Source organism: Paludisphaera rhizosphaerae (genome assembly GCF_011065895.1).
In the GTDB taxonomy this organism is placed as follows: Bacteria; Planctomycetota; Planctomycetia; order Isosphaerales; family Isosphaeraceae; genus Paludisphaera; species Paludisphaera rhizosphaerae.
The window spans coordinates 1-51,982 of sequence record NZ_JAALCR010000037.1; the positions used below are offsets into that span (position 1 = coordinate 1).

Consider the following 51,982-nt stretch of genomic DNA (forward strand, 5'->3'; position numbering starts at 1 on the left):
TCGCTTCCAAGTCGTCGGGGGGGAGTGGGACGTCCTCGTTGACGAGGACGGGCGGTCCGACGGGCAGGCCCGCTCGGCGCTGGCCCTGGTAGTGGCGGTACATGAGCCAGCCGCCGACTCCCGCCGCGATGGCGATCGCCACCCACTGCTGGGCTTCGTGGAGGCCCTTCTCGATCTGGTGCGCGAAGAGGTAGCCCAGCAGGAACATCAGGCTGGTGCTCAGGAGCACCGCGACAAGGTCGATCAGCAGCAGCTTGAGCGGCGGCAGCTTGAGGATGCCGGCGGTCAGGTAGGCGGCTGTCCGGAAGCCGGGCGCGAATCGGCCCAGGATCAGGATCTTGAAGCCGTGGCGGTGGAAATACCCCTTGATCTGGGCTTCGCGGGCCTTGGTCAACAGGCGGCGGGTCAAGGGGAGGCTGAGGACGCGCTCGCCGTATCGGTAGGCGATGAGGTAGACGAGGAAGTCGCCCAGCAGCACCCCGATCATGCACGACGAGAAGGCCAGCGGGCCGTTAAGCTGGCCGTTGCGGGTGAGGATCGCCGCCAGGAGGACGGGCGCCTCCTCCGGGATCGGAAGGCCGAAGCCCCCCAGCACCAGGATCAGGGCGATCCCGATGTACCCGAGTTGTCCAACCAACTGCTCCGTCAACCTCGGCTCCTGACTCTCGACGCGATCCTGCCCCGACCTCGGCGACGCCGCGCCACCCAACCACTGGTATCACAATGAGACCGGGGCGTCGAGAGCCCGTCTCGCTCCACAAGCTCCGCCGTGGTATAAATCAACTGAACGCCTGAACCGACGCGACGCTCGGGAGCCGTCTCATGAGCACCGCCAAGTCCAACTCCTCCAGGTCCTCAACGGCGACGACGCTGTTCGTTGACCCGTACGACCCGTTGTACCCCTCCAGCGACGGCAAGCCGATGGCGGACAGCACCCTCCAGTTCCAGTGGATCGTCACGATCAAGGAAGGGTTGCAGAGCCTATTCGAGGACCGAGCCGACGTCTTCGTCGCCGGCGACCTCCTCTGGTACGCCGTCCAGGGGGACCCTCGCGACTCCATGGCTCCGGACGTCCTCGTGGTTTTCGGTCGACCCAAGGGGCATCGGCGGTCGTACCGCCAGTGGGTTGAGGAGAACGTCGTCCCGCAGGTCGTTTTCGAGATCGACTCTCCCAGCAACACCGCGGCCGAGATGGCCGGGAAGCTCCGTCGCTACGACAAGCGAGGCGTCGAGGAATACTACTACTACGATCCCGAGACAGGGGCCCTGAAGGCCTGGCTGCGAGGTCCTGCCGGCCTTCGCGCCATCAAGAAGACAAACGGCTGGACGAGTCCCCGACTGGGAGTGACGTTCGAGGTGCCTCGGCGCAAGGACGCTCTCATCCTGCTCCGGCCCGATGGACTCCCGTTTCGGACGTTCGGCGAGTTGGCTCGCGACGAGGCGGCGGCGCGGCGGATCGCCGAGGCCGAACGCCAGCGACGACTCCAGGCCGAGCGAAAGACCAGGCTTGCGGAACGCATCGCCGAGGCCGAGACCCGTCGTGCCGAGGTAGAGACCCGTCGTGCTGAGGCCGAGACCCGTCGCGCCGATGAGGAAAGGTCGCTGCGTGAGGAGGCCGTCGATCGCGCTGAGCGCTTGGCGGCCCGGCTTCGTGAGTTGGGCGAAAGCCTCGATTGAGGCGGTCTATAAACGACTCGAGCCGCCTTGACCGGGATCGCAGCCGCGGGTAACGTGCCGACGCCCAGGAAGGGTGCCGTATGAAACGAGCCCGGCCGCTCCCCCCACGTCGAAGCCGAGGGGGCCGCCGAGGGCCCGGGATGCGCCCGCCCCGCCCGTGCGGGACGCGGCCCGCGGAGATGTTCTCAAGGAGGAGGACGAGGTATGTCCGACAAGCGACGGTCCGAGGGACGTCGCCGCGCCTGGGGGCGCGGGCCGATCATTTTGAAGTTCGACTCCCTTGAGAAGCGTGAAGTCCTCTCCACGGCCGCTCACAACCTGCCCGACCTGGTCGGCTCGTCGCTCGTCGTCGTTCAGAGCGCGGACTGGGGGGATTCGGTGACGGTGACGGGCCAGGTCACCAATCAAGGGGACGCCGCCGCCTCCGGTTCGTTCAACGTCGCCATCTACGCGGGAAGTCGGTTGAACATCAACCGTATGTCCGTCTTGCTGGGCGAGGTGACGATCCCCGACGGCCTCGCCGCCGGCCAGTCGATCCCCTTCACGACGACCGTCAAGCTCCCGGCCAACCCGGTCCCCGGCATGGGGTCGTCCGGGAACCTCGCTTTGAGCATGAAGGTCGACTCCTCGAAGCAGATCGTCGAGTCCAACGAGCGTAACGACAGCGGCATCGGTCCGGGTTACGACCAGGCCCTCATCCAGATCGCTCCGACGCAACCGGCTCAGATTCTCGCCACCTCGGTCGGCATCTATCCGTCGACCGCCACCTGGGGGCAGACGCTCTCGGTGACGACCCAGATGACCAACAAGTCCTACGGTGCGGCGCAGGCGACTCGCGCCCAGGTGGTTCTGACCCCCGCCGGGATCGCGCAGGGGACCGGGTCGGACGTCACCCTGGGCAGCATCAGCGTGCCGGCGATCGAGCCCTGGCAGACCGTGAACGTGGAGAAGACGTTCACTCTTCCCTCGATCCCGCCGGTCCTGCTCTCCGGGGCCACCTCGTTCACCCTGACGATTCTCCCGGACGCCGACTTCCTGACCAACCCGGTCGGCCCCCACGTGGCTGTGGGTGGGACGGGGATCGATCAGACGTCGGTGACGATCAACCTGCCGAGCGACGTGACGACGACGCCGATCCAGACCAATCTGCCGGACCTGGCTGTGTCGACCGTCTCGACGTCGACGAGCGACCTGGTCTGGGGCGGCAACTTCGACGTGACGACCAGCGTGCAGAACATGGGCAGCGTCGACCCAGGTCCGTTCCGGGTCCGGTTCCTTCTGGCCGGTCCCAGCGGCAACCCGAACCGGACCATCTTCCTGGGCGACGCCATCGTTCCGGGACTCGCCCCTGGCTACTCGCAGTCCATCACGCAGACTGTCTCGCTCCCAAGCAGGCTCCCATCGGGGATCGTGCTGGACGGCATCGGCACGGCCAAGATCGTCGCCATCGCCGACCCGGAGAACGGCCTGAACGAGACCTTCAAGAACAACAACACGGCCACGTCGTCGCCGGTCTCCCTGCGGCTGCTCGGGTCGGATGGGTCGACCTTTGTGCCTAACACGCCCGACCCAGAGGTTCTGCTCGACATTAACAAGCCGAGTATGGCCAAATATCAGAAGGCTCTGAAGCTGGCCCAGGCGGCGACGGCCACTCAGAACGGTCAGGCCGCTCCGACCAAGAAGCTCTATCGACGTCCCGCCATCAAGTCGAGCAGCAACGACAAGACGCTCGGGATCTTCCCGAAGTCGGTCGGGAATTTCTTCAAGGATCTGTTCTAAAGGTCGGTATCGGCAAAGTGGTCCAGACCTGCTGAGGCTTCCCCTTTTGTCCAGGTTTCGGACCGCTGGCAATCGACACAACCCTATCAGATTTCACGAATTCGAGGCGTCATCGGATCGCGTTTCGGGAAACTTGAGACAAAATGGAAAATAGCTAGGCGGTTTGTTGAAGAGCGGTAAGATCGCGGCTATGCTTGCCTGGTCTGATTCCTCCCTCGCATGAGGAGGGGGGGCGGCCGGCCGGCCGTTGGTCTCCGTCCAGAGCGTCCGGCCTCTGCCGCGCCCTGAAGTCTTGCCCCCAGAGGATTTTACGATGGCCCAGGATCGGACGGACGCGCAAGACTTCTCGGCGACGTCGCGGACGGCGGCATTCGTCGACTCCCATTTCGTGCCGGGCCAGTACGAGCCCAATTATGCGTACCCCCTGCTGGTCCTTCTGCATGGCCGAGGGGCCGACGAGGACCAGTTGGTTCGGGCCATGCCGGCCTTGAGCCGACGGAATTATGTGGGGCTCGGACTTCGGGGGCCCGTCCCCGTTTTCAAGCACGAACGTCAGGTGGGCTATTCCTGGGGGCAGGAATTCGAGATTCCCGCCCGAAGCAGCTTCCGAAGCGCTCCGGTTCTGGGTGAAGCGGAACGACTTCGCCGAATCCTGCTCGATCCGGAAATGGACCCCATGATGCGGTTGGAAGACGGCGTCTTCCGCAGCATCCGGGAAATCCGCAGCCTGCTGCACGTGCATTCCGAGCGGATCTTTCTGGTGGGTCATGGTGAAGGAGCGGCCGCGGCTTACCGCCTGGGCCTGAGCTTCCCCGACCGGTTCGCCGGGATCGTGGCGATCAACGGCTGGCTCCCGACCAACTTCCGGGCCCTTGCTCGATACCAGGCCTGTCGCGACTTCCCGATCCTCGTCGTCCATGGCGCGTGGAATACGCGAGTGCCGATCGGTCACGCCCGTCGCGACGTCGCCACGCTTCGAGCCGGCGGTTTGCGGGTCGCCTTCCAGTCCTACCCCTGCAACCATCGCCTCAACCCCGACATGCTGGCCGACGTCGACACCTGGCTCATGAATCGTTGCACGACTCAACCCGCCGTTTGATTCACGCGAGGGCCGATGTGGGGTTACAATAGAGCGTCGCGCTCGGCGTCGCTCAAACCCCACTCGATGAGGCCCCTTAAATCATGGACGGCGAGTTCGCCTGTCCTCAGTGCGGCCAGACTGTCAAGGTTCGGCGGCCCGGACCTGGGCGGCAGGCACGCTGCCGCTTTTGCAACAGCCTGATCGAGGTTCCCTTCCTGCCCCGCGTCGACGGGGCCTGGAAGCGTCGTCGATTCGAAAAGCCGAGATGGGTTCCCTGGGCCTGGGCCGGAATCATCCTGGCGGTGGCATCGCTGATCGCCACCGCGACCGTGCAGGCCCTGGTGCGAAGCGAGCGAGCGGCTCGGCTGCGGACCGTCGAGCGGTTGATCGACTCTTCCCAGGCTCATGAGTCGGCGGGACGGTTCGATCTCGCACTCATCGATCTGGACTCCGCGCTGACGGTTGCGCCGGCCACGGGGGTTGAGTTGGATGACCCCGATAAGCTGCATGGCCGCCGCCGCGATCTGGCCCGTCGCGACGTGGAATCCGTGCTCGGCAAGCTTGCGGCCGACGATCGACCAAAATCCCTCGGGTCCTGGTTGGACCTGATCGCCCGCGTGGGGGCCGATCACGACCTCGAACCAGTCCGAACGGACGTCCAGGCGCGGTTTGACTCCGCACTCAGTCATTGGATCGACGACGCCGCCGACCGGGCCGTCCGCGAACTCGATCCGTCAACGGCACTCGCGATCTGCCGCGACGGCGACGACCTGGCTCTTCACCTCCCTTCGCCCGCTCGGAAGCCCGCCCAGGACCGCTTTCGGGCGATCGTCGCCGCTCTGGTCGATCGTTGCGGCGCGGCGATCGATGAGGCTCCAGGGGAATTCGTCGTCGGGGCGAAAGCCGGGTACGACCGAATCTTCCGACCGATGATCCTCGAAACCCTCCGTCTGAAGGGCTATCTTCCTCCCCCCACGGAGCCTCGGTGGGCTGATCTCTGGACCAACCCGCCTTATCGCTTCACGTTCGCGGTCCGGGAGCGCCATGAGGGGACCTACCTGGGAACGCAGAATCGGCTCTCACGAATCGAGGCCAGGCTTTCCCTGACGGATCGAGGACGCGAAATCTGGATGACCGCTCCGAACGCCCGGACGATCGTTCCGGTTCCCAACCTGCCGTCGTATCTCGCCGGTCGACTGGCTCTGAGCCAGGATCGCGTGGAGGAGGCGGAGAAATTGCTCCACGACAACGCCTTCTCCCAGATCCGCGACCGGTTCCAACTGAGCCTGAAGAATCTCCCCGATCGCCCCGGGGCGGCGTCGACGGCGAGTCTTGGCCCGCGCTGAACGTCCCTCTTCACTGGGACGTCGGCTCCGGTATGATGATTTCACCAAACGCCATACCGTGACCCCAGCGAGTCAGGATGCGCCATGCATATTCCGGACGTGCTGATCGACTCTCGCGCCTCGCTCGTGACCACGCTGATCGGCGCGGCCGGCCTGGCTTACGGGCTTCGGCGCGTGCAGGACCGGCATGGAGCGCGGGCGACCTCCTTGATGGGGATGACGGCGGCGTTCGTTTTCGCCGCTCAGATGGTCAATTTTCCGGTCGGGCCGGGAGTATCCGGGCACCTGCTGGGGGGCGTCCTCTCGGCCGTGCTGCTGGGACCCTGGGCCGGCGCAGTGGTGATCGCCGCGGTCTTGATCGTCCAGTGCCTTCTCTTCCAGGACGGCGGGGTAACAGCGCTGGGGGCGAACTTCGTCAATATGGGGCTGATCGGCTCCGTCGTCGGCTATGCGATCTACGACCCGATCCGCCGCGCGGTGGGCGGGAGGCGGGGGATTCTGGTGGGCTCGATGACCGCGGCCTGGTTCTCCGTCCTGCTGGCCGCGGGAGCGTTCTCGATCGAGCTTGCGGCCGGAGGCGGTCGCGAACATTTCTTCCGGATCCTGAGCTGGATGGGGCTGGTCCACGCCGGGATCGGCGTGGGCGAGGCTCTCATCACCGGCCTGGTGGTCAGGTTCGTGCTGTTGACCCGACCCGAACTGATCGAGGTCGACGGTGAGGACACGCCGGAGACCGCGCGGTTCGGCTTCGGCTTTTCCACGATCGCCGCCGGGCTGGCGATCGCCCTGGCGGTCGCCGTGTTCGCATCGCCTTTCGCCTCCGATGCGCCGGACGGACTGGAGTTCGTCGGGGAGAAGCTCGGGTTTTTGCCCGACGGCGAGGCCCCGCCGATCATTCGCTCGCCCATGGTCGAATATAAGCTCCCGCTGCCGATCGAGCCTAAGGGGCCGTACGGCGTCAAGCTGGCGACGGCTGCGGCTGGGCTGATTGGGACGCTCGTCGTTTTCGGCTTCGCCTGGTCGATGGCCCGAGTTTTCGCCCCCAGCAACGGGGAGCAGGGGGCATGGGCTGATGCCGTTTGACGGGCCCTTGCAACGTCTCGACGCGCGAGTGAAGCTCGTGGCGGCGGTCGCTTTCGTGGTCGGGGTGGTCGCCGCTCCCTCGGGCTCCTGGCGGCTGCTAGGCGCGATGGCGGCCTGTCTCGCCGTCGCGGCGGCGGTTGGGCGGATCTCCCCCGCGCGACTGCTCGTGCGCTGGCTGGGGTTCGCGATCGTGGTCGGATTTCTCGCGGTGTTGGCGTCTGGGGCCGTTGCCGAACGGACGGGGCTGCCGCGGCGGTTGGTTGTGCTGGATCTCGTCGTTCGCAATAGTCTGGCGTTCGGTGCGATGATGATTCTGGCCGAGGTCACCCCCTGGTCGCGGCTCCTCTCGGCCTTGCGGCGTCTGGGCGTCCCGGCGGTTCTGACGGCGACGATCGCGATGATGCACCGCTACCTGTTCGTCCTCCGCGACGAACTCGACCGCATGGCGACGGCCCGCCGGGCTCGGACGTTCGGCCGGTCCGGGCTGACGTTCAGCGTGCTCGCGGGACTGATCGGGATGCTGCTGTTTCGGGCGCTGCTTCGCGAGGAACGCGTCTTCGACGCCATGACCGCGCGGGGGTGGGACGGCGAGTTTCGGACCCTGGACGACTGAGCCGTGCCGACCGACGATGCAACCAACGCCCCGACGCCCGCCGTCCGAGTGAACGGACTCTCCTACGCCTACCCTGACGGCCGGCGGGCTCTCGACGGTGTCGATCTGGAGATCTCCCCGGGGGAATCCGTGGCGTTGGTCGGACCGAACGGTGCAGGCAAAAGTACGCTGCTCCTTCACCTGAACGGCCTTCTGCCCGGCAAGCGGTCCGTCCTGGGACGCCGGGCGACCACTTCGGTGTGGATCGACGGCCTGGACGCCTCGCGCGAGGCCGCGGCGGTTCGGCGCAGGGTGGGGCTGCTGTTTCAAGATCCCGACGATCAGCTCTTCTCGACGACCGTCCTGGAGGACGTCGCCTTCGGCCCGTTGAACCTGGGGATGAGCAAGAACGAGGCCCGTCGACTGGCTCTGGAATGCCTGGCGCAGGTCGATCTCGTCGCCGCCGCCGATCGGCCGCCGCATCACCTGAGCTTCGGCGAACGCAAACGAGCCTGCCTCGCCGGCGTGCTGGCGTGTCAACCCTCGGTCCTGGTCCTCGACGAACCCACGGCGAACCTCGACCCCCGTGGTCGTCGGCGATTTCTGGAGTTGATCGCCTCCCTTCCGGCGACCAAGCTGATCGCAACCCACGACCTGGAGATGGTGCTGGAGATCTGCCCTCGGACGGTCCTGCTGGACGCCGGCCGGGTCGTCGCCGACGGACCGTCGAGAACTATTCTCGACGACCAGACTTTGATGGAGACCCACGGGCTGGAACGCCCGCTCGGCCTCTTGATCGAGCGTCGAGACGAGGCGACCCGCTGATTCGGTCACCGAGCCGTCGGCGAGGTTTCCAGGGCGTGGCGGAACTCAGGACGGTCGCGAAGGGACGCCATGTCGGGGTCTGAGGCGGCGTGATCCGGCGGGAAACCGGAGGCCACGGCGCGCCCCAGCAGCTCCAGCGCCCGAGCGTGTTCGCCGAGCAGGGCCAGTGCGCATGAGGCGTTGTACAGGCCGTTCGCGGTCGGATGCGCGACGAGGCGGTCGATGTCGTCGAGAGCGGCCCGCTTGCCGACGCGGGCGCGCTCGACGGCTCGCAGCTCGACGGCGTCGAAGAAGTTGGGCTCGGCCTCGATCGCCTCGTCGAGATGCCTGAGGGCGGCGGCGGAATCGCTGCAACGCAGGACGTTGGCGAGCCCGTAGTGGGCCAGGGGGTTGTTCGGCTGCTCGGCCAGGACGGCGTTGAAATCCTCCGCGGCCTTCTCCGGCGAGTTCCGAAGTCGGATCACGCCCCGCGCGGCGCGGATTTCCGGACTGGGTGAATGCGCGAGAAGCTCGTTGAACAGGTCGTCGGCCTGACGGGACTTGCCCTGGCGGTTCAGCGCGTCGGCCAGGGCGGCCGCCACGCGAGGCTCGTTGCGACCCTTGAGAATGGCCTTCCGCAGATCGAGCTCGGCCTTGGCCGGCTCGTTCAACTCCAGCTCGACCAGGCCCCGATTGGCGCGGGCCTCAAGGAAGTTGGGGTCCAGGGTTAGAGCCCGGGAGTAGGCGTCCGCGGCCTCGCGAGGACGGCCGGCCAGAGACAGGGCGACGCCTCGGTTGAAGTGGCCCCAGGCGTAGTCAGGCCGGGTGACGACGCAGGCCGTGAAGTCGCCGACCGCCTCGGGGTACCGCTTCTGCTCATAGTGGCAGTGACCCAGCGCGAACCACGCCCAGAACGAGGTGACGTCCAGCGCCACCGCCTCGCGCAGAGCCTGCTCGGCGGCTGTCAGATCGTCCATCGAGAGGTGGAACATTCCCAGGGTCGTCCAGTCGCGGCAGGTCTTGGGGGGCCGGGCCGCGGCTTCGCGACGGTCGCGCTCGGCTCCCTCACCGTCGCCCAGAGCCGCCCGATAGCGTGACCTCTGGCGGAACAGGACGGACGGGGGAGCCGGAAGCCTGACGGCCAGGCGGTCGAGCCGTGCGACGGCCGATTCCAGGACCTGGCGGCGACGAGACTCGGACTCATCCTTCGCCGCGATGACGCGAGCGTGGACGTCCTCCAGAATCAGGTCGACGATCGATTCGCGTACCGCGGTTCGCTCGGCGGCCTCCAATCGGAGGATCCAGTCGCCGCCCAGCACCCCCTGGGCCTCGTCGACTCCCGCCGCCTCCAGCGTCGCCGGAGCCAGGAGCAAGCCGCGATGAAGGCGTTCCTCGTCGTTCGAAGCGTTGAGGAGGAACTGGCACTCCTGGGAGTCGCGTTGGAATTTGCGGAGCATCAACCGGGCGTGGAGCGCCTCCGTCGCCTCGTAAACGTGGAGACCGAGAATCATCACTAGCCCGAGGACGATGGCCGCCGCGCCGGCCGTGGATGTTGACGAGCAGGCCGCCGGATGTCGCCGCGCCCATTTCGCCGCACGCTCGGCCAGGCTGGGTTCGGGGCCGTACTTCATCGGCAGATCGTCGAGGAATCGGCGAAGATCTTCCGCGAGGTCACCGGCGCAGGCGTATCGGTCGTCCGGGTTGGGAGCGAGGCATTTCGCCGCAAGGGCGTCCAGACTGTAGGGGACTTCCGGGACGCGGGCTCGAAGCGAAGGGGGGGCCTGCTGACGCTCGGCGATCATCCGACGGACCAGTCCGAGGGACCCGCCGACCCCCTCTTGAGTGGGAAACGGCGACTCACCGGCGATCATCTCGAACAGGATCAGGCCCAGCGAGTAGATGTCCGACCGCTCGTCCACGGCCTCGGGGGAGGTCGATCCCTGCGGATCGAGCGCGTCGAGGTGTTCGGGCGACATGTAGGGCAAGGTGCCGCCGAGCATCGCCCGTGCGATCGAGGCGTCGGCCTCCTGGTCCTCGGTCGGCGCCTCGACCGAGAGGTTGAAGTCCAACAGCATCGGGGTTCCGTCGGCCGCCATCAGCACGTTTGAGGGCTTCAGGTCCCGGTGCAGCAATCCGCGGGAGTGGGCGTGCTCCAGGCCCTCCGCCAGCCGAGCGACGACCCACACCGCCGCCCGGATCGGATCGGCGCGGCGAAGAAACCTGCGTGCGGGAAGGAGATCGTCGTCGGGGTGGTCGCCGGCGGCCTCGGATGCCGGCCGATCCAGCATCCATCGCAGGGGAGCGAATTTCCGCGAGGGGCGATCCGGTCCTCCGCGCATGATCGAAGTCGGACGATTGCCGGTATGGGCCGGGTCCAGCCGCACCGAACCTGAATCGTGGAGCCGAAGGCGGCGCGACTCCCTGCGGCTTGAAACCGGGGAGTCGACGCCGACCGGAGGCTGTCGCTGCGTGAGACGGTCCAGAGCCGCGATCAAGCAGGGGCGTCCGGCTTCGCCCTCGCAGCGCGCCTGCGCTTCTTCGAGGACCTGGGCCAGGTTCGCACCTCCCAGGTAGGGCATGCAGAGCAGCCTCAAGCCCGTCTTTGGGTCGTCGTGGACCGAGTGGACCGGGACGATGTGGGCGTGCTGGAGCCGAGCCAGAATCTGGGGCTCGTCCCCCTCGGCCGCGGAAACCTTCAGGGCGACGCGGCGACCTGCGAGATTGGCTTCCTCCGCCAGGAAGACGCGGGCGAAAGCTCCCCGACCCAGCTCGGAGATCAGTCGAAAGCCGCCGACCTCGTCGCCGGGACGGGGAAGGGCCGGACCCTGGTCCGAGCTTCGGCCGAAAGGGAGCCCCGTTTCATCGTCTCCGCCGCTCTCGAAGACGCAGGTGTCCTTGTCGATGTTCCGTCCGTCGAGCGGGCTTTCCGAGGACTCGAAGTCCATCGCCTCGCTGGGTGCCGACCGCAAGGCGGACCTTCCCCGTCGCGAAACCGGCTTCGAGGCCCGCAGCGATTCGAGCGAATCAACGGAGCCGATTTCAAAGTCGGCGAACGGCGAGTCGTCGGAGCGGTTTTGCGCCATTATCGAGTCGCTCTCCCTCTGGATCACAATCGCCGGCCACCGGCGCGTCCATCCAAATCGGTAGGTCCCGGCGTGGAGGTTGGCCAGCCGTTGTGGCGTTCAGGCAACACGTTTCCGGGTTTCCGTCGTTTCGTCGCGACGTGTCCTAGGCTTGTAATGTGATACCCGGTTCAAATAGGCAGGATGATGAGGGGGGCGAACATGTACGCGGAAGGCTCAGGACGGGCGCGGCAGGCCTTTTGCGAGGAGCGAGAGGCTGGGCCGGCCGATCGCAGCGGCGACGCCGCCGGCGGCGATGAAGGGGAGCATGTCGTTATTGGTCGTCTAACCCGTCGAATGAAAATCTCGGATCCCCCGGGGCGATTCCAGGCTCTGGCGACGAACGTCCTTCGCGCGTCGCTGGCCGCCGAGGTCGTGGCCTGGGTGCCGGTGGAGGACCACGAGGACGTCGTGGTCAGCGGCGAGGTCGTGGGGCTGGGCTCCAAGGCTTTGCGGCTGCTGGCGTCCGCACTGGGACGCGATCCGGTCCGGATGGCCGATAATCCTGAGTCGGCGCGAGCCGCCCACGCCCCGGAGGCCGTTCGGCGGTTCGCCGTCGTGGCGGCGGGCACCGCCGGCGCTCTGATTGTGGTCAACCCGGCGGAGGGCCGTCCGTTCGGCTCCCTGGAGATTGAGCGCACCCAGTACGTCGCCTCGCTGATCGCCACCCAGTCCCACAACGCGCGGGTGTACGCCGACCTGAAGGATCTCCTCTTCGGCATCATCCGCGCTCTGACCGCGGCGATCGACGCCAAGGACCCGTATACCTCGGGTCACTCGGAGCGCGTCGCCCGGATCGCCGTTCGACTGGCCGAGGAACTGGGCTGGCCTCCCCAGAAGCGAAGCGACCTCTACCTGGCCGGGCTGCTCCACGACATCGGCAAGATCGGCATCGACGACGAGGTGCTCAAGAAGCACGGGCCGCTCAGTCCGCAGGAATACCGGCGGATCCAGCAGCACGTGGAGATCGGTGTGACGATCCTCCAGGACCTGAAGAAGCTCCGGCACATTCTGCCGGGGGTCCGTCACCACCACGAGAGCCTCGACGGCACCGGCTATCCCGACCATCTGGAAGGGGACGAAATCCCGATCGAAGCGCGAATCCTGGCCGTGGCCGACTCGTTCGACGCCATGTCCAGCAACCGGCCCTACCGCAAGCGGCTCTCGCCGATGCAGATCGACGAGATCCTTGAGAAGGGCCGCGGCGTCCAGTGGGACCCCGCCGTGATCGACGCGCTCAAGGCCTGCCGGATGGACGTTGAGGCCATCCGACAAAAGGGCCTGGGCGAGAGCCTGATCGGCGCCGTCGACCTGGCGATCGGACGGCGTTGACCCAGGCGATCGATACCATGGCCGGGCCCGACGGTAGAGTCGTCGGGCCCGGCCGACTCGATCAACGGAACCCGCCGGCGGCCGCGCCGGGAGGCTGTTCGGCGGGAACCGCGTAGCGATTCTGAAGCCGCTCGATCTGCTTCAGGTTGTTGCCCCGGTTGAGCGACTGGATGTTGGCGTCGAGGGCCTGGTTCGGGGAGAAGGGGACGTTGTTCACCCCCTTCTGAATTTCGTCTCGCTGCTCCCTGATCAAACCCGGCGTTGCGATCGGTTCGGGTTGTGGACCCAGGTACGCCTTGCCGCGATGGAAGGCGTATTCGGAAATCCCCTTGCGGACGACGACGGTCGCCTGGCCGTGCAGCCCCTCGGCGGCGAAGACGCCGCGGAGATCGGTCTCTCCCGAGCGGAACTCGGGATCGGCCGAGCCCACGACCTTCACCTGGACTCGGCTGGCCGGAGCCTTGGTGCGGGCGTCCCGGACGACGGCCCGGAGCCGGCCGGCCGGCGCTTCCTCCAGAACATCGACTTCGAGCGGGCTGACCAGGACCACCCCCGAGGCGTAGAGGTCGCCGCCGCGGATCATCACCAGGTACGCCCCGTTCTTGGTCAGTGGCAAGTCGATCGTCTTCGTTTTGTCCTCGTAGTCGTCGCCCGAACCCAGGGAGATCGACTGCTCGAACAGCGGCGTGATGCCGGCAAGATCCACGCCAGCGATGGCGTCGAGGTTCCGGCGGGCCAGGTAGAGTTGCATCAGGTCGACGGGGTGCACCGTGACGTCGACCCTGGCGATGTTGCGATACGTCAGCTTGATCTGCGCTTTGCCGTCGGTTGCGGCGGCATCGGGCGCGATCCCGATGTTCCGCAGGCCGCCTCCGGCGACGGCCGGCTCGGCGGGCGGGCGGACGACGGTGATCTCATCGACCTTCAGGTCCTTGCGGGTGTAGTACGCGACGGCGTCCGCGGCGTCGGTGAACTGCTCGGCCGCCTGGCGGTAGTATTCGAGGGCCCTGGTCGGCATGAGGCGGGCGTCGAAGATCTGGCCGAGGATAAAGACCGCCGGCCATTTATTCGGGCTGGAGACGTCGGCACCGGAAGCGTCCTTGTATGTCGCCTTGGCGATTGCCTCCGCCAGTTTCACGGCCTCGTCGTAGCGGCCGAGATGGAAGTCGGCCAGAGCCTGGCTGTACTGGAAGGCGTCCAGGAACCGGCTTTGGGGGTACATCGCCGCGTAACGGGCCGACGATTTCACGACGGCCGGATAGTCTTCCAACTCCAGCAACGTTCCAACCAGCGCCAGGCTGGCCTCGTCGGCGATCGGATTGGTCGGTGACTGGGCCAGGAAGGTCTGGATCATCCGGGCCGCGTGCAGCAGCAGGCCCGACCGCGTTACGCCCGCCGAGGCGAGCTTCCGTCGCAGAGTCGGATCGTCGATCGACCGCGTCGCGGCGTCGGCGACGACCTGAGAGAGCCCGAAGAAGTCGGTCTCGATCGACGGCGTGTTTGGATACTGCCGCCAGAGGTCGACGAGATAGGCCGTCGCCTCCAGGGGCTCCCCGCGCTGGCGGAGAAGTTCGCCGACGCGGGCGTCCTCGACGTAGCCGGCCTCGATCAGCCCGCGCCAGACGATCATCGCCCGTTCGTGCTCGTCGATGTCGCGATAGGCCCGGCCGATCACCTGGAGTTGATCGAACGTCAGAATCATTTCAGGCGAGCGTTCCTTCACGACCTCAAAGTCGCGGACGATCTTGCGAGCGTCGTAATGGGCGATGTCGATCAGCAGGAGCATCCGCGAGACGTCCTTGGCGACGTCGTCGCGCAAGGTCCAGTCGGTGTAGAGCGACTCCAGCGGCGCGGCGGCCTCGGCGAGGCGGCCGGCGTCGAAGAGGGTTTTGCCGCGGGCGTAAAGTTCGTCTGGCGTGGGTCGGATCTTGTCGTCGTCGGGCTCGCCGGGGGAGAGGACGCCGAACGAGCCGGGCTCGCCGACGTGGAACCGCCCGGGCTCGTCGATGCTCCGCACCGACGCCGGCAGCGTCTTGTACTTGCCGGGGAGCCAGCCGAAGACGTCGTACTGGATGCCGCCAGGGTTGACGTCGGGCGGGAAGTAGAACGTCAGAACGCCGTCTGCCAGCGTGTAGGACGCGGCCGAGGATTTGACCGTCCCCTCGATCAGCGTCGTCCCGGCGGGGAGTCGCTCCTCGACAACGAGGAAATCGCGGTCCCAGACGGGCGTCTCGGAAGGGATGTTCCGCCAGACGACCAGCCCGACTCGGGCCCGGCCGCCGTAGGCTGCGTGAGTGGCGACGTTCTCGAACGTCGACGGGTTCACCGCAGCCGAGAAGCCCACGGGGAGCGTTTTGCCGTCTAGCTCAGGTTCGGCCGGCCAGTAGACGCGGCGATCGACCCAGGCGATGCGGCCGTTACGGTCCTGGTCGGGGCCGAACTCACGGGTGAAACCCGTCAGCCCGACCGAGTAGTGGAACGTCCCCCGGCCTTCCAGGGTGAAGGCCACGCGATTGGCGTCGTTGGCCTTGATCGCCTCGACGGGGACGGCGATCTCCTGAGCTTCGGCCGCGCCGGCGACGTCGATCTCGGAGACCTTGCGGTCGTTGACGACGACGGTGAGCTTGTACCGCTCGCCGCCGCCGGTCGTCTTACCGTGGAACGCCGCCAGCGCGGCGACGGCCGGCCCCTTCGCCTTGACGGGGTTCCACCCCAGGCCGAACCGGTGTGCCTCAAGCCACTCGACCCCCTGAGCCAACTCGTTCGCCTGGGGACGAGTACGAGCGTAAGCCAGGCAGGCGAGCGCCGTGGTCTCGGCCGTCGACCGCAGGCCAGCGGCTTGATTGGCGCCTTCCCAGTAGAGCCGCGGCCGTCGGCCCGGCGCAGGCGTCTCAGTCTTCGCCCTCGGCGCGAGGATCGCCAGCGATTCGGCCGCCAGCTCCGGACGCCCGAGGTTGGCGAACGTCAGCGCCAGATGTGCGAGCGCGGCGTTCGAGAGATTCTGACGCTCGCGATTGAGGCTGTTGGCCGCCTCGAAGCCGGCTCGCTTGCGGACGCTCAGGGCGTGCAGCAGCGCCGCGCGGGCGTCGCGGTCTCGGCTGTCGACGCGGCTGATCGCGGCCTCGATCCAGGCCGCGCCCTTGTCGAGGACCGATGAGTCAGGGAGCAGGCCGAGTTCGCCGGCCGTCGCCAGCGCCCAGAAGACGGAGGCCGTCGTGTAGCGGTCGCTCCCCGAGACCTGGGCGTTGTTCTCGGGTCGATCGGGTGCCGCCGCCATCCATCCCCAACCGCCGTCATCGCGCTGGGAGGCCGTCAACTGAGAGACGAGCCCCTGAATCCGTCCGACGAGTCGTCGGGCGTCGCCCGAGTCGCCGGCGCGGGCCTTGCGCAGATAGTCCAGGGCCGAGGTCGCCGCGAGCAGATCCGCGGCGCGATCGGCGGTCGTCGGGGGAGGGAAGCATCCCCAGATGATCTTGCGACTCTCGAACGGCCGAAGGTCCGAGCCCAGGGCCAACTCCACGATCATCCGCTCAAGGCTAGGCGAGACGACGATTCGCATGGCCGGGTTTTCATAAGACCGCCCTCCGGGGAGGCCGACGAAAACCGTGGCGCCGTCGCTGCTGGACCCCGAAGCCGAGGCGAAGGTCTGTACGCCCCAGGGACGCACCGGCAGTTCGGCCGCAACCCGGTCCGAGCGGTCGCCGATCGTCGCGGTGAGCGTCAACTTCATCTCCCCCTCGCCGGCTTCGATCGGGTCGAAGAGGACCTCCTCGACGCCGTCGCCTTTCAGCTCGACCGTCTTGGGGAGGACCTGCTCACGGCCGCCGCTCCCAGCGGTCAGCTTGAGGGCTGCTGCGCCGGCGGCGACACCCATGTGGTGGATCCGCGCCATGAACCGCGGCCTGTCCCCCTGGGTGAGCGCTGGGGGGGCCTTCAACTCGACGAAGAAATCGCGGCGGATTGTCACCGAGGAGAACGCTTCGCCGACCAGCGTATCCGCGCCGGTGGCGCCTCGGGCCGTGATCCGATACTCCGACATCGCTGAAGGCGCGGGGAACGTCACCTTCGCCTTGCCGTCCTCGCCCGTGACGACAGCAGGATTCCAGTAGGCCGTTTCGACGAACTGCTCTCGGGGTGCTTCGTTCACGCCCCATAGGGTGGAGCGGTCGGCGTCTTCTCCCAATTGGGCCCGCTTGCGAAGCATCCGCCCCTCGCCGCGTTGGTCGTCGGCATCCTTCGCTTTCTCCTCCGCTTTGGGCTCGTAGGCGAAGTTGTCCGAGAACGCGGCCCCCGCAGCCGGCTTCCCGGCCGCCATGCCGCCCCGACGGCCGCCGAGGCCAGGTCCCATCATGCCGACGGGTGCCGGTGCGGCCGGCGCAGCGGCGACGAGCCCTTCCAGGGATCGACCGACATCGGTCCGTCCCGCCGCGTTGGCGGCGAGGGCCGTTCGCCGTTCGGCCTCGTCGACGACCGCCCGCGAGACGGCCGTGGTGGCCGGAGCGTACCGGAAGGTGTTCGTCGACGAAACGGCGAAGGCGCCAACTCGCGTCTGGTCGTAGAAGAACCGACCGATGGGGGGCAGCGGATCGGCGAACCGCCGCAGGAGGGCCTGATCGACGACGGCCAGCGACAGCTCCGCCTTGACGGGACGGCCGAGCTGATCGAGCGCCGTAACCTCGACCTCGACGGGGTCGCCGGGACCGACCTGGGGCTTCGTCGGCTTCACGGTCACGCGCAGGTCGCGTTCGACGGCCACGTCGAGCCGGGCGTGGTCGAGCTTGTCGCGCCACATCCGCGTCGCCGTCAGGGTGAAGTTCGGGAACTGGGGACCGTCCACGTCCCACGAGACGGCGTTGTCCCCCTCGGCGAGGGTCACGATCCGATACGAGAGGATGCGGTCGGCGTCCCATGTGAGGAGCGCTGTGCCGGCGCGGCCTCGGCTGTGCAGGTTCACCCGGGCGGGCTCGCCGACCTTGTACCGGGTTCGGTCGGCGATCAGCCGAAGCGTCGTCTCGTCGTCCTTGCCGGAGATGAAGAGCGGTCGGTCGGCGACGACCGAGTTCCCGAAGCGGTCCGTTCCTGAGACCCGGACCAGGAAGTGGCCGCCCGCCGCGTCGTCGGATCGGAAACTCACAGCGCCGCGGCCTTCGGCGTCGGTCTTGAGCGCCTTTCGCTCGACTTCTCTCTCGACGGTCCTGCCGTGGTCGACGACCACCTTCACGAGCGCGGTCGACAGCTCCTGAGGCGTGGGCGTTCCCAGGGCGTCGGTCGTTCGGACGCGGGCGGAGAACGTCTCGCCGGTCAGGTAGACGGCTCGGTCGGTCTCCACCTGGGTCGAGAACGCTTTGACTGCGATCGAGAGCTGGGCAACCGTCCGGACGTCGTCCTGCGGCAGCACGGCGACCAGGACGATTTGCTGCTCCTCGGCCAGACTCTCCGTCGGGAACGAGACGTGGAACTTGCCGTTCGCGTCCGTCCGGCCCTGGACCTTCCGCCCGTCCGGCAAGGAGACCTCGACCGGCCGGTCGGCCGCCGGGGCGCCGTACTGGAAGCGGGCGATCACGTCGGCCTCAACCGTCTCGCCGCGGTAGTAGACCGTTCGGGGCAGGTCGAAGGCCAGGTCGAGCGGCTGAAGCACGTACGACTGAACCTGAAACGAACCAGAGAACTCGCTCTTCCCTGGCTGGAAGACGCGCACCTGATAGCCGCCGACGGGAGCCGCCGAGTCGATCGGGACCGATTCATGGAAGGTGCCGAATTCGGAGAGCGTCACGTCACGAGCCGCGATCCGACGGCCCGAGGCGTCGACGACCTCGAAGCGGTACGATGCCCCGGGAGTGTTCGCGTACTGGCCGGCGGCGACCTCGCGGACGACGCCTCGAATCAGGGCCGTCTGCCCAGGGCGGTATGCGGGCCGATCCGTGTAGATGAACGCCCGCGGCGCCAGCCCTCGTGAGACCTCGGCCCGCACGCCCAGGCTCGACCCGGCGACGTGCGGGCCGTCGACGAGCAGATAAGTCAGCCGGCGATTCGCCTCGCGAGCCGGCGACCAGTCGTGCAGCAACACCCCGTCCGCGCCGGTGGCGGCTTCCAGGACGACCTGGCCGGCGTCGCAGATCAAAACCCGCGCGTTCGGTCGGCCCTTCCCGGTCTTCGCATCCTGGGCGAAGACGAGCACCTGATCGCGGGACGTTTTCACGATGGCGTCGAGGTCGCTGGCGACCACCAGGGTCGTCGCCTGGAGCGTCTTCTGGTCGGTGACCTTCACCACGTAGACGCCCGGCGTTTCCAGCTTCTTCAACGCGTAGTCGACCGAGACCGGCTTGAACCGGGCATAGCCGGGGACGTCTTCGGTCCACTCGGCGTCGGGGGCGACGAGGCCGATGTCGAGCGATTCCACGTTCTCGAAGCCGTGCTTCTTGCGGAAATACGCCTCGGCGTTCAGCTTGTAGGCCGTGAACGTCAGCCGTTCCAGGTTCCTTGTGGAGATCTGGAGATTCGCCGTCTCACCAGTGCGGAAGCTGCGCGGTGTGACGACGGTCAGCGTCGTCGATTCCATCACGGCGATTCGCTGCGCCGCCTGCATGGCCCACGGCTGCGTCTTGATCTTCTTGTAGGCCTCGACGGCCTCGGCGAGCTTGCCCTTTCGTTCCTCCAGGATTGTGCCGGTGAGGAACTGAGCGTGCGCGGCGGGCTCGGTGTCCGGGAACTTACCGAGGAGAGTCGACCAGGCGGCGATCGCCTCGTCGTCGTGCTTCTCCTCGGCGTGGCTCCAACCGATCTGGAAGAGGACCTCCGGGACGCGGGCGTCGAGAGGGTTCTGGGCGACGAACTCGCTCCAGGCAGCGCGGGCGTCGCCGAAACGACCCAGACGGACGAGATCCTGGGCCTTGGATAGCTTTGCCGACAGAATAGCTCGCTGGGCGTCCGCGCTCTGGGGACCGTCGGGGTACTTGGCCAGATATCCCTGCCAGGCGGCGACCGCCTCGTCGAACCGAAGCTGCGATCGAAGGACGTCGCCCACCTGATACGCGGCCGTCATCGACAGCTCGGCCAGATCCTTGCGAGCCTCGTCCGTCTCGGCCTTGTAGCCTTCTCCAGTAAGGAATCGATGGAAGGCGTCGAGGGCTTCCTCGTGTCGGTTCCGGGCCAGATAGGACGCGGCGATCTCGTACGCCGCGCGGACCGCTCGGGGGTGGGTCGGATAGGCGGCCAGGAACCGCTTCAAGGCGGCGACTCCCAGCGTCAGGCTCTGGGAGTCGGGCGGGTTCGGTACGCCGTAGGTTGCGGGGATCAGGGCGAGGGCCTGGGCTCGCGCGTCGTCATCGGCCGGGGTTCGGGCTTCCGGCTTCATGCGCTCCACGTCGCGGGCCAGGTCGGTCCAGGCGAGACGGGCGTCCAGCGGGCGGCCGGAGTCTCGGAGAGCCTCGCCCAGCATCAGCCGGGCGGCCGAGCGTCCGGGGAGGTTGGGGAAGTCCTTGAGTCGAGCTTCCAACTCGGTCACGGCGCGAGGATGGTCGCCGAGGATTCGGCTGACTCGGGCGATCTCGACAGTCAGGTCGCCCCGCGCAGCGGCTCCCTTGGCCAGCAATCGAGCCTGGATCAGCAGCTCACGAGCGCCCTGGGGATCTGGGGGAGTTACGGGGTCGTCGGGCTTGAGGAGACCCCGGGCGAACGACTTATAGACGTCGGCCAGCCGATCCTTGCGTTCGTCGGCCAGGAGCGGGATCGCGGAGGCTCGCGCCAGCTCCTCGGCGCGGACGGCGTCGCCCGCAGCCAGCTCCAGGGTGGCCAGCTCGTAGCGAATCTTGGGGATCCAGACGCTCTTCGGGTGGGCCTCCATCGCCTTGCGGAGCCCTTCCCGCGCCGGATCTCGGCGGCCGTCCAGGCGGTCGGAAATCGCGATGAGGAATTCCAGGTAAGCCTGCTCATCGTCGCCGTTCGCCTTGCCTCGAAGCGCCGACAGCTCGGCGCGAGCCTCGGCGAATCGGCGTTCCTGCAAGGCCGCGACCACCTCGCCGGGGATCGTCGGCGCGGCGGCCGGTGGGGCGCCTTTCACGTCGTCGGGGGCGATCACCCCAGTCAGAGAGGCGGCGACAAGCGACCCAATCCATGTGCAGAAGAGAGGCATGGAAACGGCCTCCGAATGGTTCAGAGCGAGAGAGGGGCGGCGCGATCGAGGGCCGAACGCCTTGTCTTTGGACGTCGGCCCGGCTCCGCGGGTTCCGACGTACCCAGGCTCGTCGACTGACGCAGCCAGGTCCCGTTGGTTCAACGTGCCAGTCCGGCCCCTCTTAGTCGAGACCCTGAAAACTCGCGCAAGTGCGTGGTTGGGTGTGTGCGTTATTGGCGTTTTCGGCGAAAATGACTAAACCGTGTCGCCCCCTGGCGTCAGGTTTCGAATGCCGTCTATGAGGAGAATTGTTTTCGTGCCGTGGAGTCGCGGGGCTTAACGAACTGAAACGAAGACAGTCGGCAACTCCGCTCGACAGACCCGTGGGAATTTCTACAATTCGGTGACGATCCACTCGCGACGAAGACCTGCGGACGGAGACCGAGGGTGGCGATAAGCGTGCATGGATTCTGGCGCAGGTTGGGTGCGGCAGGACGCCGATCGCACGATCGTCGCGGCGCTGTCTCTCGCGGCGGAAGCCGTGGCGGATCTCCTCGCATCGGCGTCATTGAGACGCTGGAGCCGCGAGTGCTCCTGAACGCCGACTCCGAAACCACCCAGGATCGACTGCCTCCGCCGGAGTCGCTCTATTTCGTGGTTCCCCCTCCGGCGTCCGAAATCGCCCTGGGATGGGGAGACTCCTCGGCCGACCAGGGGACGTCGGGTCCTCCTGCGCCGAAGAATGAGGTCGCTCCGACCGACGCTCAGCCGACCTTTCTGGCTTCGAGGCCGTTCGATTCGATCAACGGACCCATCTCACCCATCCTGAAAGCTCAGGCCGACGCTATCCGCAGCCACATCCTTTCGGCGGCGGGCATCGACCTTCAGGACGCCGAGGGGAACTCAAAGTCCTCGGAAGATGAGGCGCTGGACGCTTCGCGCACGGATAACTTCGCACCGTCGACGACCGCCGCCACGCTTGGCTCCCCGATCGTGGAAACGCTGACCGGTCCGCCGAGCCCCGCAGAACTGGAAACGCTTCCGAAGGTTCCGTGGACGCGCAGCTACTCCTACGCTGGCGCGATCGAAGCCGACAGGGACTCGGTGGCCTTCCGCATCCCCGTCGGGCCGACGACTCAGACGCTGACCGTCGACGTTCGACCTGGCGCCGACGGCCAGCTCACCACTCCCAAGATCGATCAGCTGTACCTGATCGGAGCCAACGGCGAGATGCTGGCGGCGATCTCCGGCGTCAAGTTCATGTCGAACGGCTCGGAGCAGGTCCTGTACATCTCGATCCACGGGGCTCCCGTCGGCGGCCAGTTGTTCATGCGTCTGGTTCGAGGCGACGACGCAGGGACCTACTACGGCGGCAGCGACGACTCCGACTCGCTCACCAACGTCCAACTCCCCTCGTCGTGGGGATCGTCCAACTACGAGATCAGCATCCTGAGGACGGACGTGGTCTCGAACTCCGGGGTCGCGACGGGCGCCTCCTCCTCGGGAGGAGCCTCGTTCATCACGACGCTCCCGACGACGACCGACGCCTCGACGTCGTCCGCGGCCACGTCCTCTTCCAGCCCGGGGACGGCCTCCTCCAACACGAAGGAGGCGGCGGACTCGCGGGTCGACGAGGTCGCCCAGTCCGAAGAGGATGGAGTTGAACTGGCTAAGCTGGAGGAAGATCCTCCTTCCGTCTACCTGGGACCGCTGGTCTCTCGGACGGCCGCGCCGCTGGGGCCCGTTCTGGCGACCTACGCCGGCGATCCCGCTCCTCCGGTCTCACGTGCGGATCGCCCAGCCGGCGACGTTCTGGACGCGCTCGGGGGGGATCTCGATCTCGACCTGCTTCTGAATCTCCGAAGCCGCCGGGCGACGAGCCATGCGGCAAGACGAGAGGACGACGGGGCGACGATCGCCGAATCGAGGGGGGGAACCGGCGCGCCGATCCTCCTGGCCGGCAACCAACCGATCGACCCCCGGACGGAGGCGCTGGCTCTGGCCGCCTCTCTCGACCGGGACGCCGAGTCGGAAGAGCTTCTGGTCGACGCGGCCGACGATCCTCCCCGCGAGCGTCAGGCCGAGGTCGCCCGCGCCGGTCTCGCGACGCGGGCCGTGGGCTTCCTGATCGGCCTGGGGCTGGCGTCTGGGCCGCTCTATCCCGACCTTGTCGCCCTGGCTCGTCGAAAGCTGCTTCGCAGAACCCGACCGCTCCGGCGCAGGGCGGCGAAAGGCGGCGGAGGATCGTAACTCGGATCCAGCCCGCGCTCCGCGGTGCCCGAGTCTGCCGCCGGGTTTCCCATTCAACGCCTCCCTGGGCGTCTTTCATCTCAGATTAGACCGCCGTGGTCGAGTTTCGGCCCTCGCGCTGACGCGGCGGTGGGTCAGCCGCTGGAGGTCGTCGACGGCGGCGTCGAACGAACCCGGGCCAGGGCGTGAGAGGTCGTCCGGCGGGCGAGTTCCAGCCAACGCGGGAGGCGATCGGGCCGGGCGGTCAGGCAACGGGCGTAGGCGATCAACACGCCCAGGTCGGTCGCTGGATCTTCGTCCGACCAGGCCGCCGCCTGTTCGAGGTCGGCCAGTGCCGGCTCGATCAGGGGGGGCGAGAGTTCAATGAAGCAAAGGGCCCGGCCGAGGTAAGCGTCAGCCCGTTCGCGGTCGCGGCGGAGAACCAGGGTCCATTCGCGGGCCGCGTCCTGCGTCCGGCCGAGACGGCGTAGCGCCCGGGCTCGATGAATCCGAGCGTAGACGTCGTCGGACCGCGAGACCGCCAGGTCCAGGTCGTCGAGAGCGGACTCGGGTGCAGGCCCGCCAAGTTTCAGGACGCCGCGAAGTTCCAGCAGGCCGGGATTGTCGGGCGCCAGTTTGAGCCCGAGCCGGACCTGGCGCTGGGCCTCGCGATCGTCCCCCGCCCAGCTGGAGACCCGCGCGGCGATCAGGTGGGCTTCGGCTGAATTCTGGCTCGAATCCGCCAGGGCCTCGGCGACGGCGGCCCGAGCCTGACGGTGTCGCCCGAGAGTCGCCAGGATCACGGATCGGGTGAGTCGCAGCCGGTGCGCGACATCGGGACGAGCGGCGGCGAGTGCGGCGATCCGGCGCTCGGCCGTGACCAGGTCGGCGCGGAGCCGGGGGCCGCCGACCGGGAAAAGCGCGAGGTCCTCGGGGCGGTCGATCTGGAGGTCGTCGTAGCGGCCGGCGGCGAGCAGGGCCCTGTCGACCAGACGGTCACGCGCGGGCGTCGGGTCGAGTCGACGGGCCTCGACCGCGTCGACCACCGCTTCTTCCCGACGGCTGAGCATCATCCGGACGATCGCGCGCATCGCCAGCAGGTCGCTCCGCTCGTCCTCGCGAGTCTCGCCGTCAACGAGCAACTCCAGCGCCGCCTCGGCCGAATCGGGATGGCCCAGACGAAGGTCGAGGAGCGCTCGGCTCCGTCTCGCCGCGACGTCGCCTGGGTTCTGCGTCAACAACTCGCCGAAAATCTCCTGCGCTCGCGCCACGTCGCCCGATTCGGCGTAGATGTTGGCAAGGTTGAGCTGCGCCGCTCGGGCCAACTCGCCGTCCGGATCGGTCTCGATCACCTCCCCGTACCATCGTCGCGCGCCAACGACGTCGCCCAACCTCTGGCGAACGTAGCCCAACTCCAACCGGACTCGCGCGGCTTCAGGACGCTCGCCCATCTTCGCCAGCGAGGCTTCCAGCTCCTTCAGGGCTTCGGCCCACGATTCCTGCTTGCGACAGAGACGCGCCCGGCTGAACAAGACCCACGGCGAGTCGGGGTTCACGCCTTTCGCGACGTCGTAGTGCCTGAGAGCCTCGTCGTCCAGGCCCGCCTGGTCCTCCAGATAGCCTAGATAGTATTGATACCAGTAGTTGGACCAGTTGATCAGGACGGACCGCCGCAGCCAGAGGATGGCGGGCGCCAGTTCGTGGCGGCTGGAATGCAACAACCCGCGCTGGAAGCAGGCCAGGGCCGATCGCTCGTCCTCCGGGCGAGGCTCGATCGGGGGCCGTCCGATTTCGGGCCGATTGGGGAGCCGCTCCTCGAAGCGTCGTCGCAGCTCGCGCCAGGGGCCCGGCGAGTCGACGAACCGGAGAGCCTTATCGCAGTGTTCGATCGCTCGTGCGACGGTCTTCTCCCGGACCGGGTTGCGCTCAGGCGTGGGGTCGGGGAGGGAGGCCTCGACGCCGACCATCCAGAGGAAGAGCAACTCGTTGACCTCGGACTTGAGGCGATCGAGCTCGGCCGGGTCGAGCATGCTCAGGTTGTGGTCGAGCTTCGTCCAGTCCTTGGCGCCCAGGACGTAGAAAGGTTCCAGCAGCGCCTGGAGCTTCTCAGCAGCGACGGCGCGGCCTTCGGCGACGCCGACGAACCGCATCCGCAGATCCTCGGCGGCGGCGTGCACGGCCTCGGCCTGCCGGCGTTTCTCGGCTGACCGCTCAGCCAGGTGATACTTGTGGTTGGCGTCGTCCGCGCGGCGCTCCAGGTCGTTGTAGGCGTGGGGCTCGGTAAGCCGGACCCGGAGTCGCTCGGCGAGATCACGGACGTTCCGCAGGTCGAAGACGCGGGTCAGAAAGTTCTGGCTGGGGCCTTCCACGAACTGAAGCGCCGCGTCGTACTGGAGCTTGGCCGTCTCGAAATCACGTTTCTGCATCAGTTCGTCGCCCGCCTCCAGGCGACGGTCCGCCTGGGCCGCGCGATCGGTCCGCTCGATGCTCAGATTGATCGCCGCCGCGCCGGCCGCGCCGCAGGAGATGAGAACGACGGCCGCGGTCGCGAACCGGAAGCGGTTGCGGCGAATCCGCCGGGCGGCCCGGCTCCACAGGGGCTCGCGCGCGTGAATCAGCGGGAAGTCGTCGGCGACGGCCTGAAGGTCGGCGGCCAGTTCCTCGGCCGTCTGGTAGCGGTCGTCCGGCGCTGGAGCCAGGCAGCGTTCGAGGACCGCGCGGATCGGCGCAGGGACGTCGACTTCGTCCGGAAACAGGCCGTGGGGGTCGCGTCGCCGCTCGTCGGCCGAATCGAGAAGCGCCTCGACGACCGACGACGTTTTGCGGGGCGGGGCGAACGGCTTCACCCCCAGCAGGGCCTCGAACAGCAGGACGCCCATCGAGAAGACGTCCGACCGAGCGTCGACGTGATCGCCGACGGCCTCGGCCAGCGCTTCCAGGTGCTCCGGGGCCATGTAGTCGACCGTGCCGCCGAGACTCGCCGCCGCTCCGGGCCCGCCGTCGGGGGTGATCGCCTCGTGGGCCAGGTTGAAGTCCAGGAGCATCGGCGTGCCGTCGGAGGCGATCAGAACGTTCGACGGCTTGACGTCTCGGTGCAGGACGCCGCGCTCGTGCGCGTGGCCGAGGGCCTCCGCGAGACGGGCCCCCCACCAGGCGAGGGCTCTGGGGAAGGTCCGCGCAGCTAGCTCGGTCCGACCCGCCGAGGGGCCTGTGGAGGCGGCGTCCGGCTCCAGGCGGTCGAGCGCTTCGACCAGAGCGCGACCGCTGGGGGGCCCTTCGCCGCCGGCCCTGTCGACCTCGTCCAGCAGCCTCGACAGCGTCACGCGACCGAAGTAAGGCATGCAAAGGACGTGCAGCCCGGTCGCCGGTTCCACGCGATGCGAGTGAACCGGGACGATGTGCGTGTGCTGGAGCCGAGCCAGCGTCTGGGGCTCGCGGGAGCCTCGAAGACTGACCTTCAGGGCGACAGGGCGATCCGCGAGCTGGGTCTCGCGTGCCAGGAAGACCCGCCCGAACGAGCCTCGGCCCAACTCCTCGACAAGCTGAAAACCGGCGATGGCGTCGCCGGCTTCGGGAAATTTCGGCCGTCCCCCGAGGTCGTCGTCGGTCGTCGTCGTCGTGCCGTGCGATCCCGTCGACCCCGAGCCTGCACCGACGAGCCGGTGGATGTCCAGCACGCGCCGCAGCGGGCCGGAGAAGTTCTCATATCGGGACAGGAAGGCGTCTGGCTCGGGGGCCTCGCCGGCCTCTTCCAGCAGGCAGAACTCCTCGTAGATCAGGGCGACGATGGTGTCTTCGCCCAGCTCGGGATAGCGTTCCGCGTACCAGTCGGCGGACGCTCGTTGTCCTGATTCCCACCGGAGCGACATGTCGGTGCGCAGGATGGCCAGCCGCGCGCCGGGGAACCCGCCGGGCTCGGGCCAGCCGGCGAGGAACGCACGGGGGTCGGGGCGCGAGCCGTTGGAGTCGGCCTCGCGCCAGGCCTGCTCGTATCGTCGTGTAAGGCGCGCCGCGGAGGGTGTTGAGGCGTCCTCCCACGTCCGCCCCCAGGCGCCAACGCTCATCCGGCCGGCTCCCACTCCGACTCCATGCGCCGCCTCAGGTCTTCAAGCACACGTTGGACGGTCCGCTCGCTGATCCCCAGGCGCTCGCCGATGTCCTTGCTCGAGAGTCCCTGCGCCTTCAGCTCCAGGATCGTCCGACGCTCGCGGGGCAGCAGGGCGTTCAGGCGGTCGAGCGCCTCGTGGGCCTGGGCCACCTCGCTGGGCGAGTCGATCGGATCGGCCACCTCCTTGGGGCGGCGGCCGTCCCCCCAGAGCGGCTCCTCGCGATGCATGTCGTTCTTGAGGCTGGCGGCGCGACGGTACTCGTCGATTACCTTGTTCTTCGCAGCCCGGGCCAGGAAGGCGACAAGATGTCGAGAATCTTCAAAATCCGTGGGGGCGTCGCGCATCCGGCGGAAGAAGCTTCCCCAGACGCTCTGGAGGAAGTCGAGCGAGTCGAACCGCGATCGCAGCAGCCTGGGGAGCTGCCTGCGCACCACCAATCGGACCTCCGGCTCATACCGCTGGAGGAGTTCGCGGGCGGCCCCTTCGTCGCCCTGCTGAATTCGCTTGAGGAAGTCGGCCAACTGGCCCTCTTCCTTCAGCGAAGGATCGCCGACCGACATGATTCGCCTCCTGAGCCCGGCCGGGGGATCGTCCCGGCGCCGCGTCCCGGCTCCTTGTCGCCGGCGGTCGCCGGCCCGGGACGTCGATCGGTCGCCTTTCAGGCTAACCATCGAGGCCGACCATTGGCAAGACGTCAAGGAGCATGGCGGGCGCCCGGCGCGATGAGCGCCCGCCGTCGGGCAAGGTTAGGCGTTCATCATCGGACGGAGGAGCGTGCGAGGGTCGCCCATTTGGCGGCCATGAGGCGGCGTTGAGCCGTGGCCGTCAGGTGACGAACCGGCCTGGATGAGACAGCGGCGACCGGCGAGATCCTCCGACTCAGATGCAGGCTCCTGCGGGCGAAGGAAGGATCGGGACCGGCCAGTTTTTTGGGGTCGAGCACGGCCTGGTACTCGCCGCCGGGTCGCCCGTCGTCGTCGCCGTCGAGCGCGACACCGTTCTGGTCGACGATTCCGCCGTCCCCCTGGATGATCAGCAGGGACACGCCGTGGAGCGGAACCTGGCCCACAGGCCGGATCCGGACGGTGTGCGTCGCGGCGTCGTAGGTCGCGTCGCGGAGGGGGATGATTCGATCGTCCTTCGTCCCCAACCGACCGTCGCGCCCTGGGCCGATGATCCGGTAATTGGCGACGTTTGAGGCGGAGACGGGGTCGAGGTCGCCAGCAAACCCGACGACGAACGAGGTCGGCTGATGGTGGTATCCGAATCGCTCCACCGAAGTGACGACCGGCCCGGACGGGAGCGGAGCGGCGAGGACCTGCAGATTGGTGGTCGCCGAGCCGCTGGAGACGAAGTCGTCGCTCCCGAGGTAGCGGGCGGAAATCGAGTGCGCTCCCTCCGAGAGCCCCAGCGTCACCAGCACGGCGGTCGCCACACCGCCCACGTTCGTCACGGCGACGGTCCCTGCGTCCACCCCGTCCACGGTGAAGGTCACGAGGCCGGTTGGGAGGGAGCCGAGTGGGGAGGTGACGAGCGCCGTCAGCGTGACCGGGCTACCGGCCACGGCCGGGCTGGGGGTTACGAGCACCTGGGTCGCCGTGGCGATGGGCGTGGTCCTCGCCGCGACCGTGACGGCCAGGGACGGCGAAACGCTCGCCGCGAATCCGGTGTTCCCGGCGTAGGAGGCCGACACCGAGTGAGACCCGGCTCCCAGCGTCATCGTCAGCGTCGCCAGGGCCCGGCTCCCGTTGGGTCTCAATGCCACGGGGGACCGGGCTACGCCGTCGACGATGAATGTCACCTGGCCCGTGGGGATCGCCCCCCCCTGAGCCGACACGTAGGCGGTGAACGTGACGGATCCGCCCACCGGGACGGGGTTGGGCGTCGCCGTGATCTGCGTCGCCGTCGTTAGCAGGACCGCCCCGGCGCGGAGGGAGGCGGTCGCCGTCGCCGTCCGCGAGGAGTTGCTCAGCGATCGGACCAGCACCCTGAGCGAACCCAGCCCCAGGTCCAGCAGCTCAGCCGAGAGGGTGATGGACCCGGTCCCCAGGGCCGGCAGCCGAATCACGGGGATCTTGGAGGTCAACTGCCCACTGTAGCCGACGAGAGACCCCGAGATGGGACCCGACGGCCCGAGGAGGATCACCTCGAAGTCGTCCTCGGCGTTGCCCGTGTTCGTGACGAGCAGGCTGAACGTCTTCGCGCCCGGAGAGGAGAGGACGTAGCTGGGGGTCTCGAATCGGGCCGTGACTCCAGCGTGCGAGGCGACCGTCACGTCGACCGAATCCGCGCTGCGGACCGCGGAGTTGCTCAACGAGGTGGCCGTCGCCGTCAGGGAGAGCGAGCCGGGAAGGGCGTACGAGATCTGGCCGATCGTGATGGCGACCACCGTCGACGCACCCGGCGCGAGCGTCACCACGTTCCTGCTCAGCTCCGCCACGAGGCTGGCAGGCCCGGCGAGGCCCAGGAGGAACGAGTCCGTCGTCCGGCCGGTGTTCGTCACGGTCATCGAGACGACGCTCCCCGGAGCGACGGAGTTTGGAACGATCGCCACCTGGACCCCGAGCGAGAGAACCCTCAGGATGCCGCTCGCCTGCGCGGTTGCCTGCGAGCCGATGGAGGTGGTCGAAACCGTGAAGGGGATCGTGGCCGCGGCGACTCCGGACGGAGCTTGAATCGTGAACGGGACGTCCACCGCGCCCGTCAGCCCTGGAGTGACGAAGACGCTCGTCTTGTCAAAAACCGCGGTGTAACCAGCGGGCAGGCCGGCGATCGCGAGCGTGAAGGTCTCGCCGACGCTCCCGGTGTTCGTCAGCCGCACGACGTATCGAGCTTTTCCTCCCTGCCCGATGGTCGGCGCCGAGGTGATCATGGCGACGACGCCGTGAGATTGGTGATCCGACGACGGCAGGAGCGGGACGCCGGCGAGCACGAGGTTGCCGTCGACGGAGCCGACGATCGTGCCCGAGGTCGCCTGGACCGTGAAGCCGAAGTCGCCCAGCACGGCGAAGGCGTCAGGAGTCATCGTCAACTGGACGTCGACGAAGCCGCCGGCCGCCACTGTCGCCTGCGCCGGCAGCGAAGCCCAGCCGGCCGGGAGGCCGAGAACCGACAGGTTATAGGTCAAGGTCGACGAGGTCGGGTTCGACACTCTCACGCGATAGGTGGTCGTTCCGCCCGGCTGCAATTCCTGGGAAGCCGGCGAGAGCCCGAGAATCTGAACGCCCGAAACGACCAGCGGCGGCAGCGCCACCTCGCCGTCGGTCCCCTGGCTCGTGAAGTCGATCGTCGTCGTTCCTGTGATCGACCGCGAGTCGCCGGGATGCAGATCCGAGACGGTCGTTTGCCAGGTGATCGTGCGGGTCAGCGATCCCGCGGCCAGGTTGAGGTCCCATTCGTAGCGGTCGGAGTCAATTCCCGCGATGATCCGAGTCGGCGCGAGGCTGAACGAGCCCGGGACGAGGGCGACGCCGCCTCCCTTGGGAACGTCGACGTGGACCGTGACGGGGATCACGTCGGCCGCGTCCAGTTGGTAGATGATGAGCCCGCTGGTACTCGTCGTGTAGATATAGCCGTCGCCGCCGTCCAGACCCTCCGTCGTGGCTGGGATCGTCGTGCTGCTGTAGACGAAGCGAGTCGGATCGCTGGCGTCGACCACGAAGATCATCGGGGAGTCCGTCGACGACCCGGTGCTCGAGAACGCGAACAGCCCGCCGCCGAGCGCCGACGCGTACGCGTTGTACGGGCCGGCCGACGCGCGGTCGATCGTCTCGGAGTGGAGCAGGACGGGGTTGCGCGGATCGGAGACGTCCAGAGTTGCCAGGACGAGGTCGCCGCTCAGGGGAAGGTCGGACGTCAGGTCCTGCCAGCCTCCCGTCGAGGCCGTGACGAACGCGAGGTTGCCGTCGACGAGCAGCTTGACCGCCTGGACCGTCCCCGGGATGACGACGGACTTGACGAGCGACATGTGCGTCGGGTCGCTGACGTCGATGACGAGGATGACGCCCTGGCCCGTCTGGGTGTCGTCCCCCTTGGCCGTGCTGCCGGCGACGAGCAGCGTGTTCGGCCCGACGAGCTGCATCTGCCAGAGATTGCCGTCGCCGCCGTTGATGTCGGCGTTGAGGTATCGTTCGATGCCGTCGTCGAAGGTCCCGTACGTGTTGCGCAGGATGCCGTCGAGCTGGGGGGAGGCCGGGTTCGAGACGTCAATCGAGTAGACGTCGCCGGTCTGGTACTTGATGTCGTTCACGCCGCCGATGAGGAACGTGAAGCTCCAGGTGGAGATGAAGACATGGGTGTCGGAGACGACCATGTGCCAGCCGAGCGCGTAGTGCAGCCCCGGCGTCGCGCCGAGCAACTGGGGATTCGCCGGGTCGGTCAGCGAGTAGATTGAGAGAACCATCGGCGTGACGGCGCCGCCGCGGGCCAGGGCGTACAGCTTGTCGCCGTGAACTTCCAGGATGGTCGACGCGCCGCCGAACGTCTCGAGGAGCTGGGGACTGGCCGGATTCGAGACGTCAAAGGCCTCGATCCCCGAGGATCCGCTGGCGAAGACGTAGTGGCCGTACTTCACGACGCCCCCCGCTCCAGGGAGGTTCGTCTGCGAAACGACGCCGAGCGGGCCGACGAGCGTGGCTTGGGCCTGAACCTGAAGCGTGTTCGTGACGACGCTCGCGCCGGGAGGAAGCTGATCCTTGTCCGACGTCAGGGTCGCCGAGACGGGCGAGCCGACCATCAGGGCGCCGTCGCCGGTCCCGCCCGGGATCGAGGCTCCGCCGGGCGTCGTCAGGGACACTCGGAGGATGTAAGAGCCGACGGGGAGGCCCGTCGTGTCGACGGCGCCCAGGTCGACCGTCGTGAGCGAGGCGACCACGTCGAGCGTCACGTCGACGGGCGACGACGTGAAGACGACCTGTCCCGACGAATTGATCAACTGAAGCACGGCCCGGGCGGTTTGCAGCCGGTTGACGGCGTTAAGGACGCGGGCCGTGACCTCCACGGATTGGCCCGGCGTGGCGAACGAACGGTCGCCGGTCACCGAGACGACCGAGACGAACTCCTTCCGGACGCTCATCGAGCCGACCGCCGTGCGGGAGATCGGCGGCGTGCTGCCGTCGATGGTCGCCGAGACGCTGAACTGGAACGGGGAGAGTTCTGAAGTCGAGTTGGGCGTGAGGGTCAATGTGACCGTCGCGAAGGCGTCGGGCGCGAGCGTGACCGAGGTCTGGCTGAACAACGAGGCCACGTCGGCCGGTAGGCCGAGGACCGCCAGGTCGTAGGTGGTGGTCGCGGTCCCGATGTTGTGCACGAGAATCGTGAAGACGGAAGGCGACTGCGGCTGCGCCACCTGGCTGGAGTTCACGAACGAGAGGTCCACGTTTCCCTGGCCGAGGGCTTCAACCGTCTCGCCGAAGGTGTCGAGCCGGCCGCCCAGTTCGGTGACCGCCGCCTGGATCGCGGACGGCGTCTGGGCCGAGGCGATCCGGTCGCGCGAGGCCGCGAAGCCGGCCGCGAAGGGGGCGAGGTTGGGATCGGAACCGAGCAATCCCAGGATGGCCCCCAGGTCGGCGACGACCTGACTCTTGTAAACGGCGCTGGTCGGGGAGCCGACGAGGTTCGTCAGCGCGACGCCCAGGTCGCTCAGGCGGGCGGCGAGGTCGGGTTGGCCGATCCGATTGGCGACTGTCGCGGCGTCAGCCACTGATGTGGCTCCGGGCACGGCCGTGATGAGGGTGAACGAGTGGAAGTCCGGGAACGGCGTGCCGAAGTCGGTCGTCAGGCGCAGGCCGAGCGTCTGATTCAGCGGCGTCGAGGCGGCGGGCGTCAGCGTGAGATTAAGCTCGACCACCTGGCCCGGGTTCAGCGTGAGCGGCGCCAACCCGGCGACGGAGAGGCCCTCGGAAGCGAGAGACTGAAAACTCACCGCCTCCGCCACATTGCCGGTGTTCTCGAGCCGGAGCTTGATCTGAGCTGGCGTCCCTGGCGACGAGGAGACGTTGTCGCGGTCCGTCGTGACCTTGAGACCGTGGATCGCCGGCATAACGAAGGAAGCCGTCTGGACCGTCGTCTGGCTCGGATCGGCCGTATCCGTGATCTGGACGCCGAAGTCCAGCGTCGTTCCCACGGCGGGGAGCGATCCGGTCGGGAAGAGGATCAGCCCGATCTCGGCGGTCTCGCCGGCGGGGATCACGACTTCCGGGATGCTGGTCTTCCCCGAGAAGCCGGCGGGGAGGTCGATCATCGCCAGCGAGAGCCGAAGCGTCGTCGAGCCCAGGTTCTTGATCCCCAGCCGGAACATGGTGGGCGACTGGGCGCCGTTGATCGGCAGCGTGTAGAGCGGGTCGGGAACGATCGCCGCGGCGATCTTCGTGCCGGAAGCGGCTCCCACCCCGAGATTCTTGAAGGCGTCGAGAGGCGCGGGCGAGAGCAGCAGATCTTCCAGGGGAGGATCGTTCGAAAGCTCGAAGCCGATCTCGAGGCCCGCGAGGAACCCCAGGCCGAAGGGGGTGTTTCGGAATCCCTGGGCGAGTTGCATCGCCAGCGTGAAAAATGCGCCGATCCAGTTCTTGTACGCCGCGACGTCCGCCCAGAACTGCCCCGCCTTCTTCGAATTGTCGCCGTACGAGACCCACGCCCCCAGCAAGAACTTGAACGCCGTGCCGATGCCGCTGATCGAGAGCCCCGCCAGGGCTCCCCAATTGAATTCAACGACCCCCCTCATGAACGCGACATAGGCGCTCGTCGCCGCATTCTGGATCAAGCTCGAGTGCTCGCCGTTGTCCATCACGTCGACGGCCGCCCCGGTCGAGGGGTCGAACTCGTACCACCCGACGCGGGCCTCGCCGTTGATCGTGACGCTTTGAGCCGGGACCAGGACGAACTTGCCGGCGTCAAGCGCCTGGGAGATGAACGCCCTGGCGGCCGGGGTGATCGCCAGAGCCTCGAGTTGGTTCCGGTTCTGCGCGCTGAGGAAGACGAGGGGGACGCCCTGATCCCTCGCCGTTTGGAGGACCGTCACGATGCCGACGGGCAGGATCGAAAAGCTGGTCGACGTCGCGGGGGGCGTCCCCATGACGTACTGCTCGGTGAACGACTCGGTCATCCCGCGAAGCAACTGGAATGAGATATCGGCGTTGGCGTTCTGGCCCGGCATGGGGATGGCCCGAATCACGTCGCGCATCAGGTCCATGGACAGGCTGAAGACGACCGTCCCGTCATCCTTGGTAATGGCCTTCGAGTCGAAGGCGATGACCCGGGGGCTCGCGAGGTAGGCCTCGACGAGCATGTGGCCGGCCAGGTCCGCGTTGTACGCGTCCGAGAGGGCCAGGAACTGAGCCAGCCGGGATCGAGCCGCCGACAGGAACGCGGCGGTCATCTCGCTCTGGATCCGCTGCCCCAGCGCGTCCCTCTCGGGGCCGTCCGGGGCGGCGTTCGCTTGCTGGACGAACGAGGTCAACTCCGCTTCGCGCGCGCTGAGTTGGGCTCTCAGCTTCTCCGCCGCGGCCTGGCTGTAAAGGCCGGATTCGATGCTCAGCGTGGTGTAATCCAATGGCGAGATCAGCGGTTGGCCGCTGGGATCGACCGAAACACTCCCCCCCCCTCCCAGCCGGGCCGCCGCGCCGATTCGATCGACGATCGTCTTCGACAGGTCGACGGACGTGCCGTCTGGCGACGTGATGTGGAGCTTCAGGAACTCGCCCGTGAGGAGCTGGCTGCCGAACGGGAAATTGGTCAGGACTTCCTGGAACGGCTGGCCCGTCAGGATCGGGTTTGCGGCCGTATCGAGCGTCCCATCGCCGATCAGCAGGTACGGAGTGTAGGTGTTGATCGTGGCCGCGAAAAGGGCTCCCACGGACGTGCTCGTGACCAAATGGCCGAGCGTGATCGGCCGACCGACCAGCTCAACCGTGTTGAAGACGTCGGAGAGCACCGTGGCGACGCTCTGGAAAGACCCGCCGAACAGGTCGCTCTGGGTCAGCTCGCGGTCCACGCTCAGATAGACCTTGTGCCGAAGGGAGTCGGGGACTGCGGCGAAGGTCGACGTTGGCGCGGCGAACGCGGCGCCGATCGTCGCGGAAGCGAAGCTCGGGTCGGCGTTTTGAAAGCCGGAGCCGGTATTGAGCTGGATCCAGTAGTGGTCGCGGGTCTCGGCCAGAAGGTCGGCGTCGTTGGCTGGGTCGGACGCTATGGTTCCAGGATTGAGGAACCCCACGACTCGCAGAGGATCCTTGAACATCGAGAGGATCAACTGCTGGGAGAGAGCGTCGGTCAGCGTCCCGTGGGCGTAACGGGCCGGGACGCCTGAGGCCCGCAGGAGCGCCACGCCCAGGCTCGACTGATCGAGCGAGTTTCCCGCATCGCTCCAGAGCGTCCCCCGCGCCCCTCGCAGGGAGCCGACGTACGACTCATAGTCCACCTCCTGCGTGAGGTAGGCGAGGATCTGCGTGGGGTCCTGGTTCAGCTCGGCGGCCTTCGCCTGGATGTACGGATCGTTCGAATCGGCATCGGGCGTCGCGGCGAGCAGCGAGGGGTCGACCGACCCCGCGCGGAGGCTGGCCGGCAGGGCGTCGTCCGCGACCGAGGCGCCCTGGTAGACGCCGGCCGCATGCGACCCGGCGTCGATCTGAAGGACGCCGGCGCTCGCCAGTGCGACCGTGACCTGCACGGTCGCCGAGCCGAACGGCGCGATCGTCCCCAGCGACCACGACAGGGCCTGGCCGGTCCGGACGCTCGGCAGCATCGTGGCTGAGACGTAAGAGACGCCGGTCTTGAGCGTCGTTGACAGTTGGACGCCGCTCACGGCCTCGGGCTGCTGGTTGTAGACCGTGTACTGGATTTTCAACTGGCCGTTCTGAACGCCGGCGGACGTCCAGGAGGACAGAGTCCGGCCGACGCTGATCACGTCCGAATCGGCTGCAAGCATCAAGCGGGCTTCGAGCCTCTCGCAGGCCGATCGTAATGGCCTGGGCCGTTCCGTTCGGCGCTTGCGGCTCACGCTTATCTCGGTCTGCCTCCTTGCCGCTCGTGGATCAATCTTCGGCATGTTGCACACTCCAGAAGCGAGTCTGTTCGATCCCGAGTGGTTTTAGTCGCTTGAGTAAGCGAGATACGTGTTGAATTCTGGAGGTTGCAGCGAGGATGTTGGCTATTGCCAGGTTCGAGCGACATGAAGTTTGCCGAGCCTGGACATATCGAGGAGACAGTTTAACGTATCTGTGGAAATCGACGGTTGCAAGATGCAATCAATCAACATCGCGACGGAAAATTTGATGCAACCCTCCCTGATTGGCGCGGGAGGTTTCATTTGTTGAGTCCGGTTCACCCATGTGGTGGCGAGCCAGCGAGCTGGAATCGTTTTGGACTGACGTGTCGCCAGGCGCTAGGTGAGACAACCGGGTTTCCTTCTCGACCGTTGCTCTCCCAGTCGTCCCAGGTTGATAATCGAGCCTTCAGCCTTGCGGCGGAGTCCCGATCGCGACATCCGCCCGCGGGGGGGAGGTCGTCGATGCCAACTGGTCTGAGAGCGTCGCTGATCGGCCGTCTGACGGCGGCGGTTTGGATCCTGGCTGCTGGCCGGCTTCTGGCGCAGTCTCCCGACCCAGCCGTCCCTCCAACTGCGGCGCAGTTGCGGGCCTTGCTGGGGGCCGAGCTTTCCCGATGGCATCCCGCGGCCGTCGACCGGGCTGTCGGCGGTTTCCACCAGGAGATGGCCCGCGACTGGACCATCAAGCCGGACCGCTCAAAGTTCCTCGTCTACCAGGCCCGCATGACCTGGACCGCCGCGGCCTTCGCCGAGTTCGAGCCCTCGAAGCGCGAGGAGTATCTCGGGTACGCACGCCACGGCCTGAAGTTCCTCGACGAGGTCATGCGCGACGCGGAGCAGGGGGGCTTCCACTGGATCCTCGACGCGAACGGGAAGCTCGATCCGAAGCTCGGCGACGAAAAGCACGTCTACGGTACGGCCTTCGTCGTCTACGCCGGGGCAAAGCTCCGCGCCGTGGGGGGCGACGATCGAGCCCTCAAGGTGGCGCGCGACGCCTTTGACTGGCTGGAGGCCCACGCTCACGACCGCGAGAACGGCGGCTGGTTCGAGGCCCTTCGACGCGATGGGACGGCGATCACCTCGTATGATCCCTCGGCCCCGGTCGCCGCTCGGAAGGATCGCCTCGGCGTCTACTACGGCTACAAGTCGATGAACAGCCACATCCACCTGCTTGAAGCCCTCGCCGAGCTGGCGCGGGTCGACGATCGGCCGATCGTCCGCGAGCGCCTGGAGGAGGCTTTTCACCTCGTCCGCGACCGGATCGCCGTCGAGCCGGGGGCTCTGAACCTCTACCTCACGCGCGACTGGCGGGCGATCCCCGCCCACGACTCGTTCGGCCACGACGTTGAGACGGCCTACCTGCTGGTCGAGGCGGCCGAGGTCCTCCACATGCCCGACGACGAGGCGACGTGGAGGGTCGCCCGGCGACTCGTCGACCACGCCCTGGACTGGGGCTGGGACGACCGCTACGGCGGCTTCAACGACAAGGGGGATTCGTTCGCGGCCGGATCCTACGACACGACCAAGGTCTGGTGGACCCAGGCCGAGGGGCTGAACGCACTGGCCCTTCTCGACCACAAGTACGGCCGGGAGACCGACCGCTACGCCCGCGCCTTCGCGAAGCAATGGGAGTTCATCGAGCGGCACATGCTCGACCCCGAGTTCGGCGGCTGGTATTCCGAGACCGAGCGCGACGGGCGGCTGCGGGGCGAAGGCGCAAAAGCCAATCAGTGGAAGGCGGAGTACCACACGTCTCGGGCGCTGATGAATGTCGCCCGACTGCTGGGGAACGCCTTGGAAACCCATGGAAAGTAAGGCGAACGACCGATGAGTCTGTCCGACATCCGTACCGATTACAAACGCCACACGCTCGACGAGAACGATCTCAACCGCGACCCGATCCGTCAGTTCGAGGCCTGGTTCGCGGAGGCTCTGGCCGCGGAGGTGCCTGAGGTGAACGCCGCAACGCTCGCCACGGCGACGCCCGACGGCCGGCCCTCGGCGCGGATCGTCCTGCTCAAGGGTTGCGACCCCCGAGGCTTCACCTTCTTCACGAATTATGAGAGCCGCAAGGGTCGGCACCTGGCCGCCAACCCTCGCGCATCGCTCCTCTTCTTCTGGAAGGAGTTAGAGCGTCAGGTCTCGATCGAAGGGACCGTGGAGAAGGTCACGGCCGAAGAGTCCGAGGCGTATTTCCACTCGCGGCCGGTCGCCTCGCAGGTTGGTGCGTGGGCCTCGAAGCAATCCGAGGTCATCGCCGACCGCGAGTCGTTGGAGGATCGCTTTTGCGAGCTTGCGGAGAAGTTCGCCAACGCCGAGGTCCCTCGGCCAGAGTACTGGGGAGGCTACCGCATCCTGCCGGAATCGCTGGAGTTCTGGCAGGGCCGCCCCAGCCGCCTGCACGACCGACTCCGCTACCAGAAGGACGCCGCCGGCGCGTGGACCATCGAGCGGCTTTCGCCTTGATCCCTCGCGAAGTCCGAGGACATCGCCATGACGACCACCACCCAATGCCCGGCCTGCAGCGAACCCTCGTCGATCGACGACCCCCAGGCCCCATGCACCCGTTGCGGCCGAGGCGTCTGGTTCTCCTGGAGCAGGCAAGACGGCCAGACGGTGCTGCGGCCCAAGAAGGACCTGCTCAACTCCCACCCGCTCGACCAGTTCCTTGAGTCGGTCGAGTTCGAGCCGGGCGACCATCTGGTCATCGACCTCTCCGACGTCCACTACATCGCCAGCGAGGCCCTCGGCCGTCTGATGGGCCTGCGCAAGCGACTCATCGCGGCCCAGGGCCGTCTCACCCTCCGAGGACTCCACCCCGACCTCGCCGAGGTTTTCCGCGTCACCCGGATCGAGTCGTTCTTCGACATCGAGCCGTGATCGCTGAGCCCGACGCCGTCGCGGCGCGTCGTATAATGAAGCCGGAGACGGCAGCCTCGTGAAGGGAAGGAGGGCGTTGCATGAGCACTGAGGTTCAGCCCGAAGTTCGTTCCGAACCCCCTGTCCGCCCCGAATTTCTCGACGTGACCGGCCTCCCCGCTCCGGTCGTCGCCGGTCTTCGGACGATCGTGGAGAGTTTGCGAGGGCAGGAGGCGAGCAGTTCCCCTGAGACTTCGAATGCCGCTGACTTGACGCCGGAAGAGCGACTCCGCCTCTTTCGCGAGTGGGTCGCTACCCGTCCCGCGATCGGGGGCGATCTTCGTGACGACCGCGAGACGATCTACGAAAGTCGTGATGAGTGAGTTCTTGATCGACACGAGCATTCTGACTCGGCTTGCCGACTCTGCACAGACGCTCCACGAAGCAACCGCTCGATGTGTGGATAAGTTGCTCGTTGATGGTCGTGAGCTCTGCATCGTGCCGCAGTGCCTGTACGAGTTCTGGGTCGTCTCGACGCGACCAACCAGCGTCAATGGACTGGGTCGCACCCCGATCCAGGCCATAGCGGACGTTCGCGTTTTCAAGGCGGCTTTCACTTTACTGGACGACCCTCCGTCGCTTTATTCCACCTGGGAGTCGCTTGTCCTCTCGAAGCCCGTCCTCGGCCGCAAGGCTCATGACGCCCGGTTGGTCGCCGCCATGATGGTGCATGGCCTGGGCAAGGTTCTGACGCTCAACCCTCAGGACTTTCAGGGGTATCTCGGGATCCATGCGTTGACGCCTGGCGAAGTCGCGGCGACTTGACCGGGATTGGCATAAGCCTCTCGGTCGGATACGCTTGTGGGCTTGGGAGCAGGTGCGAGGAGACGTCCCGCGTCGAGACGGGCGGTGGAAGCGGAGAAAGCGGTCGACGATGCTTCAGATCAAGCTGCCGGACGGGTCGGTGAAGGAGTATCCCGAGGGGACCAGCGCCCGCGACGTCGCGGCGGGGATCGGCAAGAGGCTGGCCGCCGCTTCGGTCGCGGCCGTCGTCGACGGGACGATCGTCGACCTCGACCGGCCGCTGGAGAACGGTCGCGAAGACCGCACGCCGCTGGAACTGCGGCTCTTGACCTCGCGCGACCGCGAGGCGCTGGACGTCCTGCGGCACTCGACGGCCCACATCATGGCCCGCGCCGTGATGCGATTGTTCCCCGGCGTCCGCCTGGCGTTCGGCCCGACCACGGCCAATGGCTTCTATTACGATATGGAAGTCGACGGCCGGACCATCTCCGAGGACGACTTCGCGGCCATCGAAGCCGAGATGGCCAAAATCACCAAGGACGCCGAGCCCTTCGAGCGGTTCAGCCTCCCCGTCGATCAGGCCCGGAGCTTCGTGGCCGACCTCGGGCAGAACCTGAAGGTCGAGCACATCGACGAGGAACTGGCCAAGTACGGCGTCCTGAGCTTCTATCGCCAGGGCGAGTTCGTCGACCTCTGCCGTGGCCCGCACATCCCCAACGCGGGGAAAGTCGGGGCGTTCAAGCTTCTCTCGATCGCCGGCTCGTACTGGAAGGGCCGCACCGATCGGCCAATGCTCCAGCGCCTCTACGGCACCGCCTTCTTCGACAAGAAGGAACTGGATGCCTATCTGGCTCAGGTCGAGGAGGCCCGCAAGCGAGACCACCGTCGACTGGGCAAGGAACTCGGGCTCTTCACGATCTCGCAGTTGGTCGGCCCCGGCCTGATCCTCTGGATGCCCAAGGGGGCGATCGTCCGAGGGCTGCTGGAGACGTTCCTCAAGAACGAGCTGATCAAGCGCGGGTACCAGCCGGTCTACACACCGCACATCGGCAAGGTCGACCTCTACAAGACGAGCGGCCACTATCCGTACTACAAGGACTCCCAGTTCCCGACCCTGAAGATGCCGGCCGACGCCTCCGCCAAGGAGCTGCTCGACGGCCTCATCTCCGGCTGCGTGGATGACGACGCCCAGCGCGTCTTGCTGGGGAAGGCCGGCATCCCCGAGCGTCTCCCCGACTCCTCGTCCGAGACCAGGTACACCAAGCCGTTCTTCGAGATGAGCGTCGCCGAGCGGATCGGCTACCTCGAACAGACCTGCGAGTTCGAGGAATACCTGCTCAAGCCGATGAACTGCCCGCACCACATCCAGATCTTCGACGCCCAGCCCCGGAGCTACCGCGACCTGCCGTTGCGGCTCGCGGAGTTCGGCACGGTCTACCGCTATGAGCAGTCGGGCGAGCTGTCGGGCATGACCCGCGTCCGGGGGTTCACCCAGGACGACGCCCACCTCTTCTGCACTCACGAGCAGGTCCGGGCCGAGTTCCGCTCGACCATGGAGCTGACCCAGTTCGTCCTGGCCTCGCTGGGGCTGAACGACTACAAGCTCCGGCTCTCCAAGCACGACCCCGAGGACCCCAAGTACCAGGGGGCCGCCGGCGACACCTGGCGGACGGCCGAGGAAGACATCCGGACCGTGCTCGACGAGATGGGCCTCCCCTATGAGGAAGCCGCTGGGGAAGCCGCCTTCTACGGGCCCAAGGCCGACTTCATCGTCCGCGACTGCATCGGTCGCCAGTGGCAGCTCGGGACGGTCCAGCTCGACTACGTCCTCCCCGAACGGTTCGGCCTCCACTACGTCGGGGCCGACAACCAGTCGCACCGGCCGGTCATGATCCACCGGGCGCCGTTCGGCAGCATGGAGCGGTTCATGGGGATCCTGATCGAGCACTTCGCCGGGGCGTTCCCGCTCTGGCTGGCGCCCGAACAGGTCCGCGTCCTGCCGATCTCCGACAAGGCCGCCGACTACGCCGAGACCGTCCTCAAGCGGCTGAACGACGCCGGCCTCCGTGCGACGATGGACCACCGCCCGGAGAAGATTGGGGCCAAGATCCGCGACGCCCAGCTCCAGAAGATCCCCGTGATGTTCGTCGTCGGCGCCAAGGAGGCCGAGTCCGGCAGCGTCGCCTACCGCGACCGCACCGGCGGCGACCTCGGCGTCATGACCCTGGACGACGCGATCGCCCGCGTTGCGAAGGAAGACGCCGAACGGACGTTCCATCAGGCCGCCCCTCTCGCCCCTCCCGCCTCGGGCGACGAGTCGGGCGAGAAGCACGAGTATTGACATCCCGCGCCCGACTGCGGGTAGGAACGGTGGCGACACAGGTGCGACTCGAGATCGCGAATCCGAAGAACGGTTGGGCGACGATCCAGCTGAGCGCACCGGATGTCGACCTGGTGCTCCCCGCGTCCTCCGTCCCCAGAGATTCCTTGGCGGACCTCGCTGCGGCCGGGAATCGGATACTGACCGGTGAGACTGAGGTGATCGTCGTCTGGAATTCGGAGCCGGTCGAGTTCGAGTTTCGATTCTCGACCACCGGTGGCCTCTGCCGGCTTGAAGTCCGTGAACTGCCCGCTGGGATCGTTCCTATCGCGGCAGTCGAGGCTGAAGCGGAAGCATTCGCGCGGGCGATCTGGCGATCCTTTCGACGGCTTCAAGGTCGGATTCTGACCGACGAGTATCAGGCCGCCTGGGGGAACCCTTTTCCCACCGCGGCCATCGATCGTCTCGGCGATCGTCTGCCTTTCTCGACCGTGATCCAGCGCCGCGGAGCCCATCACTGATGTCCTTATCCTCGGAAATTCCCATCGGCGAACGCCAGATCCGCGAGGCCGTCGAACGGCTGGCCCCCTGGATCCACAAAACGCCGGTGATGACGTCCCGGACGCTCGACGAGCGGGCCGGGGCGTCCGTCTTCCTCAAGTGCGAGAACCTTCAGCGCGTGGGGGCGTTCAAGTTCCGCGGGGCGATGAACGCCCTGCTGCTTCTGGACGAAGTCGCCAAGGCCAAGGGGGTGGTCACCCACTCGTCGGGCAACCACGCCCAGGCCCTGGCGCTGGCGGGATCGCTGCTGGGGATCCCGGTGACGGTCGTCATGCCCCACACGGCGCCGGCGATCAAGCAGTCGGCGACGGCCGGTTACGGGGCCACGATCCGCCTTTGCGAGCCGACCCTCGCCGCCCGCGAGGAAGCCGTGGCCGACGAGGTCGCCCGCAAGGGGCTGACGCTCGTCCACCCGTTCAACGACTGGAACGTGATCGCCGGCCAGGCGACCGTTGCCTGGGAGCTGCTCGACCAGGCCGGCCCGCTTGACGCGGTCGTCGTCCCCGTGGGGGGCGGCGGCCTGGTCTCGGGGACGGCCCTGGCGGTCAAGGCCCGCTCGCCCCAGACGCTTGTCATCGGCGTCGAGCCCGAACGCGCCGACGACGCCCGGCGCTCGCTGGCTTCCGGCAAGATCGAGCCCTCCGGCGACCCCCGCACCATCGCTGACGGTCTCCGCACCTCGCTGGGCGAACGCCCTTTCGCCGTCATCTCCCGCAATGTCGACAGGATCGAGACGGCCGGCGAAACCGAGATCGTCGACGCCCTCCGCTTCCTCTGGGAGCGCCTCAAGATCATCGTCGAGCCCTCCAGCGCGGTCGTCGTCGCCCCCATCCTCGACCGTCGTCTCAGTGGCGAAGGCCGCCGCATCGGCGCGGTCCTCAGCGGCGGCAACGTGGACCTCGGCCCCTTCTTCGAGTCCCTCGCCTCCCGCTGGCTCTGATCGTCGCCCCGCCTGAGCGAGGGCTTCGATCGGGTTCGTATGCACGCGTCGAGTCACTCGTTTTCGGCGTGTAAAAACTTTGCCGTTCAGTGTTTGCGGTCCGCGAAGCGGTTGGCTTCGATCGGCGAGAAACGAGGCTCTCGTCGCTCACCACCACCTTTCAATCCAGTAATGACGTCTGACCGATGGTCGCAGTGTTGAGCGTGGAGAGTCGAGAACGCGAACCACAACAACCTCTTTGCCCGTCAGCCAGTCCATCGATACGACGGCTCGTCTCCCCGACGGATACCGAATGCGGATTGCGAAAGAGCGATCGTCGGCGACGTCGCCGGCCGCACTGGCTCTCTAAATGGATGGTACGACAGGATGAGCCTTTCGGTTACGCCCGCGGCTCAGTCAGGTCGTCGCCGTTGTCAGGGCTGCTCACAGATCCCTGAAAAGGGATGACGCCGATGATTCGCATGCTCCAGCTTTTCCGGCATGCACGGATTGAGAGGCTGAGGCTGGGGGGCCCTCTGGCGAGCGTCTCGGATCGGTGAGAGGATGTCACGGCCGAGGCGGTCCAGGTCTCTGGTGCGCCCGACGTCCCGCCACGCTCTCCCAGGGAATCCCGCCATGAGTCTCTCCCGCCGTCTCATCCTCGTGGTCTTCGTCCTGTTCCTACCACCCTCCGTTTGGGCGGAAGCTCCGCGCGTGAGTCGCATCGACAACGGCGTGGTCCGCGTGGGCGTCGACCTCGACCTGGGTGGGGTGATCACCGAGTTGGGCCGGTCCGACCCCAAGACCCCCAACCTCATCAACTCGCATGATTACGGCCGTCAGATCCAGCAGTCGTATTACAGCGGTCCTCAGCCGTTCGGGAAGGCGCACCCGGGCTGGAAGAACTGGCCGTGGAATCCGATCGGCACCGGCGACGCGTACAAGAACCCCGCCCGGGTCGTGGAGCATACCAACGACGGCAAGGTCCTCTATGTGAAGTCGATCCCGATGCAATGGGCGCTCAACAACGTCCCCGGCGACTGCACGTTCGAGACCTGGATCGCGTTCGACCCGGCCTCGCCCGCCTCCCTCCTCGTGCGCTGCCGGCTGAACAACGCCCGAGAGGATCACACCCAGTATCCGGCCCGCGACCAGGAGTTGCCGGCGGTTTACACCGTGGGGACGCTGCACCGGCTGATCACCTACAAGGGGACGAACCCGTTCGCGGGCGAACCGGTCGCGACGATCGCCAACGCCGGGCCGCCGTGGGCTTCGTGGACGACCCCGGAGCACTGGGCGGCGCTGGTGGGTGACGACGGCTGGGGCGTCGGCGTGATCCATCCGGGTTTGTACCACTTCATCGGCGGGTTCCACGACAAGCCCGGCGTCGGCGGGCCGAAGGACAATCCCACCGGCTACATCGCCCCCGTGCGGCAGGAAATCCTCGATCACGACATCGCGTATGAATACTCCTACGTCCTGACCCTCGGCACCGTCGACGAGATCCGCGAGCGCGCGAAGGCCCTCCGTCCGGCCGACTCCCGCCCCAACTTCCGCTTCAACGTCGATCGTCGTCACTGGACATACCACGACCTCGCCGATGCGGGTCTGCCGCCGAAAAAGGGCCTGCTCCTGAGCGCCACCGGCTCGGACGCCTACGCCCTCGCCCCCGAGCAGTGGTACCCCGCCGCCGACGTCCCCCGCCTTCACCTGACGGCCGCCAACCTGACGACGGCCCCGATCCGAGGTTTCCTCTTCTGGCGCGGGCCGGGCGAGTCGTTCCACGACGATCGGAAAGTTCCCTTCGAGATCCCCCCGACGCCCAACCCCGACGCCCCGGAGCCGGTCGTCGTCGACCTCGCCGCCCATTCCGGCTACAAGGGGACCGTCGCCGCCCTCCGCATCGACCTCGACCCCGCGCCGACCATCCCGAAGGCGACTCCGTTCCTCCGGCTCGACGCTCTTTCATGGCGATCCTCGACCAGGGCTGACTGACTCCGCATCTTGCACCGCCAGGGCCTTGTGCGGGACCGGGCTGGGCCCGAAGATCGTGGCGATTTCTGCTTCGTCGTGCGATCGAGGCCCACCCCGACATGAGTACGCTTTGCTGGATTGCGCTGGTCGACCTTTGCGCGGTCGTTGTTCTGACCCTGCGGAAGGTCGACGTGCGCCTGGTGCTGCTGCTGGGGGCGGTCCCGCTGTTCGCGGCTGCGGGCAAGTCAGGGATGGTCGAGATGCTGGCGAAGGTCGTCGCCGAGATGACCAATCCTGCGACCGTGGTGCCGATCGGCGCGGCGATGGGGTTCGCCTACGTGCTGCGCGTCACGGGATGCGACCGCGAGATGGTCCGGCTGATGCTGCGGCCTCTGCGATACGCCCCCGCGCTGCTGATCCCCGGCGGCGTGGCGGCTGGGTATCTCGTCAACACGACGATCGTCAGCCAGGCCGGGACGGCCGCCGTCCTGGGGCCGATCCTGATCCCGCTGCTCCGGGCGGGTGGCATGGAGGCCGCGACCGCCGGCGCGGTGCTCTTGCTGGGGGCCTCGATGGGGGGCGAACTGTTCAACCCCGGCGCGGTCGAGATGCGGAAGCTCTCCGACCTGACGGGGCTTGAGGGGCACGTGGTCGTCTCGCGGCAGGCTCCGCTCAACTTCGCGGCCTGCGGCGCGGCGCTGTGCACATTCTGGATCCTGGCGCTGCGGCGGGATCGGAGGTCGGCGCCCGCGCCCGAGGCAGAGGAAGCGGCCGAGACGCGCGACGACCGGCGGATCAATCCGTTCAAGGCGATCGTGCCGGTGGCCCCGCTGGCCATCCTGTTCGCCGACGCCGCCTTCGGCGCGTCGTCGCCGCTGGCGGCGTTCCAGGGACCGTCAAAGATCCTGGCGGCGATGCTGGTGGGCGTCTTGCTCGCCTGGGCGGCCGCGCCGGCGACGGGCTCGAAGCTCGCGCCCGAGTTCTTTGAGGGGGCGGGCTACGCTTACACGCACGTCATCTCGCTGATCGTGGCGGCGTCGACGTTCGCCGAGGGGGTTCGCGGCAGCGGCCTGATTCGGGTCCTCGTGCAGATGCTGGCGGACCGTCCCGAACTGGCGCCGATCGCCTCGGTCGTCTTCCCGTGGGGGCTGGGAGTGATTTCCGGGAGCGGGATCGCGCCGGCGGTGGCGATCATGGAGTTCTTCGTCCCGGCGGCCGATTCCCTGGGGCTCGACCCGGTCCGGATCGGCGCCCTGGCGTCGCTGGGGGCGCACTTCGGCCGGACGATGAGCCCGGCGGCGGCGGTCGTCGCCATGTGCGCCCGGCTTTCCGGCGAGCCGGGCCCGCGGCTGATCCGGCGCGTCGTCGCGCCGCTGCTGGTCGGCATGGCGGTCATGATCGCCGCGACGGTTTTGCGCCTGCTCTGAGTGGCTTCCGCCGAACGTGGCGTTCAGGAAAGCCCCTTTGATATGTTAGACTCGTTCGCCTCAAGCATGGCGGGCCGGGAGGGCTTTCCGACCCTCGTCGGAACTCTCCGCCAGGCGTAATCATCGAGCGCGGCCGGCCATGCAGCGGTCCCGCTCGATGGTTTTCCCGGCAGTTTCCAGTCGTCGACGGGCCGCGAAGCCCGCGGTTCGACGACCGGGAGCATCGGGGCCGAACTCGCAACGGCCGTCGCGAACGCTCCCCGCTTCCCTCCGGTCGAGCCTCTCAACAGGAAGACGCATTCCATGACGAAGGCCCCCCTCGCCCAATCCGTCTCCACTGCTCTGAACAAGGCCCGCACCTGGCAGGGGCACTGGCGCCGCATGCTCCTCTCCAGCGACTATCGACGCACCTGGCGGATGATGAAGGCGGCTGGAGCCCTGAACGTAGGGGGCGAGCCTCGCGAGAAGCGGATGCCCAAGCATCTTGAGGACGCCCGCCGTCGCGCCGAGACGCTGACGCCACGTCCCCTGGTCGAGGCCGGGGCTTACGAGATCCACATGCTCTCGGGGCACTCGCACGTGGGCATGGGCTGCATCGCCCTCTGGAGCCTGGTGCGCTGGCTGCCCCCCGAGGTCTCGGTCTACCTGCACAGCGACGGCTCCATGACGGAGGCCGATCAAAACGCCTGGCGGCGCGTCTTTCCGAACATCCATATCGTGACGGCCGACATGATCGAGCCGCTCAAGGAAGCCTTCTTCGCCGACGGCCGATTCCCGCTGATCAAGGAGTTCAGCAAGACCAGCGTCTACTCGCCCAAGGTCGTCGACTTCCATCTGATCGGCTCCTCCAAGGTGATCGTCTCGCTGGACACCGACGTCCTGTTCTTCAAGAGGCCCGACGAGCTGATCCGCGTTTGGGACCAGGCGCTGAAGGGCGATCGGATCGTCTCGACGTTCTTCGACATCATGAACGCCTATCTGTGCCCATTGAAGGAACTGGACGCCCTGATCGGCCCGGTCCCCCGGCGATTCAACTCGGGGATGTGCATCCTCCCCAGGCTCAGCCTGGCCGACTTCCAGGAGATGGAAGACATGTACGCGAAGGTCGGCGCGCACGATCCCTCGCTGCTCAAGAACATCTGGCTGGAGCAGACGACGCACGCCTGGCTGGCCGCGAAGAACCACGGCTATTTCATGGGCCCGCAATACGTGATCGGCCAAACCCTGCCAGGCTCGACCGCCGTCCACTACGCCGGCGTCTTCCGCGAGCTTTACTTCGCCGAGGGGCTCCCCCTCATTTTCAACGACCGGAACTGAGACGCCGGACTGGCCCCGTGGACTCGACCTCAGGTGCACGCGACGAACCGACCGGCCGCCCCCTGCACGTCTTGTCGGGGGTGAGTCGGCCTCGTTAGGGTGAAGGTCGCCTTGGGTCCGAGAATCGAGCAGGTCGAGGGAGTCGCATCGCCGTGGCCGACAATCATTCGTTCGACGTGGTCAGCGAGATCAACCAGGTCGAAATGCACAACGCCGTCACCCAGGCCCAGCACGAGTGCGCTGTGCGCTACGACTTCAAGGGGACGAAGGCGGCCATCGAGTACAACAAGAAGGACGAAGTTCTCACCATCACGGCCGATCACAAGGGCCAGCTTGAGACCGTCATCCAGGTGCTCAAGGAGAAGATGGCCAAGCGAGGCGTGGCCGTGAACGCCCTGGTCAGGGGGGACGTCGAGGAGGCGTCGCATGACTCCGTCCGCGAGAAGGTGACGATCCACTCGGGAATCGACACCGACGACGCCCGCAAAATCGTCAAAGACGTCAAGCAGATGAAGATCAAGGTTCAGGCCCAGATCATGGACGACAAGGTCCGGATCACGGCCAAGAAGATCGACGACCTTCAGGCGGTGATCGCCCACCTCAAGGAGAACGGGCCCAGATACCCTCTCCAGTTCGTCAACTTCACCTGACCCGATCCGCCGACCCGCGCCGGTAGAGTCGCCGCCGGTCGCGGGGTTCCCGGGCTGAAGACCACCTCCTCCAGAGCCGATCTCACATTCACCCGGAGGCGAACCGGGCGTGGATGGGCGCGAGTGCGCCAGGCCGGACCCTGGAGGAGGACGACGGATGGGCTTCCTGAACGGACGTATGACCTTCACTCGCTTCCGCGTGGGCGGGCCCTCGCCGCTGCCGTTCTCGGAGGAGATCCTCGGGCAGCTCGAAGCGCACAAGATCGGCAAGCACAGCCCGGCGGAACCCGTCGACGGCGTCAGCACCGGCTGGGGCGGCGGCGGACACGTCCTGGACGTGAACTTCGACCTCGCCAAGAACCTCATCAACGACGCGCTCCACGCCTCGATCCGCGTCGACACGGACAAGATCCCTGGGACGCTCCTGCGGGCTTACACCCAGATCGAGCTGGACGCCCGCGCCGCCATGAACCCGAGCGGCACGCCGACGAAGGCCCAGCGCCAGGAGGCCAAGGAGGCCGCCAAGGCCCGCGCCGAGTCCGAGGCGTCCGACGGCCGCTTCCGTCGCTGCAACCACTACCCGATCCTCTGGGACGGCCGCGAGGATATCCTCTACGTCGGCTCGACCAGCTCGAACGTCGTGGAACGGGCCACCTCGCTCTTCCGCGAGACCTTCGAGCGGACCCTGGAGCCGATCACGGCCGGGGCGCTGGCGATGGGGAACCCGGAGTCCATCGCCGAGTCCGACCGCGTGGCCGCGAAGCTGGGCGAAGGGTCGCTGAACCTCTATGGCGGCGACAGCGGCGACCAGCTGGCGACCGTCGCGTGGGTCGAGAAGGCCCCCAACATGCTCGACCACCTGGGGAACGAGTTCCTCGTCTGGCTCTGGCACCAGCTTCAGAACGAGAGCGACACGATTCCCCTGGCCGACGGCTCCGACGTCGCCGTGATGATGGCCAAGACCCTGACCCTCGACTGCCCCCGCGGCGAGACCGGCCGGGACAGCCTGATGGACGACTCGCCGACGCGTCTGCCGGAAGCCTTCCGGGCGCTCCAGTCAGGCAAGCTCCCGCGCAAGGCGGGGATGATCATCGTCCGCCACGGCGCCCAGTACGAGTTGACCCTCCAGGCGGAGAGCCTGGCGATCACCGGCGCTCTTCTTCCCAAGCCCGAGGAACGCCTCGCCCCGTACGAGGCCAAGTGCGAACGGGTGGACGGACTCCGCCACTTCGCCCAGACCCTCGACCTCCTCTTCGACGCCTACCGCTCGCGGAAGACCGCCGGCACCTGGGCCGAGGAAGTCGGCCGGATCAAGAAGTGGATCACGGCGGCCTGAGGCCGTTTCGAGAACGGTTCATGTGTGCGGCATTCTAAGTCCCCTCTCCCGCCGGGAGAGGGCAGCCGCGCAGCGGCGGGTGAGGGTCGTCGGATTTTGGAGGGCCCATCGCTCGCGCGGCCCGACGATCCAGGCTCAATCTACAGGTCCGACGACCCTCACCCGGCCCTTCGGGCCACCCTCTCCCACCGGGCTTGTCTTTACCCACAAGTCCGATCGTTGGGCGGTCGGGGTTCGTAGTATTGGTATGATATGGAGTTCCCCACGTTTGGTGGGCGCTCGGGGGAGTTGGTATAACCGCACCAATCCCCCGGAGAATGACGATGCCGCCGAGGTACACCGACGAGTTCAAGCTCGAGGCCGCCAGGCTGGTCCGCGAGCAGGGATACACCGTCAAGGCCGCCGCCAAGAGCCTGGGCGTCGACCCCGGATCGATCCGCGGCTGGGTCCGCAAGCTGGCCCCGGCGACGGCCGGGCCCGGCCCGGCCGCCTCGCCCGAGGAGCTGCAGCGCGAGCTGCGGCGGCTCCGCGAGGAGAACCGCCGTCTCCTCATGGAACGCGAGATCTTAAAAAAAGCGACGGCCTTCTTCGCCAAGGAGAATCCGTGAGGTTCGCCTTCGTCCGCGATCATCGCCGCCGCTGGCCTGTCGAGGTCCTCTGCGACGTCCTGAAGGTCTCGCGCAGCGGCTTCTACGCCTGGCTGCAACGGCCTCCCAGCCGTTCGGCCGAGCGTCGGCTGGAGTTGACCGCCGTCATCCGCCAGGTCCACGAGGAGAGCCGACGAATTTACGGTTCGCCGCGCGTCCACCAGGAGTTGACCAAGCGGGGCGTCGACTGCTGCGAGAACACGGCGGCCGGGCTGATGCGCGACCACGGCATTCGAGCCAAAACCCAACGCCGATTCGTCCCCAGGACGACCGACTCCCGCCACGCGCGGCCGATCGCCGAGAACGTCCTGGCCCGCGACTTCACGCCCGACCGCCGCGACGCGGCCTGGGCCGCCGACATCACCTACATCCCCACCGCCGAGGGCTGGCTCTATCTCGCCGTGGTGCTGGACCTGTTCTCCCGAAGGATCGTGGGCTGGTCCGCCGCCGACCACCTCCGGGCCGAACTGTGCGTCTCGGCGATGGAGATGGCCCTGGGCCGTCGCCATCCGGCGGCCGGCCTGCTGCACCACAGCGACCGCGGCGTCCAATACGCCAGCGAGGTCTTCCAGGCCGTGCTCGCCGGCCGCGACATCGAACCCAGCATGAGCCGCAAGGGCGACTGCTGGGACAACGCCGTCGCCGAGAGCTTCTTCGCCACCCTCAAGAAGGAGCTGACGCATCACGAATCCTACGCGACCCGCGAGGAAGCCCGCCGGTCGCTGTTCGAGTACATCGAGGTCTTCTACAACCGCATCCGCCTCCACTCGACCCTGGGCTACATGAGCCCCGCCGACTACGAGGCCGCCAACCCCACGTAACCCCTCCCGAGCGCCCACCAAACGTGGGGAACTCCAA

The 51,982-nt window shown here is 67.3% G+C and carries 28 protein-coding genes; 22 read left to right on the forward strand and 6 right to left on the reverse strand.

All coding sequences use genetic code 11. The features are described 5' to 3' along the window. On the reverse strand, nucleotides 1–649 hold a 649-nt coding region (locus G5C50_RS28340; protein WP_165074505.1), incomplete at its 3' end, for a DedA family protein. A gap of 173 nt (nucleotides 650–822) precedes the next feature. On the opposite strand from G5C50_RS28340, the gene G5C50_RS28345 reads away from it, so the two are divergent. From G5C50_RS28345 to G5C50_RS28375, 7 genes are all read left to right on the forward strand, one after another. After that, the gene (locus tag G5C50_RS28345) at nucleotides 823–1,677 is read left to right on the forward strand and encodes a Uma2 family endonuclease (RefSeq protein WP_165074507.1); all 855 of its coding nucleotides are present in this window, start codon (nucleotides 823–825) and stop codon (nucleotides 1,675–1,677) included. A gap of 204 nt (nucleotides 1,678–1,881) precedes the next feature. After that, entirely contained in the window at nucleotides 1,882–3,456 is a 1,575-nt protein-coding gene (locus G5C50_RS28350) for a CARDB domain-containing protein (RefSeq protein WP_165074509.1), read from the forward strand. Between the two features lie 313 nt (nucleotides 3,457–3,769). Beyond that, nucleotides 3,770–4,555, forward strand: coding sequence for an alpha/beta hydrolase (locus G5C50_RS28355; protein WP_165074511.1), 786 nt, complete (start codon nucleotides 3,770–3,772; stop codon nucleotides 4,553–4,555). A gap of 83 nt (nucleotides 4,556–4,638) precedes the next feature. After that, complete coding sequence (locus G5C50_RS28360) at nucleotides 4,639–5,883, forward strand: paraquat-inducible protein A (RefSeq protein ID WP_165074513.1); 1,245 nt, start codon at nucleotides 4,639–4,641, stop codon at nucleotides 5,881–5,883. Nucleotides 5,884–5,967: 84 nt separating this feature from the next. After that, nucleotides 5,968–6,966 carry an energy-coupling factor ABC transporter permease gene (locus G5C50_RS28365; protein ID WP_165074515.1) on the forward strand — a complete coding sequence of 333 codons (999 nt, stop codon included), beginning with the start codon at nucleotides 5,968–5,970 and terminating at the stop codon, nucleotides 6,964–6,966. Then, nucleotides 6,956–7,579 carry an energy-coupling factor transporter transmembrane component T family protein gene (locus G5C50_RS28370; protein WP_165074517.1) on the forward strand — a complete coding sequence of 208 codons (624 nt, stop codon included), beginning with the start codon at nucleotides 6,956–6,958 and terminating at the stop codon, nucleotides 7,577–7,579. Before G5C50_RS28365 ends, G5C50_RS28370 begins: the two co-directional genes overlap by 11 nt. Before the next feature lie 3 nt (nucleotides 7,580–7,582). Continuing rightward, on the forward strand, nucleotides 7,583–8,383 hold the full coding sequence (locus G5C50_RS28375) for an energy-coupling factor ABC transporter ATP-binding protein (RefSeq protein WP_165074519.1): 801 nt from the start codon (nucleotides 7,583–7,585) through the stop codon (nucleotides 8,381–8,383). Between the two features lie 5 nt (nucleotides 8,384–8,388). On the opposite strand, the gene G5C50_RS28380 is transcribed toward G5C50_RS28375, so the two are convergent. Beyond that, nucleotides 8,389–11,445, reverse strand: a complete 3,057-nt coding sequence (locus G5C50_RS28380; protein WP_165074521.1) for a serine/threonine-protein kinase — start codon at nucleotides 11,443–11,445, stop codon at nucleotides 8,389–8,391. A gap of 201 nt (nucleotides 11,446–11,646) precedes the next feature. On the opposite strand from G5C50_RS28380, the gene G5C50_RS28385 reads away from it, so the two are divergent. Next, nucleotides 11,647–12,816: an HD-GYP domain-containing protein gene (locus G5C50_RS28385; protein ID WP_240907405.1), complete on the forward strand. Its 1,170-nt coding sequence runs from the start codon at nucleotides 11,647–11,649 to the stop codon at nucleotides 12,814–12,816. A 61-nt stretch (nucleotides 12,817–12,877) separates the two neighbouring features. Here G5C50_RS28385 and G5C50_RS28390 read toward each other — a convergent pair whose 3' ends face one another. Next, nucleotides 12,878–20,947, reverse strand: a complete 8,070-nt coding sequence (locus G5C50_RS28390; protein WP_165074525.1) for an MG2 domain-containing protein — start codon at nucleotides 20,945–20,947, stop codon at nucleotides 12,878–12,880. A 441-nt stretch (nucleotides 20,948–21,388) separates the two neighbouring features. On the opposite strand from G5C50_RS28390, the gene G5C50_RS28395 reads away from it, so the two are divergent. Beyond that, the gene (locus G5C50_RS28395; RefSeq protein ID WP_255487575.1) at nucleotides 21,389–23,179 is read left to right on the forward strand and encodes an LEPR-XLL domain-containing protein; all 1,791 of its coding nucleotides are present in this window, start codon (nucleotides 21,389–21,391) and stop codon (nucleotides 23,177–23,179) included. A 134-nt stretch (nucleotides 23,180–23,313) separates the two neighbouring features. Here G5C50_RS28395 and G5C50_RS28400 read toward each other — a convergent pair whose 3' ends face one another. The 3 genes from G5C50_RS28400 to G5C50_RS28410 form a co-directional block, all read right to left on the reverse strand. Beyond that, nucleotides 23,314–27,222 (reverse strand): serine/threonine-protein kinase, encoded by a 3,909-nt coding sequence (locus tag G5C50_RS28400; protein ID WP_165074529.1) that lies wholly within the window; start codon nucleotides 27,220–27,222, stop codon nucleotides 23,314–23,316. Continuing rightward, complete coding sequence (locus tag G5C50_RS28405; protein WP_165074531.1) at nucleotides 27,219–27,827, reverse strand: RNA polymerase sigma factor; 609 nt, start codon at nucleotides 27,825–27,827, stop codon at nucleotides 27,219–27,221. The genes G5C50_RS28400 and G5C50_RS28405 overlap by 4 nt, the downstream gene beginning before the upstream one ends. A gap of 197 nt (nucleotides 27,828–28,024) precedes the next feature. After that, the gene (locus G5C50_RS28410; protein ID WP_165074533.1) at nucleotides 28,025–36,190 is read right to left on the reverse strand and encodes an Ig-like domain repeat protein; all 8,166 of its coding nucleotides are present in this window, start codon (nucleotides 36,188–36,190) and stop codon (nucleotides 28,025–28,027) included. Nucleotides 36,191–36,772: 582 nt separating this feature from the next. Between G5C50_RS28410 and G5C50_RS28415 the strand changes: the two genes are divergently transcribed. From G5C50_RS28415 to G5C50_RS28475, 13 genes are all read left to right on the forward strand, one after another. Next, complete coding sequence (locus G5C50_RS28415; RefSeq protein WP_165074535.1) at nucleotides 36,773–38,125, forward strand: AGE family epimerase/isomerase; 1,353 nt, start codon at nucleotides 36,773–36,775, stop codon at nucleotides 38,123–38,125. Nucleotides 38,126–38,137: 12 nt separating this feature from the next. Further along, nucleotides 38,138–38,776: a pyridoxamine 5'-phosphate oxidase gene (gene pdxH, locus G5C50_RS28420; RefSeq protein WP_165074537.1), complete on the forward strand. Its 639-nt coding sequence runs from the start codon at nucleotides 38,138–38,140 to the stop codon at nucleotides 38,774–38,776. Nucleotides 38,777–38,803: 27 nt separating this feature from the next. Further along, on the forward strand, nucleotides 38,804–39,190 hold the full coding sequence (locus tag G5C50_RS28425) for an STAS domain-containing protein (RefSeq protein ID WP_165074539.1): 387 nt from the start codon (nucleotides 38,804–38,806) through the stop codon (nucleotides 39,188–39,190). Nucleotides 39,191–39,270: 80 nt separating this feature from the next. Beyond that, on the forward strand, nucleotides 39,271–39,552 hold the full coding sequence (locus G5C50_RS28430; protein ID WP_165074541.1) for a hypothetical protein: 282 nt from the start codon (nucleotides 39,271–39,273) through the stop codon (nucleotides 39,550–39,552). Continuing rightward, on the forward strand, nucleotides 39,545–39,994 hold the full coding sequence (locus G5C50_RS28435) for a type II toxin-antitoxin system VapC family toxin (RefSeq protein ID WP_165074543.1): 450 nt from the start codon (nucleotides 39,545–39,547) through the stop codon (nucleotides 39,992–39,994). The genes G5C50_RS28430 and G5C50_RS28435 overlap by 8 nt, the downstream gene beginning before the upstream one ends. Before the next feature lie 109 nt (nucleotides 39,995–40,103). Then, the gene (thrS, locus tag G5C50_RS28440) at nucleotides 40,104–42,314 is read left to right on the forward strand and encodes a threonine--tRNA ligase (RefSeq protein ID WP_165074545.1); all 2,211 of its coding nucleotides are present in this window, start codon (nucleotides 40,104–40,106) and stop codon (nucleotides 42,312–42,314) included. Nucleotides 42,315–42,813: 499 nt separating this feature from the next. Next, on the forward strand, nucleotides 42,814–43,794 hold the full coding sequence (locus G5C50_RS28445; protein ID WP_165074547.1) for a pyridoxal-phosphate dependent enzyme: 981 nt from the start codon (nucleotides 42,814–42,816) through the stop codon (nucleotides 43,792–43,794). Nucleotides 43,795–44,409: 615 nt separating this feature from the next. Beyond that, nucleotides 44,410–45,768 (forward strand): hypothetical protein, encoded by a 1,359-nt coding sequence (locus tag G5C50_RS28450; RefSeq protein ID WP_165074548.1) that lies wholly within the window; start codon nucleotides 44,410–44,412, stop codon nucleotides 45,766–45,768. Nucleotides 45,769–45,866: 98 nt separating this feature from the next. Then, entirely contained in the window at nucleotides 45,867–47,174 is a 1,308-nt protein-coding gene (dcuC, locus tag G5C50_RS28455; protein WP_165074550.1) for a C4-dicarboxylate transporter DcuC, read from the forward strand. A gap of 303 nt (nucleotides 47,175–47,477) precedes the next feature. Next, nucleotides 47,478–48,491 carry a hypothetical protein gene (locus G5C50_RS28460; RefSeq protein WP_165074552.1) on the forward strand — a complete coding sequence of 338 codons (1,014 nt, stop codon included), beginning with the start codon at nucleotides 47,478–47,480 and terminating at the stop codon, nucleotides 48,489–48,491. Between the two features lie 152 nt (nucleotides 48,492–48,643). After that, on the forward strand, nucleotides 48,644–49,141 hold the full coding sequence (locus G5C50_RS28465) for a YajQ family cyclic di-GMP-binding protein (RefSeq protein ID WP_165074554.1): 498 nt from the start codon (nucleotides 48,644–48,646) through the stop codon (nucleotides 49,139–49,141). A gap of 157 nt (nucleotides 49,142–49,298) precedes the next feature. Continuing rightward, complete coding sequence (locus tag G5C50_RS28470; protein ID WP_165074556.1) at nucleotides 49,299–50,477, forward strand: hypothetical protein; 1,179 nt, start codon at nucleotides 49,299–49,301, stop codon at nucleotides 50,475–50,477. A 317-nt stretch (nucleotides 50,478–50,794) separates the two neighbouring features. After that, nucleotides 50,795–51,945, forward strand: a protein-coding gene (locus G5C50_RS28475) for an IS3 family transposase (RefSeq protein ID WP_456093846.1) whose coding sequence is annotated in 2 segments (ribosomal slippage) — nucleotides 50,795–51,041 and nucleotides 51,041–51,945 — 1,152 coding nt in all. Because the reading frame shifts where the segments join, the coding sequence is not laid out codon by codon here. The last annotated feature ends 37 nt before the right edge of the window (nucleotides 51,946–51,982 follow it).

Excerpts from the sequence above, each read along its gene's own strand:
- G5C50_RS28425 (WP_165074539.1), top strand. The coding sequence starts at position 38,804 with ATGACGACCACCACCCAATGCCCGGCCTGCAGCGAACCCTCGTCGATC.
- G5C50_RS28460 (WP_165074552.1), top strand. The coding sequence starts at position 47,478 with ATGACGAAGGCCCCCCTCGCCCAATCCGTCTCCACTGCTCTGAACAAG.
- thrS (WP_165074545.1), top strand. The coding sequence starts at position 40,104 with ATGCTTCAGATCAAGCTGCCGGACGGGTCGGTGAAGGAGTATCCCGAG.
- G5C50_RS28400 (WP_165074529.1), bottom strand. The coding sequence starts at position 27,222 with ATGAGCGTTGGCGCCTGGGGGCGGACGTGGGAGGACGCCTCAACACCC.
- G5C50_RS28355 (WP_165074511.1), top strand. The coding sequence starts at position 3,770 with ATGGCCCAGGATCGGACGGACGCGCAAGACTTCTCGGCGACGTCGCGG.
- pdxH (WP_165074537.1), top strand. The coding sequence starts at position 38,138 with ATGAGTCTGTCCGACATCCGTACCGATTACAAACGCCACACGCTCGAC.
- G5C50_RS28405 (WP_165074531.1), bottom strand. The coding sequence starts at position 27,827 with ATGTCGGTCGGCGATCCTTCGCTGAAGGAAGAGGGCCAGTTGGCCGAC.
- G5C50_RS28435 (WP_165074543.1), top strand. The coding sequence starts at position 39,545 with ATGAGTGAGTTCTTGATCGACACGAGCATTCTGACTCGGCTTGCCGAC.
- G5C50_RS28445 (WP_165074547.1), top strand. The coding sequence starts at position 42,814 with ATGTCCTTATCCTCGGAAATTCCCATCGGCGAACGCCAGATCCGCGAG.
- G5C50_RS28415 (WP_165074535.1), top strand. The coding sequence starts at position 36,773 with ATGCCAACTGGTCTGAGAGCGTCGCTGATCGGCCGTCTGACGGCGGCG.
- G5C50_RS28350 (WP_165074509.1), top strand. The coding sequence starts at position 1,882 with ATGTCCGACAAGCGACGGTCCGAGGGACGTCGCCGCGCCTGGGGGCGC.
- G5C50_RS28345 (WP_165074507.1), top strand. The coding sequence starts at position 823 with ATGAGCACCGCCAAGTCCAACTCCTCCAGGTCCTCAACGGCGACGACG.
- G5C50_RS28430 (WP_165074541.1), top strand. The coding sequence starts at position 39,271 with ATGAGCACTGAGGTTCAGCCCGAAGTTCGTTCCGAACCCCCTGTCCGC.
- G5C50_RS28370 (WP_165074517.1), top strand. The coding sequence starts at position 6,956 with ATGCCGTTTGACGGGCCCTTGCAACGTCTCGACGCGCGAGTGAAGCTC.
- G5C50_RS28385 (WP_240907405.1), top strand. The coding sequence starts at position 11,647 with ATGTACGCGGAAGGCTCAGGACGGGCGCGGCAGGCCTTTTGCGAGGAG.
- G5C50_RS28380 (WP_165074521.1), bottom strand. The coding sequence starts at position 11,445 with ATGGCGCAAAACCGCTCCGACGACTCGCCGTTCGCCGACTTTGAAATC.
- G5C50_RS28470 (WP_165074556.1), top strand. The coding sequence starts at position 49,299 with ATGGGCTTCCTGAACGGACGTATGACCTTCACTCGCTTCCGCGTGGGC.
- G5C50_RS28450 (WP_165074548.1), top strand. The coding sequence starts at position 44,410 with ATGAGTCTCTCCCGCCGTCTCATCCTCGTGGTCTTCGTCCTGTTCCTA.
- G5C50_RS28365 (WP_165074515.1), top strand. The coding sequence starts at position 5,968 with ATGCATATTCCGGACGTGCTGATCGACTCTCGCGCCTCGCTCGTGACC.
- dcuC (WP_165074550.1), top strand. The coding sequence starts at position 45,867 with ATGAGTACGCTTTGCTGGATTGCGCTGGTCGACCTTTGCGCGGTCGTT.
- G5C50_RS28410 (WP_165074533.1), bottom strand. The coding sequence starts at position 36,190 with ATGCTTGCAGCCGATTCGGACGTGATCAGCGTCGGCCGGACTCTGTCC.
- G5C50_RS28390 (WP_165074525.1), bottom strand. The coding sequence starts at position 20,947 with ATGCCTCTCTTCTGCACATGGATTGGGTCGCTTGTCGCCGCCTCTCTG.
- G5C50_RS28360 (WP_165074513.1), top strand. The coding sequence starts at position 4,639 with ATGGACGGCGAGTTCGCCTGTCCTCAGTGCGGCCAGACTGTCAAGGTT.